Origin of the sequence: Pandoraea sp. ISTKB (genome assembly GCF_001721285.1) — a bacterium.
In the GTDB taxonomy this organism is placed as follows: Bacteria; Pseudomonadota; Gammaproteobacteria; order Burkholderiales; family Burkholderiaceae; genus Pandoraea; species Pandoraea capi.
This window is the reverse complement of sequence record NZ_MAOS01000054.1, coordinates 1-47,864: the sequence shown is the minus strand read 5'-3', so window position 1 is coordinate 47,864 and position 47,864 is coordinate 1. Positions and strand designations below refer to the sequence as shown.

37 protein-coding genes are annotated in these 47,864 nt (G+C 63.5%); 21 read left to right on the top strand and 16 right to left on the bottom strand.

Annotated features, from left to right (window positions below; all coding sequences use genetic code 11):
- The first annotated feature begins 201 nt into the window (after positions 1–201).
- Positions 202–1,797, top strand: a complete 1,596-nt coding sequence (locus A9762_RS20650) for an ABC-F family ATPase (protein WP_069343881.1) — start codon at positions 202–204, stop codon at positions 1,795–1,797.
- A gap of 327 nt (positions 1,798–2,124) precedes the next feature.
- Positions 2,125–3,558 (top strand): aldehyde dehydrogenase family protein, encoded by a 1,434-nt coding sequence (locus A9762_RS20645; protein ID WP_069343880.1) that lies wholly within the window; start codon positions 2,125–2,127, stop codon positions 3,556–3,558.
- Here A9762_RS20645 and A9762_RS20640 read toward each other — a convergent pair.
- The gene (locus A9762_RS20640) at positions 3,539–3,754 is read right to left on the bottom strand and encodes a DUF1289 domain-containing protein (protein ID WP_069343879.1); all 216 of its coding nucleotides are present in this window, start codon (positions 3,752–3,754) and stop codon (positions 3,539–3,541) included. The two genes, A9762_RS20645 and A9762_RS20640, sit on opposite strands and share 20 nt — an antisense overlap.
- A 174-nt stretch (positions 3,755–3,928) precedes the next feature.
- Here A9762_RS20640 and A9762_RS20635 point away from each other — a divergent pair, with 174 nt between their 5' ends.
- Positions 3,929–4,351 carry an EamA family transporter gene (locus A9762_RS20635; RefSeq protein ID WP_170836290.1) on the top strand — a complete coding sequence of 141 codons (423 nt, stop codon included), beginning with the start codon at positions 3,929–3,931 and terminating at the stop codon, positions 4,349–4,351.
- Positions 4,352–4,413: 62 nt separating this feature from the next.
- Here A9762_RS20635 and A9762_RS20630 read toward each other — a convergent pair whose 3' ends face one another.
- The 5 genes from A9762_RS20630 to A9762_RS20610 all read right to left on the bottom strand — a co-directional run bounded on the left by A9762_RS20630 (position 4,414) and on the right by A9762_RS20610 (position 11,366).
- Positions 4,414–5,715 carry a phospholipase A gene (locus tag A9762_RS20630; protein ID WP_083254145.1) on the bottom strand — a complete coding sequence of 434 codons (1,302 nt, stop codon included), beginning with the start codon at positions 5,713–5,715 and terminating at the stop codon, positions 4,414–4,416.
- Between the two features lie 47 nt (positions 5,716–5,762).
- Positions 5,763–7,439, bottom strand: a complete 1,677-nt coding sequence (locus tag A9762_RS20625; protein ID WP_069343878.1) for a sensor domain-containing diguanylate cyclase — start codon at positions 7,437–7,439, stop codon at positions 5,763–5,765.
- A gap of 24 nt (positions 7,440–7,463) precedes the next feature.
- Entirely contained in the window at positions 7,464–8,798 is a 1,335-nt protein-coding gene (locus A9762_RS20620; protein ID WP_139133320.1) for a bifunctional diguanylate cyclase/phosphodiesterase, read from the bottom strand.
- A gap of 367 nt (positions 8,799–9,165) precedes the next feature.
- Positions 9,166–10,416, bottom strand: coding sequence for an FAD/NAD(P)-binding oxidoreductase (locus A9762_RS20615; RefSeq protein WP_069343876.1), 1,251 nt, complete (start codon positions 10,414–10,416; stop codon positions 9,166–9,168).
- A gap of 479 nt (positions 10,417–10,895) precedes the next feature.
- Positions 10,896–11,366 (bottom strand): Cd(II)/Pb(II)-responsive transcriptional regulator, encoded by a 471-nt coding sequence (locus A9762_RS20610; protein ID WP_069343875.1) that lies wholly within the window; start codon positions 11,364–11,366, stop codon positions 10,896–10,898.
- A gap of 68 nt (positions 11,367–11,434) precedes the next feature.
- Here A9762_RS20610 and A9762_RS20600 point away from each other — a divergent pair, with 68 nt between their 5' ends.
- Positions 11,435–13,915, top strand: coding sequence for a cation-translocating P-type ATPase (locus A9762_RS20600; RefSeq protein ID WP_083254144.1), 2,481 nt, complete (start codon positions 11,435–11,437; stop codon positions 13,913–13,915).
- A 41-nt stretch (positions 13,916–13,956) separates the two neighbouring features.
- Here the strand turns inward: A9762_RS20600 and A9762_RS20595 are convergent, their stop codons facing one another.
- Positions 13,957–14,871 (bottom strand): CHAD domain-containing protein, encoded by a 915-nt coding sequence (locus A9762_RS20595; RefSeq protein ID WP_069343873.1) that lies wholly within the window; start codon positions 14,869–14,871, stop codon positions 13,957–13,959.
- Between the two features lie 401 nt (positions 14,872–15,272).
- The gene (locus A9762_RS20590; RefSeq protein WP_044455653.1) at positions 15,273–15,551 is read right to left on the bottom strand and encodes an HU family DNA-binding protein; all 279 of its coding nucleotides are present in this window, start codon (positions 15,549–15,551) and stop codon (positions 15,273–15,275) included.
- Between the two features lie 508 nt (positions 15,552–16,059).
- On the opposite strand from A9762_RS20590, the gene A9762_RS20585 reads away from it, so the two are divergent.
- The 7 genes from A9762_RS20585 to A9762_RS20555 all read left to right on the top strand — a co-directional run bounded on the left by A9762_RS20585 (position 16,060) and on the right by A9762_RS20555 (position 25,237).
- On the top strand, positions 16,060–16,887 hold the full coding sequence (locus tag A9762_RS20585; protein WP_069343872.1) for a phosphodiesterase: 828 nt from the start codon (positions 16,060–16,062) through the stop codon (positions 16,885–16,887).
- 369 nt (positions 16,888–17,256) lie between these two features.
- Positions 17,257–18,702: a PelD GGDEF domain-containing protein gene (locus A9762_RS20580; protein WP_069343871.1), complete on the top strand. Its 1,446-nt coding sequence runs from the start codon at positions 17,257–17,259 to the stop codon at positions 18,700–18,702.
- On the top strand, positions 18,695–19,825 hold the full coding sequence (locus A9762_RS20575; protein WP_083254142.1) for a hypothetical protein: 1,131 nt from the start codon (positions 18,695–18,697) through the stop codon (positions 19,823–19,825). The genes A9762_RS20580 and A9762_RS20575 overlap by 8 nt, the downstream gene beginning before the upstream one ends.
- A 14-nt stretch (positions 19,826–19,839) precedes the next feature.
- Positions 19,840–21,555, top strand: a complete 1,716-nt coding sequence (gene pelF, locus A9762_RS20570) for a GT4 family glycosyltransferase PelF (RefSeq protein ID WP_069343886.1) — start codon at positions 19,840–19,842, stop codon at positions 21,553–21,555.
- Positions 21,555–22,931 carry an exopolysaccharide Pel transporter PelG gene (pelG, locus tag A9762_RS20565; RefSeq protein WP_069343870.1) on the top strand — a complete coding sequence of 459 codons (1,377 nt, stop codon included), beginning with the start codon at positions 21,555–21,557 and terminating at the stop codon, positions 22,929–22,931. Before pelF ends, pelG begins: the two co-directional genes overlap by 1 nt.
- A gap of 196 nt (positions 22,932–23,127) precedes the next feature.
- Positions 23,128–24,150 carry a UDP-glucose 4-epimerase GalE gene (gene galE / locus A9762_RS20560; RefSeq protein WP_069343869.1) on the top strand — a complete coding sequence of 341 codons (1,023 nt, stop codon included), beginning with the start codon at positions 23,128–23,130 and terminating at the stop codon, positions 24,148–24,150.
- A 316-nt stretch (positions 24,151–24,466) separates the two neighbouring features.
- Positions 24,467–25,237, top strand: coding sequence for a ferredoxin--NADP reductase (locus A9762_RS20555; protein ID WP_069343885.1), 771 nt, complete (start codon positions 24,467–24,469; stop codon positions 25,235–25,237).
- Between the two features lie 109 nt (positions 25,238–25,346).
- Here the strand turns inward: A9762_RS20555 and A9762_RS20550 are convergent, their stop codons facing one another.
- From A9762_RS20550 to A9762_RS20520, 7 genes are all read right to left on the bottom strand, one after another.
- Positions 25,347–27,563 carry a TonB-dependent siderophore receptor gene (locus tag A9762_RS20550; protein WP_083254141.1) on the bottom strand — a complete coding sequence of 739 codons (2,217 nt, stop codon included), beginning with the start codon at positions 27,561–27,563 and terminating at the stop codon, positions 25,347–25,349.
- Between the two features lie 135 nt (positions 27,564–27,698).
- Positions 27,699–29,357, bottom strand: a complete 1,659-nt coding sequence (locus tag A9762_RS20545) for a PepSY domain-containing protein (RefSeq protein WP_069343868.1) — start codon at positions 29,355–29,357, stop codon at positions 27,699–27,701.
- 10 nt (positions 29,358–29,367) lie between these two features.
- Entirely contained in the window at positions 29,368–29,622 is a 255-nt protein-coding gene (locus A9762_RS20540) for a hypothetical protein (RefSeq protein ID WP_139133319.1), read from the bottom strand.
- Positions 29,612–29,890 carry a hypothetical protein gene (locus tag A9762_RS20535; protein WP_069343866.1) on the bottom strand — a complete coding sequence of 93 codons (279 nt, stop codon included), beginning with the start codon at positions 29,888–29,890 and terminating at the stop codon, positions 29,612–29,614. Before A9762_RS20535 ends, A9762_RS20540 begins: the two co-directional genes overlap by 11 nt.
- A gap of 371 nt (positions 29,891–30,261) precedes the next feature.
- Positions 30,262–31,398, bottom strand: a complete 1,137-nt coding sequence (locus A9762_RS20530) for a fatty acid desaturase (RefSeq protein WP_083254139.1) — start codon at positions 31,396–31,398, stop codon at positions 30,262–30,264.
- A gap of 193 nt (positions 31,399–31,591) precedes the next feature.
- Positions 31,592–31,885 carry a helix-turn-helix domain-containing protein gene (locus A9762_RS20525; protein WP_069343864.1) on the bottom strand — a complete coding sequence of 98 codons (294 nt, stop codon included), beginning with the start codon at positions 31,883–31,885 and terminating at the stop codon, positions 31,592–31,594.
- Complete coding sequence (locus A9762_RS20520) at positions 31,878–34,190, bottom strand: FdhF/YdeP family oxidoreductase (RefSeq protein ID WP_069343863.1); 2,313 nt, start codon at positions 34,188–34,190, stop codon at positions 31,878–31,880. Before A9762_RS20520 ends, A9762_RS20525 begins: the two co-directional genes overlap by 8 nt.
- Positions 34,191–34,424: 234 nt before the next feature.
- Between A9762_RS20520 and A9762_RS20515 the strand changes: the two genes are divergently transcribed.
- The 10 genes from A9762_RS20515 to A9762_RS20470 all read left to right on the top strand — a co-directional run bounded on the left by A9762_RS20515 (position 34,425) and on the right by A9762_RS20470 (position 45,718).
- On the top strand, positions 34,425–35,498 hold the full coding sequence (locus A9762_RS20515; protein WP_069343862.1) for a substrate-binding domain-containing protein: 1,074 nt from the start codon (positions 34,425–34,427) through the stop codon (positions 35,496–35,498).
- Positions 35,499–35,756: 258 nt separating this feature from the next.
- Positions 35,757–36,245: an NAD(P)H-dependent oxidoreductase subunit E gene (locus A9762_RS20510; protein ID WP_069343861.1), complete on the top strand. Its 489-nt coding sequence runs from the start codon at positions 35,757–35,759 to the stop codon at positions 36,243–36,245.
- The gene (locus A9762_RS20505) at positions 36,238–37,878 is read left to right on the top strand and encodes an NADH-quinone oxidoreductase subunit NuoF (RefSeq protein WP_069343860.1); all 1,641 of its coding nucleotides are present in this window, start codon (positions 36,238–36,240) and stop codon (positions 37,876–37,878) included. Before A9762_RS20510 ends, A9762_RS20505 begins: the two co-directional genes overlap by 8 nt.
- A gap of 44 nt (positions 37,879–37,922) precedes the next feature.
- Complete coding sequence (fdhF, locus tag A9762_RS20500; RefSeq protein ID WP_069343859.1) at positions 37,923–40,808, top strand: formate dehydrogenase subunit alpha; 2,886 nt, start codon at positions 37,923–37,925, stop codon at positions 40,806–40,808.
- Positions 40,809–40,892: 84 nt separating this feature from the next.
- Complete coding sequence (gene fdhD / locus A9762_RS20495) at positions 40,893–41,816, top strand: formate dehydrogenase accessory sulfurtransferase FdhD (protein ID WP_240493651.1); 924 nt, start codon at positions 40,893–40,895, stop codon at positions 41,814–41,816.
- 44 nt (positions 41,817–41,860) lie between these two features.
- Positions 41,861–42,094: a formate dehydrogenase subunit delta gene (locus tag A9762_RS20490; protein ID WP_069343858.1), complete on the top strand. Its 234-nt coding sequence runs from the start codon at positions 41,861–41,863 to the stop codon at positions 42,092–42,094.
- A 118-nt stretch (positions 42,095–42,212) separates the two neighbouring features.
- Positions 42,213–42,464, top strand: coding sequence for a hypothetical protein (locus tag A9762_RS20485; protein WP_069343857.1), 252 nt, complete (start codon positions 42,213–42,215; stop codon positions 42,462–42,464).
- Positions 42,465–42,646: 182 nt separating this feature from the next.
- Positions 42,647–43,015 carry a hypothetical protein gene (locus A9762_RS20480; protein WP_069343856.1) on the top strand — a complete coding sequence of 123 codons (369 nt, stop codon included), beginning with the start codon at positions 42,647–42,649 and terminating at the stop codon, positions 43,013–43,015.
- Positions 43,016–43,146: 131 nt separating this feature from the next.
- A complete protein-coding gene (locus tag A9762_RS20475; RefSeq protein ID WP_069343855.1) occupies positions 43,147–43,908 on the top strand; it encodes a phytanoyl-CoA dioxygenase family protein in 762 nt (253 codons plus the stop codon).
- A gap of 421 nt (positions 43,909–44,329) precedes the next feature.
- On the top strand, positions 44,330–45,718 hold the full coding sequence (locus A9762_RS20470) for a sodium-dependent transporter (RefSeq protein WP_240493650.1): 1,389 nt from the start codon (positions 44,330–44,332) through the stop codon (positions 45,716–45,718).
- Between the two features lie 108 nt (positions 45,719–45,826).
- Here A9762_RS20470 and gor read toward each other — a convergent pair whose 3' ends face one another.
- Positions 45,827–47,188: a glutathione-disulfide reductase gene (gor, locus tag A9762_RS20465; RefSeq protein ID WP_069343854.1), complete on the bottom strand. Its 1,362-nt coding sequence runs from the start codon at positions 47,186–47,188 to the stop codon at positions 45,827–45,829.
- Between the last annotated feature and the right edge of the window lie 676 nt (positions 47,189–47,864).

The window sequence follows — 47,864 nt, the reverse complement described above, 5'->3', positions numbered from 1 at the left end:
GCGGAAATGCGCGGAGGAAGAACCGCCGGTATTGACCGGCGGTTTTTTTATGGACGCCCGGAGGACGAATGTCGCGCTGCTGACAGGACTGTTCCCAAGTGGGAGGGTCGACCGAGGGGCGCGTGACACGCATCGGTGCTAAAATGTCAGGTTTCGTGGCGCAATTTCGTGCCGCCGCACTTCATCTCCCGGATACCGCCTGTGCTGTCTACCGCCAATATCACGATGCAATTCGGCGCCAAGCCGCTCTTCGAGAACATCTCCGTCAAGTTCGGCGGGGGCAACCGCTATGGCCTGATCGGCGCCAACGGCTGCGGCAAGTCCACGTTCATGAAGATTCTCGGCAGCGATCTGGAACCGAGTGGCGGCAACGTCATGCTCGAACCCAACGTGCGTCTGGGTAAGCTCAAGCAGGACCAGTTCGCCTACGAAGACATGCGCGTGCTCGACGTCGTGATGATGGGCCACACCGAAATGTGGGCTGCCATGAGCGAGCGCGACGCAATTTACGCGAATCCGGAAGCGACGGACGACGATTACATGCACGCCGCCGAACTCGAAGCGAAGTTCGCCGAGTACGACGGCTATACGGCCGAAGCGCGTGCGGGCGAGCTGCTGCTGGGTGTGGGCATTCCGACGGAGCAGCATCAGGGGCCGATGAGCAACGTCGCACCGGGCTGGAAGCTGCGTGTGCTGCTCGCGCAGGCGCTGTTCTCGAACCCGGACGTGCTGCTGCTCGACGAACCGACCAACAACCTGGACATCAACACGATCCGCTGGCTGGAAGACGTGCTCAACGAGCGCAACTCCACCATGATCATCATTTCGCACGATCGCCACTTCCTGAATGCCGTGTGCACGCACATGGCCGACATGGACTACGGCACGCTGAAGATCTATCCGGGCAACTACGACGACTACATGCTGGCGTCGGCACAGGCCCGTGAGCGTCAGATGGCGGCCAACGCGAAGGCGAAGGAACGCATCACCGACTTGCAGGACTTCGTGCGCCGCTTCTCGGCCAACAAGTCGAAGGCGCGTCAGGCGACGAGCCGTCTCAAGCAGATCGACAAGATCAAGGTCGAGGACATCAAGCCCTCGTCGCGTCAGAACCCGTTCATTCGTTTCGAATTCGAGAAGAAGCTGCATAACCTCGCATTCGAATTCGATGGCATTTCGAAGGCCTACGATCGTCCGATCTTCAAGAATTACTCGGGCGCAGTGCGCGCGGGCGAACGTGTCGCGATCATCGGTGAGAACGGCGCCGGCAAGACCACGCTGCTGCGTAGCCTGATGACGGACCTGTCGGTCGATGCGGGCAATGTGAAGTGGGCCGAAAACGCGAACATCGGTTACATGCCGCAGGACACGTCCGAGGCATTCCCGCAAGACGTGACGCTGACCGACTGGATGACGCAGTGGGGCAAGGAAGGCGATGACGATCAGGTCATTCGCGGCTCGCTCGGCCGTCTGCTGTTCGGTGGCGACGACGTGGGCAAGTCGGTGCGTGTGCTCTCGGGTGGTGAAAAAGGTCGCATGATCTGGGGCAAGCTGATGCTTGGCCGTCACAACGTCATGATGATGGACGAGCCGACCAACCACATGGACATGGAGTCGATCGAGTCGCTTCAGATCGCGCTGGACAAGTACCCGGGCACACTGATTTTCGTCTCGCATGACCGTGAATTCGTGTCGGGTCTGGCTACGCGCATCATCGAAGTGAAGAACGATGGCACGCTGGTCGATTACGCCGGCACTTACGACGAATACCTGGCCAGCCAGGGCGTGGAAGTCTGACGGCTGACGCGACGCGTCATACCCCGTAGTCCCCGACAGGGCGCTTGCATCGCAGGCGCCCTGTTTGCGTTTACGGTGCGCGTCTCGTCGGTCGTGCGCCGGTGGCTTGTGTTCAAGCTGTGATGGCAGTGCCGCTCTCTGTGGAGACGGCGGTCAGGGACGCTTATCCGACTTATCCGACGGTCGTCTCGGAATGTCGGAAAGCGGGCCTCGGACAAAACCGATTTCATCGGTGCTATGCGATGCCCGGTGGCGAGCGGACTACAATGGCCCTTCGCCGTTCATTCGTCGCTATTGGATTAACCGGACGTCAGCAGGAGACATGACATGAAGACTTACGACAAATTTTTCATCGACGGCCAGTGGGTAGCACCCGTCGGGCGCGGCACGCTGGACGTTTTTCACTCCGCAGACGCGAAGCTCATGGGTCGCATTCCCGAGGGCGCGGCGGAAGATACCGAAGCGGCTGTTGCGGCCGCACACAAGGCGCGTGACGCGTGGGCGGCTACGGCACCGGCCGAGCGTGCGGCCTATCTGCGCAAGATCGCGGCGGGCCTGAAGGCTCGCACTGACGAACTGGCGCAGGTCATGACGGGCGAGACGGGCATGCCGATCAAACTGGTGCGTGCCATTCAGGTTGGTGGTCCCGTCTATCACTGGAACAAGTACGCCGAACTGGTCGAATCGTTCGCGTTCGAGGCACGTGTCGGCAATTCGCTGGTGGTGCGTGAGCCTGTGGGGGTGGTCGGCGCCATCACGCCGTGGAATTACCCGCTCAATCAAATCACATTGAAGGTCGCGCCGGCGTTGGCTGCGGGATGCACCGTTGTGCTCAAACCTTCCGAAGTTGCGCCGTTCAATGCTTTCATCCTCGCCGAAGTGATCGCCGAGGCTGGGTTGCCTGCGGGCGTCTTCAATCTCGTGACGGGATTGGGACCGGTTGTCGGCGAGGTGCTGGCACGTCATCCGGATGTGGACATGGTGTCGTTCACCGGGTCGACCCGTGCGGGCAAGCGGGTATCCGAGGTGGCCTCGCAGACGGTCAAACGCGTGGCACTGGAGCTGGGTGGCAAATCGGCGTCGGTGGTGCTCGACGATGCCGATCTGGCCGCAGCGGTCAAAGGCACGCTCAATGCCTGCTATCTGAATTCGGGGCAAACCTGCTCGGCGCACACGCGTATGCTGGTGCCGGCGTCTCGTTACGACGAGATCAAGGCACTTGCGCAGGACGCCGTGGCGCGTTTCACGTTGGGTGATCCACGTGAAGAGACGACGCGACTCGGACCGCTGGCGTCGGCGGCGCAGCGAGAGCGCGTGCAGACCTATATCCGCAAGGGATTGGCGGAAGGGGCCGAATTGATCGCGGGTGGGGAGAGCGTGCCGGCAGGCTTCGAAGCGGGCTTCTTCGTGCAGCCGACCGTACTCGGGCGCGTGACGCCTGACGCCACGGTGGCACAGGAAGAGATTTTTGGCCCGGTGCTGTCCATCATCACCTATCAGGACGAGGCGGACGCCGTGCGCATTGCCAACGATTCCATATACGGATTGGGCGGTGGCGTGTGGTCAGGCGATGAAGCGCGCGCGGTGCGCGTGGCACGCCAGATTCGTACCGGTCAGGTGGATATCAACGGCGGGGAGTTCAACGTGCAGGCCCCGTTTGGCGGCTTCAAGCAATCGGGGCACGGGCGTGAGAACGGCGTGTATGGCTTCGAGGAATTCCTCGAATACAAGTCGCTTCAGTTCAAGTCGACGAAGTCGTAGAACTGTTGTCGCAGAAGCGCATCGCCGTGCCGTCGCGGGTGATGCGCGCCCACACCGCCGCTTTCTCTTCCTCGGTAAAGAATACCCAGTTGGAGACTTCGTAGGCGGTGCGGCCGCAGCCTTTGCAGACGTCGTCGAAGAGTGTCGAGCAAACGCCAATGCAGGGGCTGTCGGGGCGGTCGTGCAATTCGGACATAGGGGAAGATTCGGCCAGCGCTGGCTGGGGTGTCACAGGATGTCGCCATTATCGCATCGATGCCCGGGGCCGGTTTCGATTCCCCCTACGTCCGAATGTCAAGGGTGGACATTCGGCGCGATTTCCGGTTGGTCGCCGGTGGGTCGCCAATCACCATGATGCGTGAGGATTTTTATGCTGCGTAGCTGGCAACTTTTTGCACTGGGCTCGGCGTTCTTTGCCGCGCTAACGGCGATTTTCGGCAAACTCGGTGTGACGCAGGTCAACTCGAACATGGCCACGCTGATTCGCACCGTCATCATTTTTGGCGTGACGCTGGCGATCGTGGGTATGCGGGGAGAGTGGCAGAAGCCCACGACCCTGAGCACCAACACGTGGATATTCCTGATTCTCTCGGGGGTAGCGACAGGGCTGTCGTGGCTGTGTTACTTCAGAGCACTGCAACTCGGGCCGGTGTCCGGTGTTGCGCCGCTCGACAAACTGAGTGTTGCCATGGCGATGCTGATCGGCTGGGTGGTGCTGGGTGAGCCGTTCTCGCTGAAAGAAGCCTTGGGCGGTGCGCTGATCGTGGCAGGCGCGCTGGTGCTGGTGTTGTGATGTGCCTGCGGGGCGACGGCCATGATGATGGTGTTGCCGCCCCGTGGCCGCTCTGTCCGGCGTTACCAGCGGAAAACGCTGTAGCCGATGCGCACCTGTGATGGCGAATGACGGTTGTAGTCGAGCATGTCTTCGCCGTAGCCGGTGAAGTAGCCGAGCCAGATGTAACCACCGGTGCCGGGGATCAGTTTGCCGAGCGGGTAGGTCACCTGCACATCGACGCTGCCGTAATTGCGTTTCATGCCTTTGCGCAGCGTCGCGCCGATCTGCCAGCCGTTAGGCTTGCCCCACAGCACGAGCAGATCCATATAGCCGCGGTAATTCTGGATGTCGGGGTTGTCCTTCTTTTCCAGATAGGCGTAGAGCTTCGGCGCCACCGTCCAGTGGTATTCGGACGGGTTGCCGAATGTGAAGATCGGTTTGACGAAGACGGTATTGATACTGCGGGAGTCGTCGCCCGCCTTGCCGTTCGATTCGTGTTCGATACCGGCGGCAACGCCGAGCGACGAGAACCAGCCGGCACGTACCCCGGTGTCAGGGACGTAGTAGAAAAAGCTCGGACGATAGTTCGAGTCACGGAAGGGCGCTGACTCCGCTTCCAGATCCCATATCGACAATTGCGTGTAGCCGAAATACAGGTTGTCGAGGAAGGACTTCGATGCGGGGTTGTCCGGCTTCAGAATGTGGAACTTGAAACTGAGTTGGAACCGCGCGTTGGCGTCGCCGTTCTTGCCGAAAGCGATGTACATCGGCTCGTTGGACGAGATGCGGGCAAATTCGGCGTCGGCGGTGGGCGCGATGGCGTCGGCGGAGGTGGCCGCCACGGCACCCGAAGCGGAGGAGGCAGCCGCTGTCGCACCGACACCGGCACCAGCGGCGGTGGCCGCGCTGCCGTCTGAGGGCAGCGGCGCAGCGGCGACCATGGGTTCTGCAGGCGCTGCGCGGTCGAGGACGATGGTCGTGGTCGAGGCGTCCCAGTCGACAGGCTCGATGCGTACGGCACCGCGTAATTCCTTTGGCAGTACGGCCGAATAGGCGACACGGCGGAATTGCCCGTTGGCGAGCGTCACTTGTGCCGGCGCGATCGCTTCGCGCTTCAGATGCAGCAGTGTGGGCTTGAAGTCGTCGTTGGAAATGCGCACGACGATTTCGTCCGGCAACTTGATCGTTTTTCTGCCCGGCGTGTCTTGCGTGGCCAGCAGTGTCAGTTGCAGCGGCGCGCCGCCTGTGAGCGCACGAGGCGGTTGAAGCAGCGACAGGTCGGCGTGAGCGACGCCGCTCAGGGCCAGGCAGAGGGCTGAAGCGCCGATCTGGATGGCGCGTCGCGGCGATGGGGCGAACGTAACGAGATTCGTCTTGAGCATCGATCCGGTCTGAGTTGGCGACCTCAGGCGGAGATGCCCGAAGCCGGTTAAGGCTCGCCCCGAGTGAGCACCCGGAGGTCGGATTCGCGGGCGCAGCGGTCGCGTCCGCGAGATTTGGCAAGGTACAGGGCGGCGTCGGCCCGTTGCAGCCACGCATTGTCGTCGTCCCCCTCATGCCATTGGGCGACGCCGGCACTTATCGTGAACTGCAGAGCGCGGCCATCGACATTGATGCGTGCTGCGCGAACGGCTTCGCGCAGGCGCTCTGCGGCGTCGAAGGCTCGTGCCTCGATGGCGCCACTCAGGATAATAGCGAATTCTTCGCCGCCCAAACGACCGCAGATGTCATCTTCGCGTAACGATTCGTGACAAAGCCGCACGAATGTGGCCAGTACCGTGTCGCCAAGCGCATGGCCCCACGTGTCGTTGATCTGCTTGAAATGGTCGAGATCGACGAGGATGACGCTGGTCGGCACGTCGGCGGCATCGGCCTGAATGACTTCGGCGCGCAGGCGCTTGAGGAAGTGTCCGCGAGACAGGGCACCCGTGAGGGCGTCGTACTTGACCTCATGTTCCAGCGCGGCGTTCTTGGCGAGCGTATTGGTCAGTTGCAGCTTTTCGCGGCGCAGATAGCGAACGAGCAGGTACGAGGCACCGGCGAGACTGAGCAGCAACGCGAATACCAGCGCAGCATAACGGCGACGTTCCACGGAGAGGCTGCCGAGCGTGGGCGCTTCGCTCATGGTGTAGATCACCATTTCGCCGTCCGATGAAGCCTCGGCTTCGAGCAGATACGGCTGATTGTCCGGGCGCACCCGCACCAGCCGTGCGTTGTGTGTGGATTCTTCATCGTCCGGGGTCAGTCGCAAAAAGTCCGGCGTGCCGGGCGCAAGGTCGTAGCTCTCGATGGGAACGACCGTGAAGTCCTCTTGCAGGTAGAGGTGGCGACGTTCCGTGCGCGAGAGTTTGAACACGGTGGCGCCGGGCACCGCAAGGCCGGTGAATGTCGGGTCGTTGGCGAGCACGATCACGCCGTTGGTGTCGGTGATGAACGACGCGCCGCTGTCGACCCAATGCGACAGGCGTCGGATACCGAGCTTCACGACCACCACACCGACGAGCATGCCGTCCTGATAGACGGGGGCGGTGAAGTAGATACCGGGGAGTCCCGTCTTGCGGCCTGTCACGTACTGCTGGCCTGAGCCGCCGAGCACGGCGGCATTGAAGTACGCGCGATCACCGTAACGATCGCCGATCAGTGGATTCGACGAGTTGAAGTCGCTGGACGCGATCGTAATGCCATCGGGGGTGCCCAGCCAGACGAGGTCCGCGCCGAAATACAACTGCGCCGCGCGCAGCAGTTCGTTGACCGGCTTGAGTACCGGGTCGGCCAGCAGCGTTTCGCGAGCCTTTTCCTGTGGAACGTTCGTGAGCGGGTGCGTGGCAATCGTTCTGGCGGCCTGCTGGAGCTGCTCGATCTGGGCCAGCACTTGCGGAATGCCCCGGATCAGGATCAGGTCCTGGTTGACCGTGTGAACGGTGCCGTGCGCGAGCCGGGTGGCAATGCTGCGTTCCTCATACAGCAGACGTGCCGCACGATTCGCGACGAGCTGGTCGGCGGCGAAGCGCGCCAGCGCCCAGGCGATGAGAACGCAGACGAGGACGGCAAGACCGCGCACGAAAGCGGACGCGGCATGGTGACGGTTGAGAAGAGCGTAGACCAACGGCTGGTGCGGTTGCTGACGCGTTTACAGGCGCCCGTGCCAGTCTCGAATGAACGTCTCGATGTGCCCGGGCGGTAAGGGACGCGTGCAATGATACCCCTGCCACGCATGACAGCCCAGCGACGCGAGTGCATCGCGTTGCGCGCTGGTCTCCACACCTTCGGCCACGGTCTCGATTTCGAGCTTGCGGGCGATGGCAATGATCGCGCGAATCAGCTCCGTGTCGTAGCCACCGAGCAGGACCCCGGCCACGAACTGGTAATCGATCTTGACCGTGCCGAACGGCCAGCGCTTCAGACGCACGAAGCTGGAGTAGCCCGTGCCGAAGTCGTCGAGCGACAGACGAACGCCCATCGCCACGAGTTCGTTCATCAGCGTGGCGGCTTCGTCGAGATGCGAGATCAGCGAAGATTCCGTGATCTCGATTTCCAGCTTGTCCGGCGGCACACGGTGGTGCTTGAGAGCGTAGCGAACCGTTTCGAGCGTCTGAACGCGCATTTGTTGCGCCGACAGGTTCACGGCCACGCGCGGGTATTCCTCGCCGTCGGTGTGCCACTTATCGAGCTGACGACAGGCTTCGTGCAATGTCCAGTCGCCGATCGGACCGATGACGTCGCAGCGCTCGGCGGCCGGAATGAATTCGCCCGGCATGATGAGCTCGTCGTCGCGCTGCCAGCGGATCAGGGCTTCCAGCCCGGTCAGCCGGTGGGTTCGCATGTCGATCTGCGGCTGGTAGTGCAGGCGAAACTCCGAGTCCGACAGGGCGCGTCCGATGGCGCTGCGCCAGTAATGCTCGTTGCCTGCGTCGTCGGGCGGCGCAATGCCCTCGGTCGGTGCGGAGGGGGCTTCGGTGACGAGAAAACGCGAGGCGCTCTCCCGAATGGCCTGATCGGCGATATCCGAGGTGTGCTCCAGCAACGTTGCCGGCCATACCGGCACCTGGGGCAGGTGCGTCACGCCGGCCGAAATGATGGGGTAGAGCAGTCCGTTGCCGCACGGAACCGGCGATTCGCCCGCACGGATGAAGCGTCGCGTGATCTGTACGGCGGCCTCGCGGCTGCCGAGGTCGCGCAGCAGAATGGCGATCTGTTGATCCGATACGCGGCCGATGAGGTCGCGACGGCGAATGCGCGAGCCAATGCGAAACGCCACCGTCGCGAGCAGATCGGCGTCGGAGATGGCGGATTGGCTGGTCGCCGTGCGTTGACCCCGGCCCACGTGCAGCACGATGAGCGCGCTGTGACTGTTGGGCGGACTCGGGGTACGCAACTCAAGGCTGAGGGCGCGCAATAGCCGCTGGCGGTCCAGCAGCAGATCGGCGAGGACGACTTGCCGTCGCAGCGCGTTCGTATCGTTCATCTCGGCAGGCAGGCAGACGTCGCCCAAACGGTTGAACGTTTGTCACCGCCTCGTTTAACGGAGGCAGTGACGACGATGCGGCCGGTGAGGCGGCCAGCGAGGCCCCCGAGCAGGAAAAGCCCACGCGTCGAACAGGTCGTGCCGCCAGAAAACCCTTGAATCATGTTCTGCATAAGACGCGTAAATGTGTCGGCCGGGCGGCTCGGAGACCGCGCGCCAACGGCACACGGCGATTCCTGACTTTCCGGCAGACCGCGCGCAAGGCGTGGCCCGACTAGATGCTCGTGCCCGGTTGCGAGACCGGGTCCTTTGACCTTTAACGGCACCCGCCTTTGAAAATTGAGTGCGGGTTTCACCTATGGTCCGATCAGCGTGGACGCGCAAACCACTCGCGCCCTTTCAGCATGAAGTCCCAATAAACCTTTGGCAGCACGTACTTTTTCAGTACCCAGGCAAAACGGTTGGCGTGTGTGCCATCGATCGGGAATGTAGGGAGAAGTTTCCCGCCATAGCCGAATTCCGCCAGCACGATCTTGCCATGCTCCACCGTGAGCGGACACGCGCCATATCCGTCGTAATGCAATGAAAGGGGACGGCCGTCCATCGTCGCGAGCAGATTCTCTGCGACGACGACCGCTTGCTTGCGCGCCGCTGCGGCCGTCTTGGCGTTGGGGGCCGAGATGGCGTCGCCGAGTCCGAACACGTTGGCATAGCGTGCGTGGCGCAGCGTTGCCGGATCGACTTCACACCAGCCCGCAGCATCAGCCAGCGGACTCGCGCGCAACACGTCCGGTGCACTCTGCGGCGGGACGACATGCAGCAGGTCGAAAGGCTTGTCGACGAATTGCGATTGCCCATCGGCATCGAAGATTTCGAAGCGTGCAACGCGACGCTCGCCGTCTACCGCGCGCAGATGTGACAGATGGTTCAGCGAGATGCGATATCGCTGCACGTATTCCATCAGTGCCGGGACGTAGTCTTTCACACCGAACAGAGCCGGGGCCACCAGATGAAACTCGATCTTGGTCTTGTCGAGCACACTGTTCTGGCGCCAGGTATCGGCCGACAGATACATCGCCTTTTGCGGCGCGCCGGCGCATTTGATCGGCATCGGCGGTTGCGTGAACAGCGCATTTCCGCCCTTGAATTCGCGCACCAGCGACCAGGTGTACGGCGCCAGATCGAAACGATAGTTAGACGTCACGCCGTTGCAACCGAGCGTTTCGCTGAGGCCGTCGATGGCCTCCCAATTCAATTGCAGGCCGGGCGCGACGATAAGAAACCGATAGGCGAGGCGACGACCATCCGAGAGCAGCACTTGCTGATGGTCGGGCGCGAACGCGGTGATCGCGGCCTGAATCCAGTTCACGCCCTCGGGAATGACGCTCGACATCGGACGCGCCGTGCGTGCGGCGTCGAATTCGCCCGCGCCGACGAGCGTCCATGCCGGCTGGTAGTAATGCGTGTCAGCCGGATCCACGATCGTGATCGAGAGCGACGGACGACGGCGTCGCAAGCTCGCGGCGACAGAGATGCCTGCGGCACCTGCGCCCATGATGACGATGTCGGCGCTACTTTGCGTCGCGGGTGCTGGCGTAGCGGATACATCGCTGGACATAAGGTCTCCGGCAAAAGAGATAAGCAAGAAATAAAACGGATTACGACATATCGATGCGCATTCGGCGCATGTTCGATGAGCATTCGTTGTCTATCCGATGCGCGTCCCGCTCGAGGTGCAACGTCTCACGTGACGTAGTCACAGCAGCGGATACGAGATGTGCGGGACATTGTATAGAAACTACGTCGTTTTGCCCCTGTTTTCGCGGGGTAAACGGTGAATTCGCGGTGATTTAGCGGTGCTTTCGGCGAGTGTTTCCACAAATCGCTATCACTTCGCTGAGCCGTTCAAAACGCGAAGGCTTGAAGGCTTGCGAAGTGTGAGGGGACAGGGGAGATAAAAATCGCATCGAGTGTGCGATCGTCGGCGAGGTGACGAGGGCTGATGGAAAACGCCGGGCCATGATTGCGCATCGACCGGCGGACCTCGCGCGTCATCTGTTTTGGCCGTGCCGGATCAAGCGGGCGACGACGTCGGCGTCACGCATGCAGACCGTTGTGTTCGCAGTGAACTTCAATCGGGTCGGCATCGCTGTGACAGGCGCAGGCTTCGCCGTGCGCGCCTTGCATGAGAGCGCGAAGAATGCCGCAATCGCTCGTCTCGTGACGGCTTTGGCATTGCGCTTGCAGATGCAGCAATTGCTGCTCGAGCGCCTGCAATTCGTGGATGCGGGTGTGCACACGTGCCAGATGCGCTTCGATGAGTTGATTCGCGTCTTCACACGTCACGTTCGTATCGTGCGCCAGTTCGCCGAGACGTTTGGCGTCGGCCAGCGGCATGTCGAGCGAGCGACAGTGACGGATGAAGCGCAGCGCTTCCAGATGCTCGTCACCGTAGGTGCGATATCCGGCGTCGGTACGGGGCGGGGGCGGCAGCATGCCGGCCCGCTCGTAATAACGGATGGTTTCGACATCGGTGCCTGCCGCGCGGGCGAGTTCTCCGATCTTCATGCTTGACTCCGTAGTCACTACAGGGTTTTGAATGAAGGGTAACACGAATCATGTAACCAGGAGTTCACATGTCCAACCCCTCGGATTCGGTCCGTCTGGCGGGCGCGACGGCGGTACAGCGCAAGATGCCCGGCGAGACGAACGTACCCGATCAGCCGCCGTGCTGCGATCACGGGCACTCGCACGGTCACGAGCCCCAAGCCCGCTCGACATCTCATTCCCATGGCGATGCCCACGATCACGCGCAAGGCCGCGATCATGGTCACGACCACGACCACGACCACGACCACGACCACGCACATGTCGATGGCGCGGCTCCCCATACGCATGGCGGGACGTCGTGTTGCGCAGGTGCGGCAAGTCTCGCGTCTCCTGAGCCGGTGCCGGATAACGGTGCCCCGCAAGCGCGTTTTCGTATCGATCAGATGGATTGTCCGACGGAAGAGCGTCTGATTCGGGATCAGCTCGAACGTCAACCGGGCATCGATGCCCTGTATTTCAATCTGCTCAAGCGAGAATTGACGGTCGTTTTCGAAGCACAGGCCTCCGCCGCCGACATTACCCGTCAGAGCGATGCGGCTGCGCAGACGCTTCGCAAACTGGGTATGACGCCGGTGCCGTTGACCGGTGCCAACGCCGCACCGCCGCCGGCGAGTCGCAAGCGTGACGTCGCGGGCCTCATCGCCGGCGGCGTGCTGGCCGCTGCGAGCGAAATCGCAGTCTGGTCGGGGGTGCCTGAGCATAGTCCTTGGGTCGGCGCGATGGTGGTCGCGGCCATTCTGGCTTGCGGTCTGCCGACGCTCAAGAAGGGCTGGATTGCGCTGCGTCACTTCACCCTCAACATCCACTTCCTGATGTCGTTGGCCGTGACCGGTGCGATGCTCATCGGCCAGTGGCCTGAAGCCGCAATGGTGATCGTGCTCTTCGCGTTGTCCGAAAAGCTCGAAGCGGCGTCGTTGACCCGTGCCCGCCGCGCCGTCGAGGCGCTCATGCGACTGGCGCCGGATCAGGCGTCGGTCGAGCAGGCCGACGGCAGTTGGGCGGACGTGCCTGCGGCATCGCTGGCCATCGGCTCGCGCGTGCGTGCCCGACCGGGTGAACGGATTGCGATTGACGGTGTGATCGAGCAGGGCAGCTCTGCCTTGAATCAGGCGTCGATCACGGGGGAGAGTGTGCCGGTCGACAAGGCCGTGGGCGACGACGTCTTCGCCGGCAGCATCAACGAAAGCGGTCTGATCGTATATCGCACGAGCGTGGCGCCCGGCGATACCACGCTGGCGCGCATCGTGCGAATCGTCGAGACCGCGCAGCAGCAACGTTCGCCGACACAGCGTTTCGTCGACAAGTTCTCGCGCATCTACACCCCGGTCGTCGTGCTTTGCGCCTTGCTGGTGGCGCTGGTGCCGCCGTTGGCGTTCGGTCTGGCATGGGCGCCGTGGGTCTACAAGGCGCTTGTGATGCTCGTGATCGCCTGTCCGTGTGCGTTGGTGATTTCCACGCCGGTCACCGTTGTGAGCGGTCTGACGGCGGCGGCGCGCGCCGGGATTCTGATCAAGGGCGGTGCGTTTCTGGAGAGTGGACGTCTGATTCAAACCGTCGCGCTGGACAAGACGGGGACGCTCACGCGCGGTGAGCCGAAACTGACGGATGTCGTGCCCCTGGGCGAGACGTCGCGCGATGAGGCTCTGCGGCTGGCCGCAGCGCTCGATGCACAGACGACCCACCCGATTGCCCGCGCGGTTGTCGACGGCTATACACAGTCGGCGGAGTCGGCGCAGGCAGCATCAGGCGCGTTGCCGCCGGTCACCGATTTTGAAGCGCTGCCGGGCATGGGCGTGAAGGGGCGCGTCGGTCAGACGCTGTACTACCTCGGCAATCACCGTCTGATCGAATCGCTCGGTGTGTGTAATGCCAATGTCGAAGCGGAGCTGGCGCGTCTCGAAGCACAGGCTCGCACCGCGATCGTGCTGGCCAGTGAAACGCAGGCGCTGGCGGTGCTCGCCGTGGCCGACACCTTGCGTGAGGAGAGCCGGGAGGCGATTGCGCGACTCGCAAAGATGGGTGTCAGAACCGTGATGCTGACCGGCGACAACCGGGCGACCGCGCAAGTGATCGGTGAGCAGGCCGGTGTTACCGACGTGCGTGCCGAGATGCTGCCCGAGGATAAATGGCAGGCGGTGTCGTCGTTGCGCGAAACGTATGGTCACGTGGGGATGGTCGGCGACGGCATCAACGATGCGCCAGCCCTCGCAGCCGCCGACGTCGGGTTTGCAATGGGGGTGACGGGCACCGACAGCGCGCTCGAAACGGCGGATGTGACGTTGATGGACGACGATTTGCGCAAACTGCCGGCGTTCCTGGCGCTGTCGAAACGTTCGGCAACGGTGCTCAAGCAGAACATCGCGGCGGCGCTGGCGATCAAGGCCGTCTTCTTTACGCTGGCGATCGTGGGGCTGGCCTCGCTCTGGATGGCAGTGTTCGCCGACGTCGGCGCCAGTCTGCTGGTGATCGCGAACGGCATGCGCCTGCTGCGCACGAAAGTGGCGTGAAAGCGGCTGCGGCTGGTTTTGGTTTATGACCGAGGGGACGCTTAATCCCGACGCATGCCACGCTCGAGCGCGTGGGCGTCGGGCAACTGGCACAGGACGTGTGCCGCCCGGCTGGTGGCATTGACGATGATCGTGTCCAGACGCCCCGTGAGCTTGTCACGTTGCTCGGCGGCAATCGGTACGTCCTCGAGAACACGCTGGGCGACGACGGCATCGTTGAGATGGCCGAGCAACGTTTGCGCAGCCCGCAACGTGTCCTGATAGGGCGTACGAATCGATTTGCGCATCCAGGGCGTCAACGCTTCGGCACTGTAGCGCGCCTGTTTGATCTTCACGCGCAACGCATGCAATTGCTCGGTATCGAGCATGGCCATCTGCCGACAATCGGGAAATAGCGCAATGTAGCGTTCGCGAAGCACATTGTGCGCGTGCTTCGTGAGCGCCCGGGGCTGTTTGCCGGGCGTGCGAGCGGGGCGTCGCAACGCTTTCGCCGCCCGTGCATCGGCGCGGCCGTCATTCCGAATTCCGAAAGCCTCGATCAGCAGCGCGTGCAGTGCGCATTGTCGCTCGCTGGTCAGCGCCAGCGCAGCCTGCTCGCGCGCGTCGCTGCGGAGCCGCGAGAGATGGGCATCGATCGCGATCCAGTCGACGTCCGGGTATTCGAGGCGAAGCGCCGGAAGTGTCTCGCCAGTCAGAACGTCGGCGTCGCGTGCCGGCCCCATCGAATGGCCGACCCACCGCAACTCCGCTTTCAGTCGACGATGCCAGCGAGGCTTCAGCCATGGGGAAAAGACATCGATCAACGCACGCAGACGACGTGTCGCAATGCGCAACTGATGCACCGCTTCCGGGGGAATACCTTCGACGTCACTGGCGTCTGCCGTCGCTTGCGGCAAGGCGGGCCAATGCGCCAGTGGCGCGGCGGCGAGGGTCACTAACAGGCGGGATGCCGACATTCGGCGCATTCGTGCAGCGCCGGGCATTGCAGCGTCTTCCGTAGCGCCGGTGCCGAGGGCAGAGCGTGCTTCAGAGGAGGCTTGGGAGACGATGGGGGAGGCGGCGGTAGCCGCTATCGGCGCGCGTGTCATGTCACGCAACATAGCATAACTGCGCGGGGTCGCAACGCCGTGAGGTTTGCGTCATGTCAACCTGAGTCAACACCGCGTCGCGGGCGCCCGGTTTCCGAGACTCGGTGCGCAGGCCACCCGCGAGGCACGCAGCGTCACATCAGTCGTGGACCTCGGAAGAGGATGACGTGACGCCTTCTCATTGCTACGCACTACCCGGCGTGAAAACGGGGGCAAATGCGAGCAAAAAAGATAGGCCGACCCGGAGGCCGGCCTGCGCGCAACTGGTTTTACTTCTTGTTCACGGCGTCCTTGAACGCCTTGCCAGCCGTGAACTTCACGGTCTTGGCTGCCGGGATCTTGATCGCTTCGCCGGTCTTCGGGTTGCGGCCGGTACGCGCAGCACGCTTGCCCGAACCGAACGAGCCGAAGCCGATCAACTGGACTGCATCACCCTTCGCGACAGCCTTCTTGATGACTTCGATCAGCGTGTCGATGGTCTCGCCAGTCTGAGCCTTGCTTGCACCCGTTTGGCCGGCGACGGCGTCGATCAGTTCCTGTTTGTTCATGTGTGTTTCCCTTGAGAGGTGGTGAATACCGGCGACAACTCTAACACTTTCGTCATTTGACGAGTGTCGGTGTTGTATCCGCGCCATAAGGCACGCGGCACACGCCAGAATGTCGCCTTCGCGATACGTCACGCAAACATGATCCGAAGAGGGTTTCCGTGACATATCGAGAGGGCTCCGGCACTGGCCGGGCAGCCGCATTATAGAGCCTTCGGCAGGCTGTGGGCCAGTCCTGACAACGGTTTGCGGCGATTTTGTTGTGCGACGCCCCGTACTTTCTTGTTCTTGATGATAAAACCCCGGTAACTGCGGGCATCTCCGGTCATACCTCCTCGCAATCCCTTGCTGGGCGGGCTTTGGGAGTTTCCCTAGCCTTTTGGGGCTTGCGCATGCGGGTGTCTTTTGGTTGCGATTTGCCGCGAGTTTCGGGCGGACGTCTAAAATTCATTCGGGTGTCATCTCCGATGGCTAGCGTTGCGGCGCCGTTAGCCATCAAGGAATTCCCGCCATGCTGCTCTGCCAGATCACCGATCTTCACATCACGCGCCCCGGCGCGCTGGCATGCGGTCGTGTCGACACGGCGCCTGCCCTGCGCCGGGCGATCGCCACGATCAACCGCTGGACACCGCGCCCCGACGCGGTCATCGCCACCGGCGACCTGATCGATACGCCGCATCTATCGGAATACGAAGCACTTCGCGAGTGTCTCTCGGCGCTCGACATTCCGTGGTATCTGGTCGTGGGCAACCACGATCATCGTGAAGGGTTGCGTGACGCGTTTCCGGACCATGCCTACCTGCGCAGCGGTGGTGAATTCGTTCAGTACCGTATCGATCTGGGGCCGGTCACCGTTTTAGCCCTCGATACACAAGACCCGCCAAGCGCAGGCGGGCACTTGTGCGAGACGCGGCTGAACTGGCTCGACGAACAACTTCGCGCCTGCGAAGACCGCCCCACGATCATCGCGATGCATCATCCGCCGTTCGACACAGGCATCGAGTTCATGGACGGCTATGGCCTGTCGGCGCAGGGCCGGGCGGGCTTCGCGCGCGTGGCGTCGCGCTACCGCCACATCGAGCGCGTGATCTGCGGGCATCTGCATCGCAGCATTCAGGCGAGCGTGGAGGGCGCCCCCGGCATCATGGCGAGTACGTGCGTGTCGACCGCGCATCAGATCACGCTGGGCCTCACGCCAGGGGCACCCGGATCGATCATGCTCGAACCGCCCGGGTTCGCCATGCACCTATGGCAACCGGGGGCTGGTGTGCGTACCCATCTGGCCTATGTCGGACCCTTCGACGGGCCGTACACCTTCGAAGGTAAATCGGTATCCTGAAGGATTCATGCGGGTTGGCGGCACGAAAAATAGGGGACGAAAGTAGGACTCGGCGTGTGTAAAGTGCATTCCCATCAAACAGACGAGATCAGTTCGGATCAGCAGTCAAAGGCCGTCCCGGCACGCAGCATTCGCGGGACGGGAACGACGGATCTTTCCAAAAGAACTGTCGATCCGTGGCCCCGACCCAGGCATGAATGAAAAGGCCGGGCAGGGCACCTTCTGATAACGGGGAATCATGCAGACCGCCATCGCGCAATCCTTGCGCGTTCGCCCGCATTGCGCGGGCATATCGATGGCTTGCGATCGCGCGGCGTGCGGTAGTCGGCACGCGGGTACCCGGTTGAACCCCATTTCCGCGAACGCCACGTGACTGCCGCCACGCCCAACGACGCCGATTCGGCGAGCGCATCGCCTTCCTCCGGTTCCACGACATCGCCGCCCAAGGCCGCGCGCGTTCGCCGCTCGCAACCGCTCGGCAATCTCGGTCGCTGGGGGCGGCGGGTTGCGCCGGCGATTGCGCGTCCCTTCGCACTGCTGGAGGTCCTGGGCCTCACGTTGCTTGCCTTATTGATCGCCTGGCGTCTGCGCCCCGACGATCCGTTGCTGCTCACCACCCAGTTCCCGTGGCTGTGGCTCGTCGTGCTCGTGGCGGCATTGCGTTACGGGTCGCTCGCCGGTGCGGCCAGCGGGGCGACGCTCATGGCGGCGTGGCATGTCCTGTACGGTCATGCAGGCGGCGCGTTCCCCATGGCGCATTTCGCCGGTGGCATGACGATGGCGCTCATCGCCGGCCATTTCTGCGACATCTGGTCACATCGGGCGCATCGCTCGCAGGGCATCAACGCCTATTACAGCGATCGTCTCGTGGCGATCACGCACAACCATTACCTGCTGCGCGTCTCGCACGAGCGTCTGGAGCGCGACTTGCTGGCGCGTCCGGTGACGTTGCGCGACGCGCTCACCCGTCTGCGCGACCTCACCGTTCGCCGTTCGGCCGATGTGTACGGCGCGCCCGGTGGATTGCCGAACGCGCAACCGATGCTCGAATTCGCCGCGCTCACCTGTCAGATCGAAGTGGCCTCGCTGTTCTCCGTGCGCGGTGGTCGCCTGAGCGCGACGCCCATCGCCCGCGTCGGTGAGGGCTTCGAGCCTGACGCGCAGGACCCGCTCGTGCGCCACTGTCTGAGCGAAGGCACGCTGGCACACGTCAAAGCCGACGACACCGCCGCCGACAGCAGTCCTTACCTCGCATGTGCACCGTTGATGGACGCTGACGGCGCACTCTCCAGCGTACTGATCGTGCGCCGCATGCCCTTCCTGGTGCTCAACCACGACAACCTCCAGTTGTTACTGGTGCTGCTTGCTTACTACGCGGACGGCGTGGCCCATCAGCCCTTGGTGGCGGGGGTGAGGGCGTCCGTGCCGCAAGCGCCGTACGACTTTGCGCTCGAACTGGGGCGTCTCGCACGGCTCAAGCGCGCGAGCGGCATCGAGTCGTCGCTGGTGGCGCTGGCTTTCCCCCGTGGCGCGAGAGGCGACTCGTTGTTCGAGCAGACGGTGCGTCAGCGCCGCGCGCTGGACGCCCTGTGGACCATCGGCACGCCGCGCAAGCAGATCGCCATCGCGCTGATGCCGATTACGGACGAGCATGGGATCGACGGGTACCTGATGCGCGTCGAGACACTGCTGCGCCAGCAATACGACGTCGACTTCCAGAGCGGGCATATCGCCGTGCATACCGCCCATATCGATGCAGACGCCCCCGGCGACGGGTTGCTCAAACTGATGGAGCGTTGCGTCGACCATGCCTGAGCGTACGCCGGAGCGCAGCGCCGCGAAACCTGCCTGGCGGCTAAGGCAGAACGGGGCTGCACGCGGCATTCGCCTCGTGCGATGGGTGCTGACGCTGGCCCTTGCCGTGCTTGCCGTCACGGCGCAGTGGCAGGCCGTGCGGCTGGTGTTGCAGGGCGACGCCTGGGGCGTGTCCTCCGTCACGTCGGACGCCATGCCGTACGTGCTGGCCTGGCAAGCCGTCGCGGCGCTGTTCGCCGGCGGGTTCATGACCGTCGCGCTGCCGTCCGGCTATCGCGAGCGGCGCGGCGTGTTCTGGCACATCGCGCTGGTGACGTTTTTCCTGCCGGTGGCGGGCATGGTCGTCGTGATGGGCGTGTTGGCGATGGGCTATCTGTTCCCGCCGCCACGCGAGATGCCGAGCGCAGGCCGGGTGTCGGCACCCGGGTTCGTTTCCCATCTCGTGACACGTGTCCGACACGGTGCGGGCATGCGCCTGCGTGCGCGACTGCGCAACGTGCAGGGCGAGCGCGACGACCGGGTGGCCGCGTTGATCTCGGTGCAGGCGTTGCCATCGCGGGTGACGAGCGAGATCGCACGCGACCTGCTGGGCGACCCGGTCGAGGAGGTGCGTTTGCTGGCGTACGGCATTCTCGACGGGCTGGAGAAACGCATCATGCAGCAGATCTTCGCCATGCGTGACCGGTACACGGCCGCCGAGGACGACGATGAGCGCGCCCATGCCTGCGTGCGTCTCGCCCAGCTTTACTGGGAGTTGATCTACCAGAATCTGGTGCGCGGCGAGGTACTGCGTTTCACGCTGGAGCGCGTGGAGCAATTCGCGCGAGAGGCGCTGGAGCAGCACGAAGACGACGCCTCCATGTGGTATCTGCTGGGGCGTTGCGCGCTGCTGCGAGAGAACCCGGACGTGGCCGAGATGCACCTGCGTCAGGCGCAGTTCCACAGCTTCCCGACCGAGCGCCTGCTGCCGTGGCTGGCCGAAGCGGCGTTTCAGAAGCGTCGCTACGACCGCGTGTCGTATCTGCTGGGCGGACTGGGTGCCGGTGTGACGGGGGCCAAAGGTGCGGCCAGTGCCACGGCGTCGCCGGTCGTGCAGCCCGCCGTACGTTTCTGGACGCGATGAGCGCGACGACCCCCATGACCGCATCTCGTCACCACGATATTCCCGAGCGCCCCCCGTCCCGTCGCGCGACGGTGGCGGACGTCGCCCTTCTGCTCGAAGGCACCTTCCCTTACGTGCGTGGCGGCGTATCGTCGTGGGTCGATCAACTCATCCGCGCCTTTCCGGACCTGACGTTCGCCGTGGTCTTCATCGGCAGCCGGCGGTGTGACTACGGTGCGCCCGTGTATCCGATGCCACCGAACGTGACCCATTTCGAGGCGCATTACCTATACGAGACGTCCACGGCATTGCCAGACTCGGCGGCGTCGCCCGAAATGCGCGGCAGTGGGCCAACGTCCACCCACGGAAAGTCGAAGGGATCGAATGCTACCGACGCCGACGCATTTGCCCGGGTCGCCCGCTTGCACGATCTGTTTCGTCAGCGTCACGAAGGGGCGTCGGGGGGAGGCGAGACGGCGGAATACATGCGCGTGGACGGATTGCGCAGCATGCTCGAACATCTTCTGCCGATGCTGCGCGACGGCGAACCGCTCTCGCAGTCGACGTTTGCGCACAGCGAGCGATCATGGGAGTTCATCACGCAGCGGTACGAGCGTTTCTGTCATGACCCGTCGTTCACGGACTACTTCTGGACGATCCGGGCGATGCACAAACCGATCTGGCAACTCGCGCGGATCGCCGCCGACATGCCCGCCGCGAAGATGTACCACACGGTATCCACGGGATATGCCGGGCTATTGGGCGCGATGCTGCGCATGGCGACGGGACGCGCGCTGCTGGTGACCGAGCACGGCAGCTACACGAAGGAGCGCAAGCTCGATCTGCTGCAAAGCGAATGGCTGCGTGACAACCGTGGCCCGTTCGAGCGCGACATCTCGCGCGTGGGTTACTTCCAGAATCTCTGGATGCGGTTCTTCGAGGCCATTGGCCGCATTTGCTACGACACGGCGGATGACATCGTGTCGCTGTACGAGGGCAGCCGTCAGCGGCAGATCGCAGACGGGGCGCCGGCGCACAAGACACACAGTATCGCCAACGGCGTGGACATTGCCCGCTTTGCGGCACTCAGAGCGACGCATCGCGAGCGGGCCGACATTCCGCCGGTCGTCGCCTTGATCGGGCGTGTGGTGCCGGTCAAGGACATCAAGACCTTCCTGCGCGCCGTGTTTCTGGCGTACCGTGCCCGTCCGGACGTGCAGGGCTGGATCGTCGGGCCGGACACCGAAGACCGGGCCTATGCGCAGGAATGCCGCGACCTCGCGGCCAGTCTGGGGATGGAGTATCAGGTGAGGTTCATGGGATATCGCGCCGTCGAATCGGTGCTGCCGCAGATCGGCGTGCTCGCGTTGTCGTCCGTCTCCGAGGCTTTGCCGCTGGTCATGCTCGAAGCGGCGGCTGCCGGGGTGCCGGTGGTGGCAACGGACGTCGGCGCGTGCCGTCAACTGATCGAGGGCAACGATCCGGAGGACCGGGCGCTCGGACGCTCGGGACGCATCGTGCCGATGGCCGATCCGGAGGCGCTCGCCGCCGCCATCGTCGAGGTGCTGGAGCCCGATGCGTGGCATGCGGCCAGCCGCGCGGGCATCGCCCGTGTCGAGCGGTCGTATCGGCTCGATACCTTGCGCGACGCCTACCGCGCGTTGTACCGGCAGTGGACGACCGACGATGCCGCAAACGCCGGAGGCGCTGAGCATGCCGGGCGCGCGTCCGGCGCGGGAGGCGAGCACTGATGGCCGGGATCGGTTTTGAGTTGAGGCGTCTGCTGCGCAGCGATACGCTCTCGGGTACCTTTGCCGCCTACAGCTATGCGGGCATCATCAGTGCCGGGCCGCTGGTGTTGTCGATGGTCGGCGTGGTGCTCGTCGGTCTGATGAGTCTTGCGCACGTGCATCCGCAATCGGTGTTGACGCAGTTTCAGGTGTCGGTGACGTATCTGATCGCATCGAGCGTGATCGTCACCGGACTGATTCAACTGGCCTTCACCCGGTATCTGAGCGATCGTCTGTTCGCGGGCGAACCGCAGGCCGTCATGCCGTCTTTCAACGCCGTGACACTGGTCACGACTGTCGTGCTCGGCGGCATCGGTCTGCTCCTCTCGCAGACCCTCTTTGCCGACCAGCCGCTGGCGTACCGGTGGCTGATGTGGATGGGATTCGTGCTGCTCGGCAATCTGTGGATCGTGGTGCTGTTCCTCACCAGTGTGAAGCAGTACCGCGTGATTCTCGGCATCTTCTGCGCCGGCTACAGCCTGACGGTGATCTGCGCAGTGCTGCTGGGGCGGTATGGCCTCACGGGCCTGCTGGGCGGTTTCGTCATCGGCCACACGGCATTGCTGCTCGGCTTTACCGTCGTCGTCGCCCGGAATTACCGCGCGTCCACATGGCTCTCGTGGGCGGTGTTCGTGCCGCGTAATCTTCGTCTGTCGCTCGTGGCGGTCGGCGTTTGCTTCGGGCTGGGTATCTGGATCGACAAGCTGATGTTCTGGTGGTGGCCGGCGACGGGGATGAACGTCATCGGTCCGTTGCGCGCGGCACCGGTCTATGACTTGCCGGTGTTCCTTTCGTACCTCTGCGTGATTCCCGGCATGGCGGTGTTCCTGCTGCGTATCGAGACGGATTTTGCGGAAGCCTATACGGGCTTTTTCGACGCGGTGCGACGCGGCGGCACACTACGCCAGATCTCGGCGTCGCGTGTGTTGATGGTGCGTGCGGTGCGTACCGGACTGTTCGAGATTCTGAAGGTGCAGGCCGTGGTGACGCTCCTCGTCTTCGCGTTCGGCGACGATTTACTCCGTTGGGTGGGCGTTCCCGTCGGATGGCAAGCGTTGCTGCGCATCGACGTCATCTCGGCCGGGTTGCAAGTCCTGTTGCTCGGTGTGCTCAACGTGCTGTTCTATCTTGACCGGCGGCGCGACGTGCTGCTGCTGACCGCGCTATTGGTCGTGCTCAACACGTTGTTGACATGGGGCAGTCTGCACTACGGGCCGGCGACGTACGGATATGGCTTTGCGCTGGCCCTGTCATGTGTCCTGGGGCTCGGCGCGTACCGGCTGTCGAGGCGTCTCGCAGCGCTCGAATACGACACTTATATGCGCCCGCATACCTGAAATGTCGGGGGATGACGGGCTCGCTCGATGGTGTTCGCCCATTGTTCGTCCATCGTTCTCCCATATCTCCCGCACGAATGGCGTGTCGCGGACGACCGGAGTAAGATGCGGGTCTCGCGATCAAAACGCGCCGCGAATCGTTGTACACATTGCGTGCATTCGGGCCACGTCCAGCGGGCGTCGCCAAGGCATTTTCATGAAGAATCAGGGCACCATTCTCGTTACCGGCGGGGCCGGCTATATCGGCTCGCACACGTGCGTTGAACTGCTGGTGAGCGGCTATGACGTCGTCATCCTGGACAATCTCTGCAACAGTCACCGCGACGCAGTCGAGCGCATCGGCCGTATTGCCGGTCGCGTGCCGGTGTTCGTCGAAGGCGATGCGTGTTCGGCGAGTGTCATGGAAGACGTTTTCACGCGTTACCGTATCGACGGCGTGATCCATTTTGCCGCGCTGAAGTCCATTGGCGAATCGCTCGAGAAGCCATCTCTCTATTACCGCAACAATCTGGGCAGCCTGCTCACGCTGATCGAGACAATGGATCGTCACGATATGCGGCATCTGGTGTTCAGTTCGTCGGCGGCCGTCTACGGCAATCAGGCGACCGTGCCTGTCGACGAGACGGCGGCGCTTGCGACGGCCAACCCGTACGGCCATACCAAGCTCATGGCCGAGCAGATTCTCACCGACACGGCCAAATCGGATTCCCGCTGGCGCATCGGCGTGCTGCGGTACTTCAATCCGGTCGGTGCGCACGAGAGCGGGCTGATCGGGGAGGATCCGGGCGTCACCCCGAACAACCTGATGCCGTTCGTCGCACAGGTCGCCGTAGGCAAGCAGCCGTTGCTCAAGGTGTATGGGGGCGATTGGCCGACGCCCGACGGCACCGGGGTTCGCGATTACATCCACGTGGTAGATCTGGCGCGGGGGCATCTGTCGGCGCTGGCGGGCCTGCATGCGCTCGACGCGGGTTTCACCGTGAATCTGGGCACCGGGGCAGGGAGCAGCGTGCTGGAAGTCGTGCGGGCGTTCGAGGCGGCCAGTGGCCGTCCGGTGCCGTACGAGATCGTCGAGCGTCGCTCGGGCGACATCGGTGTCTCCTACGCCAATCCGGCCCGCGCACAGGCGTTGTTGGGCTGGCAGGCGCAGTACGATCTGGCGCGGATGTGCGCGGATCATTGGCGCTGGCAGCATCGTAACCCGGACGGCTATCGCTGATCCGGCGTCGTCTGTGCCTACGGGGGCGCCATTGTGCGCCGCCCGGGCAGCCCCACCCGATATACCCCTCGAGCATATCGATATGCCTTAAATGACTCAGGGGACAAATGAAAGCTATTCCCAATTGGGGTAAAATGGTGGGGTTTTCCCGTCCATAACCGATAGTGCGTATACCTGATGCGCCTGGAGTTCTGGCATCAGGGCCGTCAGGGATGGCCCGCGAGCGCGTCTTTCTGGCGATTCCGGCCGACATCGTTGTGTTTGTCGGTTTCGTCGAAGCGCAATGTCGCCGGCCTCCGTCACACGTCAAGTCAATATGAGCATTCAGAATCAACAAACCGTGTTGGAAGTCCACCACTGGACCGACACGCTGTTCAGCTTCAAGACCACTCGCGACGCTTCGTTCCGTTACGTCAATGGCCAGTTCACCATGATCGGGCTGGAAGTGGATGGCAAGCCGCTGCTGCGCGCCTATAGCATGGCGAGCGCGAATTACGAGGAAGAGCTGGAGTTCCTGAGCATCAAGGTGCAGGATGGTCCGCTGACCTCGCGTCTGCAAAACATCAAGCCGGGCGACAAGGTGATCGTGGGCCGCAAGCCGACGGGCACGCTCATCGACGACAACCTCCTGCCGGGCAAGAACCTGTATCTGCTCTCGACGGGCACGGGTCTCGCGCCGTTCATGAGCATCATCCGCGACCCGGAAGTCTACGATCGCTACGAGCACATCATTCTGGTGCACGGCTGCCGCTTCACGAGCGAACTGGCCTACCGTGACCTGATCACGCAGCATCTGCCGGAGCATGAGTATCTGGGCGAGTACATTCGCGACAAGCTGATCTACTACCCGACGGTCACGCGTGAAGAGTTCGAGAATCAGGGCCGTATCACGGAGCTGGTCGAGTCGGGCAAGATCTTCACGGACATCGGTCTGCCGGAGTTCTCGCCGGAAAATGACCGCGTGATGCTGTGCGGCAGCCCGGCCATGCTCAAGGACACCCGCGAGCTGCTGGAAAAGCGCGGCTTCGTCGAAGGTCACAACCACGCACCGGGTCATTATCTGGTCGAGCGCGCATTTGTCGGCTAATCCCGTCGGTTAGACCGTTAGAATGTTGTCGTAAAGAGAAGCAAGAAAAGGCCGCTCATTTGAGCGGCCTTTTTCGTTATGCCGATCCTGCCGGTCTTTCATGCGCCGATCAGAAATCCATCGTGGCGCTGGCGAGGAACGTACGGGTGGAGCCCGGCAGTACGAAGCCGTTGTACGTAGTCGTCCAGTAGTGCTTGTCCGTCACATTGTTGATCGCGGCACGGAACACCACGGACTTGCCTGCGACACGCGTCGCGTACTTTGCCGACAAATCGATGGTGGTGTACGACGGGATCGAGAGCGTGTTGGCGGCGTCGACCGCCTGATCGCCGGTCACCTTGACGCCCGCTGCCACGGTCAGCCCGCGCACGAACGGGGTGTCGTACTCGACACGGCCCGTCACGACGTAACGCGGTGCTGCGAAGATGCGCTTGCCTGCGACTGCCGGATCGTCGACGTTTACGGCCTTCGTGTTGAGCAGCAGCACGCCACCCATCACGCGCCAGTCGTGCGCGATGCGTACCCAACCGCTGGCGTCCAGCCCCTGAAAGCGTTGCGTACCGTCCTGCACGAAGAAGTTGGCCTGATTCGTGTAGCCATAGCCGCGCTCGACACGGAACAGGGCCAGATTCGCGCCCCACGATTGCTTGTCCGCCTTCCAGCCCACTTCGTATTGCTTGCTCTTGAGCGGACCGTACGTCTGCGGATAGTTGCTGTCGGTGATGCTCGCCGAGCCCCCCGGTTCCAGCGATTCGACATAGCTGGCGTACGCGGTCGAATCATTGTCCGTCTTGTACATCAACGCGAGCGTCGGCGTGACGGGCTTGGCCTGATAGGCGGTCGTCGTCTGGGCGTTGACGTCGTACAGGGCGTCGTTGAACTGCGTGTAGCGCAGGCCGACGAGCGCGGAGATGCGCGACGTGATGCCCACGGTATCGCTGGCGTACACCGCACGTTGCGAAATCTTCTCGCTGCGATACGGTTGGTAATCCAGCCCGATGTCCTGATTCGGCAACAGCGACGGGTTGTAGATGTTGCTCGTGCCAAGCGAGATACCGTTGCCGCCGAGCCCGTTGTCGTTGAGCTTCACCTGGCTCTGATAGGCAACGCCGAACACCACATCGTGGCTGAACGGGCCGGTGTTGAATTTGCCCTGCATCATGGCGTCCCACGCCTGATAGTAGTAGGCCGTTTTCCACTTGTACTGCGTGTCGGCGTAGTCGCCGGCCGGGTTCATCACGTAAAGGAAGCTGTCGCCGTTCAGGCGGTTCTGGCGTGCGAAGCGATACTTGAAGTTCGCTTTCCACTGATCGTTGATGCGGTAGTCGAGGCCGGTACCGGCGGTGAGCGCGTCGGTTTCGTAGTACGTGAAGGGCTGGGCCAGATTGCGGGCGACCTTGTTGGCGTCGGGCACCGCACCGGCGCCGCCGAAGCTCATGCCGAACAGCGTGCCGGTCGTCTGTCGCTTCCAGTACGCCACGTCCGCCGACCAGGTCAGATCGGGCGTGATGCGGAAATCGGTCGCGAACGAGATCGTCTTGCGACGCACGTGGTTGTTCGGCTCGGCCGTATTGCCTTCTTCGTTGACGAGATTCAGGCGGTAACCGAAGCGATTGTCGGGGCCGAAACGACCGCCGAGATCGAGCTTCTGGCTCCACACGTTGCTGGCTTCATAGCCGACCGAGAACTGACGCAGCGGCTCGTCCGTCGGGCGCTTCAACACGTAGTTCACGATGCCGCCGGGCGCGCCGAAGCCGTACATGAAGCCGGACAAGCCTTTGAGCAGTTCAACCTGTTCGAACGGTTCGAGCGGAATGTCCGCTTGCCAGGACACGAAGTTCTGGCCGTCGATCTTCGTGCCGTCGAGCATGTCTACGCGCATGCCGCGCACCGCGAAGTACGAGTTCTCGTTGCGTTTGTTCTCGGAGAGCGTGGTGACGGCGGGGTCCCACTTGAAGGCGTCCGTCGCCGTTTGCGCCATCTGGTTCTTGATCTGCTCGCTGTTCACGCCGACGACCGAGAACGGCGTGTCGACCGCGCGTCGTGTGCCCAGCGCGCCGCTCGACACGCGTTCCACCTTCACATCGTCGTCGCGATTGCCCGACACGGTCGTCGCGGGCAGTGCGGCCGTATTTTTTGCGGCAGCGGCGGCCGGTTGCGTGTCGGACGTCTGCTGCGCATGGGCCGCGCCGGAGACGAACGTCAACGACGCCGCGCAGATCGCGAACACGCCGGCAACGGCGCGCGTGATGGACGAAGGCGTGAGGTCATGCGCAGCGTACGGACGAACGGATCCGCGCCCTGCGAGCGGGCGGTATTGCAACATCGGTAAATCTCCCTGTGTTTACGCGCCGCGTGCCGGCGCATCCTGTCGTGAAGCGATTTCGTGTAAAGCGATCTTTTATTTATGTGGGGAAGCTTGCGGTGGAGGCGATGCGCTCCACCGCGAACGCACGCATCATCAACTGCGTGCGGGATTCGGCTGCTCGGGCAGCGCTGTTGTGAGGGTGTTGTGGCGCTCGGCTTGCGTCGGCGCGTCGGTGCTGGTGGGCGTGGAGGACTGCGTCGTCCGCGCGGCGCTCTCGGTGGCCATCGGATAGGCCCAGACGCTGTTCGGATCGCCGCGACGCGCGCGACGCCACGTCGCACGGGCGAACAACGCAAAGATCACGGCGCTCACGAGTGCGATCAGGTCGACGCCCGCGAGCACCCAGTCTCCATCGGCGAGCGTGCGCACGAGGTTGTCGGCGGTGAACAGGGCATCGGCGGCAGGAATAGCGAGACAGGCGACGGCCGTCGCGATCAGCAATGCAGTGGCAGCCACGGCTGGCGCCGTGAGCGCGGCGAACACCATCGACAGCGCCAGGGTGACGACAAAGATCGACAGCGCGGTCGCGCCGGGCGCGATCACCGCGCCGACGAACGCCACGGCCATCCCGAGACACGTGCCCAGGAACACGCCTGCCGTAGCTTTCGCCATCCATCGCAGATTCGCGGGCTGAAGGGCGGTATTGCGTTTGCGGCGCGATTCGAGCCAGAGCAGATTGCCGCTGTAGACCAGCACCGCGCCCATCAGGCCGAGGATGAAGTACACCCAGCGCATGACGTCGCCGGCGAAGTTGCCGAAGTGCGCGCCATAGATCATGCTGAGTACGGCGTGGTTCGTGTCGCGTACGCCCGGGCTGTGCTGGCCGACGATCTCACCGTCGTTCAGACGCACTGCCACCGCAGCGAACACGCCAAGCGAATCGCTGGCTTCGCCGTAGACCTCGGCGACCGCGTCGGGCTTGCCATAGCGCGACCAGGCAACCGCCGTCGTTTCCATGTCGGGCGCAGCATGCTCTGCACGGGCGAGGATCGCCTGAAGGTCGAGCGGTTTGCCGTCGACCGGCGCGATCTTCGCGGGCACCGAGCCCGTCATCTGCAAGAACTGCGGCGCCAGCTTGTTCTCGAACGTCACCACGTTAAAGGCCATCATCAGCGGCAGGCTCAGGCACAGCAATGCGCCCGTGAGTGCGAAGACGATGTGAAACGGCAGGCTCAGTACGCCGATGGCGTTGTGGGCGTCTTGCCAGAAGCGCTTGAGGTTGCGTCCCGGGCGCAGCGCAAAGATGTCGCGCGTGACGCGCGGCAGATGCACGATCACGCCGGAGATGAGCGCCATGCCGTAAAACAGCGACACCACGCCCATCAGATACAGGCCATAGGTCGGTACGGACAGCGAGTAGTGCAGGGCGTTGACGGTGTTCGACAGGCCGGGGCGAGCGTCGCCGATGATGAGCGATGTCGCCGTGCCATCTGCATTCAGGCGCAGTCTCGCCTGCATCCATTCGCCGTCCGGCTGCAGCCAGTAAGCGAAAGGCACGGGCGAGTGGCTGGGCAGTACCACACCCATCTGTTCGCGCGCTGCCGGGTACTGGGCACGCACCATCTCGGCGAGCTGTTCGGTCTGGGCGAGCGAGAGCGGGGCATGACGCGTTGCCGGTTGCTCCCAGCGCTCGATCTCGTGGTGAAAGACGGTCAGGGCGCCGCCGAGCATGGCGACGAACAGGGCGAAGCCGGCCACGATGCCGGCCCACGTGTGGACGCTGAGGTATTGACGAAGTGTTTGAGCGCGCATCGGGCGATCCTTACCAGACGGCGCGCGCCAACAGCAGCGCGGCCCAGGCGACGACGGTAGTGGCGCCCATGCCGATCCACGCGCGTGTCGCGGTGCGGCTCGCGAAGACCACGGCAAACAGGCCGAGCCATACGAGCGGGAAGAGGGCGATGACGGGAATGACGGCGGTTTGCCAGCCGGCAGGCGTCATATAGGCGATGGCGCCGCACAGTGCCATGGCGGCAAAAAAGCCGGGGACGAGGCCTGCGAACGTTCTACTCCACATGGGCGTCTCCCCGCAGCCAATGCCAGCCGCCGGCAGCATACGGCCAGAACAGCAAGCCGAAGCACAGCGACATGAAGGCCGACGCGATGCCCGCCGACGCGCCAGCGGCGACCCACCAGCACACGAGGCTGACGAGGGCCGCGATCAGCGCGATCGCGCGCGTGGGCTGCGCGGCCAGACGTTGCGTGCGCAATCGCTGGTGTTCGGACGTGAGGTAGCAGGCACCGCCTGCGAGCCATGCCAGTGCAATGGCCAATGCAATCAACATGCTTGGGTGGTGCGGAAAAATCGTTGAAAAATGAAGCTTTGCCAACGTCGGATGCCATCTTCGACAAACGAAAACGCCGCCTCTGGGGCGACGTGGCTGGCGAAGCAAATCCACAAACGGTTCCGGTCAGACCCGGCCGATGACGTCAGCCGGACATCCTTCGGTATTCTCAGGGTGCTTGATGACGTAAACCAACGCAAACGTTAACGAAAACGATTCGCATTTATATCACGATTCTGACAAATCCCGAAAGAATCCGTCCGAAATCCCGTATATGCGAGTGACGCGTGGCGTGCAGACAACGACAGGTGAAGTGTCGTTGTCTGTCAGGCTTGCTGAGATGATGCGTCGTATGTTTGGCGGGCGTGTGCTTAGGACGCGCGAGCGGCGTCGGCGACGAGACTGCTGGTCGGCAAGGGGCCATGAAACTGGCGGACGATCGCGCGCCAGTAGGGAATCACCGGCCCGGACGTGGGCTGTGCCGCATCGATTTCCGGCAGCAGGTGCCAGGGGGCGGTCGGGTACTGATGGTGCACGCGGTGCAGGTGATGATTGAGCACCAGCAAGCGGCCCAGCGCCGGCGCACGGAAGTTGCGCGAGCGGGCCGGCTCGTCCATCGTCACGCCGAAGTGCGGCAGGTTGTCGGCAATCGACAGCCAGATGCCTCGCGCGACGAACGTCGCCACGAACACCGGCCACCAGGGGCCGTAAGCCCACAGCGCCAGACCGAGTGCGACGAGCAGGATCAGGAAGTCCCGCTGGATCCGGCGCCGACGCACCGGATCGGCGGCGAACATCACCACGCGGCGACGCACGTCGTCGTCCTGCGGATCGGCGCCGAGCGCGTGCAATGCCAGCGCGGGCAGGCGCTTGGCCGGGATCCACGCGATCAGCGGTGCGAACAGTTCCGTGAGCCACATGCCGCCGAGCAGGCGCGACTGATAGCTGAACCAGCGACGCACGCGTTGTGCGCGCGGTGCGTCGGCGGGTAGCGTCGAGATGTCGGGCTGGTCATAGGGCTGACGGGTGAACCGATGGTGCATCAGATGCCCGAATCGCATGATCTCGAAGGGCAGCCCGAGGAAGAAGGAGAGCGTGCGGCCGGTGCGTTCGTTGGCACGCGGCTTGAGGCGCAACTGACCGTGAATGGACTCGTGAATCAGCCCCCAGTGCATGGGCGTGAGGAGCAACACGGGAAGCATCGACAGTGCTGCGAAGCCGCCCCATTGGCGTAATGCGTAGCCGAGTCCGAGCCATTGCCAGAGGCCGGCGAGCGCCGTCAGACCGATCAGCCAGGGATTCCAGTGCGATGGTTTGGCGTGGCGCCACAGCGCGGGCGATGGCATGGCGTCGCTCGTCAGTGTGGCACCGACTGACGGTGTCGCCCCAGTGTTGACGGGAGATGGGGCGCAGGGAGGAGCCGGGGGAATGGCGGACGGCGCGACGGCAGGTGCGGCTGAGGGCGTGACAGCGTCGATCCCGGCCGGGCGCGCAACGACGTTCTCCATGAGGTCTCCGTGACGAAACTGAAAGTAGCGTGCAACGTAACAACGCGAGGGGCGTGCCGGGCGTCATGCAATGCGGCACGCTCCGGCACGTGGCGACGAGAGTGTATGTCGCCCTCCGGGAAGGGAATATGTCAGTCGTGTTGCAGCGCCTTACTTTCGTAGCATTTCCGTCATGTGCCACGGCGGCGAAGGGCTATTGCGGGTCGTCGGCCGTGCCCAGGCTGTCCAGTTGGGCGAGGCCGGCCGAGGTGAGCCGAACCAGTTGCAGGCCGCGCTCACCGTCTTCGAGCGAGACCCATCCCGCTTCCGTCAGCACGCCGAGATAGCGCAACAACGCGCTCATCGGCAACGTGCTGCGCTTGGCCAGACGCGCGAGCGACAGCGACTCGCGGCCTTCTTGCCGACCATCGGCCAACGTTTGCAGCAGGCGAGCGAGGTCCTGCTCGGCCTGCGCCAGATCGTTGTCGTGCGCCGGGGTGTCAGCCAAGGCGGCGCTCCAGCAGCACGGGGACCGACTTCGACGTCGGCGTGCCGGCGCCGTCCGCGATGGCGTCGAGCGGCACGAGCCCGTTGGTCTCGGGGTAGTACGCGGCGATGCTGCCACGCGGAATGTCATAGGCGACGAGCAGGAAGTCGTCGGCGCGACGGGCAATGCCGTCGTTCCACACCCCGACGAGGTCGACCCGCTCACCAGCCCGCAGACCGAGTGCGTCCATGTCCTCGACATTGACGAAGACGACGCGCCGCTGTCCGAATACGCCGCGATACCGGTCGTTGAGACCATAAATCGTGGTGTTGTACTGGTCGTGCGAGCGGATGGTGGCAAGTTGCAGCACTTCGGCGCCCCGTGCGCCCGCCTGTCGGCGTGCCACGTCGATGGGGAGCTCGTCCGGGAGCGGATGTGTGGTGAAGTTCGCGCGGGCGTTGGCCGTCGTCCATTGACGCTCCGACGGCGGCACCGGCAGACGAAAGCCGCCCGGATGCCGCACACGGCGATTGAATCCGGCGAAGTCGTCGAACGTGGCGGCGATGGCGTCGCGAATACGGTCGTAGTCTTGCGTGTACCAGTGCCAGTCGTCATGCCCGCCGAGCGCGCGGCCCATGGTGGCTTGCGCGATGCCGGCGACGATGGCGGGCTCCGAGCGCAGATGCTCCGAGGCCGGTGCGTTGATCCCGTAAGAGAGATGCACCATGCTCATCGAGTCTTCGACCGTCACACCTTGAACCGTCCCGTCCTGCATGTCGATTTCCGTGCGACCGAGGCATGGCAGAATCAGCGCGTCTCGTCCGTGCACGAGGTGGCTGCGATTGAGCTTCGTCGCCACGTGCACGGTCAGGTCGCATTGACGCAGACCTTCCCACGTGCGCGGCGTGTCGGGCGTGGCCATCGCGAAATTGCCGCCCATGCCGATGAAGACCTTGATGCGTCCGGCAAGCATGGCCGAGATCGTGTCGACGACCCCCAGCCCTTCGTGACGCGGGGGCGCGAAGTCGAACACCTCGGCGATCCGGTCGAGGAAGGCTGCCGACGGCTTTTCGTTGATGCCGACAGTACGGTCGCCCTGCACGTTGCTGTGTCCGCGCACGGGGCACAGGCCGGCGCCCGGGCGGCCGATGTTGCCGCGCAGGAGCATCAGGTTGACGATCATCTGGATCGTGGCCACGGCCTGCTTGTGTTGCGTGATGCCCATGCCCCACGTGGCGATCACACGCTCGCCGCGCAGGTAGACGTCTGCAATCTGGGACATCTGGGCTTGCGACACGCCGGAGGCGCGTTCGAGATCGTCCCAGCGTTCGGCGCGCACGTCGGCGGCGAAGTCGTCGAAACCATGCGTGTGTTCGGCGATGAAGGCGTCGTCGAGCAGGGCCGGGTCACCGTTGGCTCGCGCCTCGGCGTCGCGCTCCAGCACGTGCTTGATGACGCCCTTCACGAACGCGAAGTCGCCGCCGCTGGCCGGAGTGACGTAATGTCCGCTGATGGCCGTGCCGCCCATGCTCAGCATTTCGCCGGGACTCTGCGGGTCGGCGAAGCGCTCGAGGCCGCGCTCGTGCAGCAGATTGATCGAGACGATCGTTGCGCCCCGTTTGGCCGCTTCGCGAAGCTCACCGAGCATGCGCGGATGGTTGGTGCCCGGGTTCTGGCCGAACAGCAGGAGCGTGTCCGCCTGCTCGAAGTCTTCGAGTGTGACGGTGCCTTTGCCGATGCCGACGACCGGCGGCAAGCCTACACTCGTCGGCTCGTGACACATGTTCGAGCAGTCGGGGAAGTTGTTCGTACCGTACTGACGCACGAACAACTGGTACAGGAATGCCGCTTCGTTGCTGGTACGGCCTGAGGTGTAGAACGCGGCCTGATCCGGATCGGGCAGGGCGCGCAGATGCTCGCCGATCATGTCGAATGCGGCGTCCCAGGCGATCGGCAGATAGCGGTCGGTGGCGGCGTCGTAGCGCATCGGGTGCGTGAGGCGGCCGAAGCCTTCGAGCGTGTAGTCATCGAGTTCGAGAAGCTCGGTCACGCTGTGCGTGGCGAAAAACGCAGGCGTGACGCGGCGCTTCGTCGCTTCGGCGGCGACTGCCTTGGCCCCGTTCTCGCAGAACTCGAACGTCGACGCATGCTCCCGGTCCGGCCAGGCACAGCCCGGACAGTCGAAACCGCTCGGCTGGTTCGCGCTAAGTAGCGTGCGCGCGCCTTTGAGGGGAATGCCTTGGGTGACGAGTTGGATGGCGACGTTCTTGAGCGCGCCCCAACCGCCGGCGGGGCGATCGTACGGGGCAATTTTCGGGGCAGACATGACGCGGGTTCCGACAGAGGTTGGTCGGCATGCCGTGCGGCCTTGTGGGTACACGGTAGCCAAGGGAAACATTTCACGTCAAATAGGCAAATTGATGCATAATTGCAGCACGTTGCACCGAGAAATTTCTATCGGTGCTGATGCGAAGATGCCTGTTAAATCGACGTTTGTAGGCATCTTATCAGGAATTTGCATAGATTGATTTATGCAATGAATAGCATATAAGGTGACTCTATGAAGCGCATCTCCATCGCGCCGCAATTGCGGTTTCGGCATGACGGCGCCGACGTGCCCCTCGACAAGGTGTTGTCCCTGCTCACGGAAGTCCAGACGCATGGCAACCTGCAGGCGGCCAGTCAGGTACTCGGGCAGTCGTATCGGGGGGCCTGGGGGCATGTCAAAGAGGTCGAGTCGCTCATGGGCGCCCCGTTGCTGACGATGGCCCGTGGACGCGGCGCCGTGCTCACGCCGCTGGCGCAACGGCTGTTGTGGGGGCAGAAGCGCTTGCAGGCACGGCTCGGGCCGTTGCTGGAGACGATGGCGTCTGAATTGCAGACGGAACTCGACGACTTGCTGCTTCAGGAAACCGGTCAGTTGCGACTGTTTGCGAGCCACGGTCTGGCGGTGGCGGCGCTGGTGGATTTCGCCGGGCGCGCCGGTTTGCCGATCGATGTCAGCTATCGCGGCAGCATCGAAGCCATTGCCGCGCTGGCCAAGCACGAGTGCGAGGTCGCGAGTTTTCACGTCCCCATCGGAGCGCTTGCCGAGCCGGTGCTCGATCACTATGTGCCGTTGCTCAAGGGCAAGGCGTATCGCGTGGCGGATGTCGCTTCACGTCGCCTCGGTTTGCTCGTCGCACGCGGCAATCCGCTTGGCATTCATGCGCTTGCCGATCTGCCGCGCACCGGCGCGCGATTCGCGAACCGAGAGCGCGGCTCGGGGACCCGCATCATCTTCGACTTGTTGTTGGCGCGTGACGGCATCGACCCGTCCACCGTGGCCGGTGCAGAGAATATCGAGTTTACGCACGCGGCCGTGGCGGCCTACATTGCCAGCGGTCGGGCGGATGCCGGTCTGGCCATCGAAGCGGCCGCAAGTCAGTTCGGACTCGACTTCATCCCCATTCTTACCGAGCGCTATTGCCTGATGTTCCCCGAGAGCGGTAGCGACTCACCGCACCTTCAAGGGTTGCTGGAAATCCTTCAGAGCGGCGAGTACCGGCAGGCCGTTCATGCGATTCCCGGATACAGCGAAGGTGCGACCGGGCGGGTGACATCGTTGTCGGAGGCATTTCCCTCACTAGGCTGAAACTTCATATGTATTCGATTGCATATGAATTGCGCGAGCTTTTGCACGAGGAAACGCCCGTGCCGCATGGCTTGGGCGTTCGCGGCATGTTGCTGTGCGTCGAGTTTGATCGGCGATAGCTATCAGTATTTCCACGAGGCTTGTTGGGACGGGGTGTTTGGACTAATGTCCTAAGTACTGAGCCCCCAAAAGACAGTCTGTCATCATATGCAAACAAGAACATATGAGACGTTGTCTTGCCCCAGGAGACAATTCGAGATGGTGCCCACACCTCATGCGACGCTCGCGCCGCTGCTGGCTCGCCACGCCGGCCGCGCACACGAGCTGCTGCCGTTGCTGCACGCGTTGCAGGACAGCGAGGGCTATGTCGACCCGGCGCATGTGCCGGCGATCGCTACGGCCCTGAATCTTTCTCGCGCCGAAGTCCACGGCGTCATCACGTTCTATCACCATTTCCGCAGTACCCCGCCTGCCGCCACCGTGGTGCAGATTTGCCGCGCGGAAGCGTGTCGCAGCCGCGACGGCGAAGCGCTCGTCGCGCATGTCGAGGCATGTACCGGCGCGCGTATCGACGGGGAGCCATGCAACGGCGTGAGCGTGGAGTCGGTGTACTGCCTCGGCCAGTGTGCGTTGTCGCCGGCCATGACCGTCAACGGCGAGCTGTATGCACGTGTCACGCCTGCCCGTTTCGATGCTGTGCTGGCGGCGATGCCGGTGTCGGTTGGCAAGGAGGGACGTCATGACTGATCTGGCGACGAAGACGCCTTATCGGCTCTACATCCCCCGCGATTCGGCGGCATTGGCGTTGGGGGCCGACAAGCTGGCCGCAGCGGTGAGCGCTGAAGCGGCCCGACGCGGTATCGCCGTCGATATCGTCCGTAACGGTTCGCGCGGCCTGTTCTGGCTGGAGCCGCTGGTGGAAGTGGCGACGCCGTCCGGGCGCATCGGCTACAGCAACGTGCAGGCGGCACAGGTGGCCGCGCTGTTCGACAGCGGCTGGCCCGCCTGCGCGGCGCAGGATGGCGAACGCGAGACCGCCGTCGAGAATCCCGAGGGAAGCTGGGATGCCGCGATGCCCGCATGCGTGGGGCGCGTCGAGGACATCCCGTATCTGGCGAAGCAGCAACGGCTGACGTTCGCTCGCGTTGGCATCACCGATCCGCTGGATCCGGCCGATTACGTGGCGCACGGCGGACTTGCGGGTCTTCGCGCCTGTCTCGCGCTCGACGCGGAAGCCGCCTGTCAGACGGTGCTCGATTCGGGGTTGCGCGGACGCGGCGGTGCCGCCTTCCCGGCCGGTATCAAATGGCGCACGGTCAGTCGTGCCGAAGCGAAGCAAAAGTACGTCGTCTGCAATGCGGACGAAGGCGACTCGGGCACGTTCGCTGACCGTCTCATCATGGAAAGCGATCCGTTCGTCCTCATCGAAGGGATGACCATCGCGGCGCTGAGTGTCGGGGCCACCGAAGGCATCGTGTACGTGCGCAGCGAATATCCCCATGCCATTGCGGCGCTCGAAGCGGCCATCGCGGTGGCGCGTCGTGAAGGTTGGCTCGGGGCGGACGTGCTCGGCTCGGGTCGTGCCTGCGAGCTGCGCGTGGCGAAAGCGGCGGGTGCATACATCTGCGGCGAGGAAACGGCGCTGCTCGAAAGCCTCGAAGGCAAGCGCGGCGTGGTGCGCGCCAAACCGCCGATTCCTGCGCTCTCCGGTCTCTTCGGGCAACCGACGCTCATCAACAACGTGATTACGCTCGCCAGCGTGCCGTACATCTTCGCGCACGGCGCGCAGACCTATCGCGAGTTCGGGATGGGGCGCTCGCAAGGCACGCTGCCGGTGCAGCTGGCGGGCAACATCCGTCGTGGCGGATTGGTGGAACTGGCGTTCGGTGTGACGCTGCGCACGCTGCTCGATGAATTCGGCGGCGGTACCGCGAGCGGGCGTCCCGCCAAGGCGATTCAGGTCGGCGGCCCGCTGGGGGCGTATTTGCCCGATGCGCAATGGGATTTGCCGATGGATTACGAAGCGTATGCGGCTGTCGGCGCTGTCGTGGGGCACGGTGGCGTAGTCGTTCACGACGACACAGCCGATATGGCGGGGCTGGCGAGTTACGCGATGGCGTTCTGCGCGCACGAGTCCTGTGGCAAATGCACGCCGTGCCGTATCGGTTCGACGCGAGGTGTCGAGGTCATCGAGCGCATCCGGCGCGGCGATACGTCGTCGCGTCAGGTGACATTGCTGCACGACCTCTGCGACACGATGGTGTCGGGTTCGCTGTGCGCGATGGGCGGCATGACGCCGTTCCCCGTGCGCTCGGCACTTGAACATTTCCCGGCGGATTTCGGTCTGCCCGATGGCGCGGGATGCGCCGAAGCAGCCTGATGTCGGACTGACGCCCGTCAGCCGACCCAAGAGGAGGACACCACATGATCCATCCGAATGCACAAGTTTCCCCGGGCCACGGCCCTGACATGGGCACGCCGCTGCGCACGAGCGAAGTCGGCGTCACGCTGGAGATCGACGGCCAGACCGTGACGGTGCCGGCCGGCACGTCGATCATGCGCGCCGCCGCCGGCAGCGACGTCAATATTCCCAAGCTGTGCGCCACCGATTCGCTGGAGCCGTTTGGCTCGTGCCGCCTGTGCCTCGTCGAGATCGAAGGGCGGCGCGGTTTTCCGGCGTCTTGCACGACACCGGTCGAACCGGGGATGAAAGTCCGCACGCAATCGCCGAAGTTGCAGGATCTGCGTCGCAATGTGATGGAGCTTTACATCTCCGATCACCCGCTCGACTGCCTGACGTGCGCTGCGAACGGCGATTGCGAGTTGCAGGACATGGCGGGTGTCACGGGCCTGCGCGAAGTGCGTTACGGGTTCGATGGCGACAACCACATCCACAGCAGTCAGGACGAGTCGAATCCTTACTTCACGTATGACCCGTCGAAATGCATCGTCTGCAACCGCTGTGTGCGGGCATGTGAGGAGACGCAGGGCACCTTTGCTCTGACGATCTCCGGGCGCGGCTTCGAGGCGCGTGTCTCCGCCGGGCAGGATCAGCCGTTCATGGACTCGGAGTGCGTGTCGTGCGGTGCCTGCGTTGCCGCCTGTCCGACCGCGACGTTGCAGGAGAAGAGCGTTATCCAGATGGGGCAGCCCGAGCATGCGGTCGTGACGACCTGTGCGTACTGCGGCGTCGGTTGCGCGTTCAAGGCCGAAATGAAGGGCGGCGAGGTCGTGCGCATGACGCCATACAAGGACGGTCTGGCAAACGAAGGGCATGCCTGCGTCAAGGGGCGTTTCGCCTGGGGCTATGCCACGCACAAGGAACGCATTACCAAGCCGATGATCCGCAGCAAGATCACGGACCCGTGGCGCGAAGTGTCTTGGGACGAGGCGCTGGACTATGCCGCATCGGAATTCCGTCGGCTTCAGGCCAAATATGGCGTCGACGCGATCGGCGGCATTACGTCGTCGCGCTGCACTAACGAAGAGACGTATCTCGTGCAGAAGCTCGTGCGCGCCGCGTTCGGCAACAACAACGTCGACACTTGCGCACGCGTCTGCCATTCGCCGACCGGTTACGGACTCAAGCAGACGCTCGGCGAATCCGCCGGCACACAGACGTTCAAGTCCATCGAGCACGCCGACGTCATTCTGGTGATGGGCGCGAACCCGACCGACGGGCACCCCGTGTTCGCCTCGCGGCTCAAGCGCCGCGTGCGCGAAGGGGCGAAGCTCATCGTGATCGATCCGCGCCGCATCGATATCGTCGACGGACCGCACGTGAAGGCGGCGTTCCACCTGCCGTTGCGTCCGGGCACGAACGTGGCCATGGTCAATGCGCTGGCGCACGTGATCGTGACCGAAGGGCTGCTGGCCGAGGCGTTCATCGCCGAGCGCTGCGAAGACCGTGCGTTTGCCCAGTGGCGCGATTTCGTGGCGCTGCCGGAAAACTCCCCGGAAGCCGTGTCCGTCGTGACGGGCGTGCCGGCCGATCAGATTCGTGGCGCGGCGCGGCTCTATGCGACGGGCGGCAATGCGGCGATCTACTACGGGCTGGGCGTGACGGAACATGCGCAGGGCTCGACGACGGTGATGGGTATCGCCAATCTGGCGATGGCCACGGGTAACGTGGGGCGCGAAGGCGTTGGCGTGAACCCGCTGCGTGGCCAGAACAACGTGCAGGGCTCTTGCGACATGGGGTCGTTCCCGCATGAGTTGCCCGGCTATCGTCATGTGGCCGACACGTTGGTGCGTGAGGAGTTCGAAGCCGCCTGGGGCGTGACGTTGCAGTCCGAGCCGGGATTGCGCATCCCGAACATGTTCGATGCGGCGATTCACGGCAGCTTCAAGGGGCTTTACTGTCAGGGCGAGGACATCGTTCAGTCCGATCCGAACACGCAGCATGTGGCGGCGGCAATGGAGGCGATGGAGTGCATCGTCGTGCAGGACATCTTCCTGAACGAGACCGCGAAGTATGCCCATGTGCTGCTGCCGGGCACCACGTTCCTTGAGAAGGACGGTACGTTCACGAACGCCGAGCGACGCATTTCGCGCGTGCGCCGGGTAATGGCGCCGCTGCCCGGCATGGCCGACTGGGAAGTCACGATCGCGCTGGCCAAACGGCTTGGCTATGACATGCCTTACGCGCATCCGTCGGAGATCATGGACGAGATCGCGCGCCTGACGCCGACGTTCCGTGGTGTGAGTTATCAGCGGCTGGACGAGGCGGGCAGCCTGCAATGGCCGTGCAATGACGACGCCCCGGACGGCACGCCGATCATGCACATCGATGCGTTCGTGCGCGGCAAGGGGCGCTTCATGATTACGAAATACGTGCCGACGGACGAGAAGGTCACGCCGCGCTACCCGTTGCTGCTCACCACGGGGCGTATCCTCTCGCAATACAATGTCGGTGCGCAGACACGCCGTACGCACAACGTCCATTGGCACGACGAAGACCGGCTCGAAATCCATCCGCACGATGCGCAGGAGCGAGGCATCAAGGATGACGACTGGGTTGGCATTCGCAGCCGGGCGGGCGAGACGGTGTTGCGCGCCGTGCTTAGCGAGCGCATGCAGCCGGGGGTCGTCTACACGACGTTCCACTTCCCGGAATCGGGGGCGAACGTCATTACGACGGACAACTCGGACTGGGCGACCAACTGTCCGGAGTACAAGGTGACGGCGGTGCAGGTGTTGCCGGTCGTGCAGCCCTCCGCGTGGCAAGCGAAGTATTCGACGTTCAACCGCACGCAGCTCGAACTGCTCGATGCGGCCCGCAATCCTGCCGAACCTGTCCCGGCGAAGTAGGGGGCGAATTCTGGAATGAAGTGGAGTCAGCGTTAGACGATGTCCAATCCCAACGCTTTACGTAATTCAAGTGATTCAGGTGATTTGCGAGAACTGGCGGACCTGAGTGACGCCGGCGGGACCCGCGCTGTCGAGGGTATCGATGGCGCCGACGCCATCGTCGGGCCGGTGTGCGACGTGGCGCCGACCGCCATCGATCCGGAGAGCCTTTCGCCGCATGCGTCGTTCGCGGTGCGGCGATTCCGTCATGGTGCCTGGCAGCAGGCGAGCGACGAACTGGCAGAGGAGGTGCCCGTCGCGCTGGAATTCAACGGCATCTCCCATGTGGTGATGCTCGCGACACCTGCCGATATCGAGGACTTTGCGCTGGGTTTTGCGTTGTCCGAAGGCATTCTGAACGACCGTCGAGAGTGCTACGGCATCGATGTCTCGGCGACGTCGCTGGGGATTACGGCGCATCTTGAGATTTCGTCGAGGGCGTTCGCCGGACTCAAGGAGCGGCGGCGCAATCTGACCGGACGCACGGGCTGTGGCCTTTGCGGCACGGAAAGCCTCGATCAGGTGCTGCGGCCGTTGCCGTCGGCAGGCGAGCCGCTGCGAGTGACACATGCCGCGCTGGCGGCGGCGCACGCCGGGTTGGCGGCGCACCAGCCGCTCAACGGCGTGACGGGCGCGGTGCACGGCGCGGCGTGGTGTTCGCCGCAAGGCGAGATCCTGTGTCTTCGCGAGGACGTCGGGCGTCATAACGCACTGGACAAGCTCATCGGCGCACTGGCGCGTGACGGGCAGGCGTTCGACCGTGGCTTTGTGCTCATGACGAGCCGAGCGAGCGTCGAAATCGTACAAAAGGCCGCCCAAGTGGGTATCCCGATGGTGGCGGCAGTCTCTGCGGCCACGGCGCTGGCGGTGTGCACGGCCGAGGCGGCAGGCGTCGCGCTCGTGGGCTTCGTTCGTGGGGAGCAGTGCGTCATCTATACCGGCGGGGCGGCGCTCGACGCGCCGGCCTGAACCATTCATCCACGCTAACTTAATGAAGCGGCAGGAGATTTTCGATGGACGGTAACAATCTCGTGCGAATGGCGAATCGCATCGCGGACTTCTTCGAATCGCTGCCCGATCGCGAGGAAGCGATGGGCGAAGTCGCCACGCATCTCCACAAGTTCTGGGATCCGCGCATGCGCGCCCAGATTCTGGCGCTTGTCGACACACCCGCCGCCGACGAAATGCACGCGCTCGTGCGAGACGCCCTCGCGCGGCATCGCGAAAGACTGACGCCTGCCGCCTGACGCTCCGCACGCGTGTTTAATTTGTGATGGATGAGTGTTTGACGCTGGGCTACGCAGCTCGCGGTATAGTAGGGGTGACGGTCGTCGAGCGGCGGCCACACCACTAGCGGAGGACTTGATGAGCGATACCCCCACGCGCAAGCCAGGCCCACAGCAACCTCACAAAGAGGACGAAGTGGAGCGTGACCTCGACGAAGCCCTTGAGGAGACGTTTCCGGCGAGTGATCCCGTGTCCATCGAAATCGACAAGCCGCGGCGAGTGCCGGCGTCGAAGTCTTCCGTAGCGAAGCGTCTCGACGAAGGGCTTGAGGAAACGTTCCCGGCGAGCGATCCGGTGTCGATCGATACTGGGAAGCCGCCAAAGCGGTAACGTTTGTGGTCCGATGCCGGAAGATGGCGTCCCAATGCATCCAGATTCCGCTCGCAGCCCCGCCCGGCGGGGCCGCTGGCGAAAATAAATCTCGGGTCTCGTGCGGGTTTGCCGCCCGGGTTGCCCGATTTCATGGCAAAATGCCGCGCCTGACTCTCTCAGGCTGGGACTGTAGGAAATAAATGGCGGCAGGTACGGTAAAAAAAGTTCGACGCTACGCGCTGGAAACCATCGACGTGATGGGGCAGAGCGGGCTTGGCGTCGTCGAGCGCCCCGATGGGCGTTTCGTCATGTATCCGGAATATTGGACACAGACGCAGGCGCTCAGCCAGAAAATGCGCACGCTTTACCGCCGGAACTGTCAGCTTGAGTACCAGTTGGCGAAGCTCACGCGTGAACTCGATCGACTGCGCAGCGTGGTCGACACGCCGCGTCCCGCCGGCAATCCGCAGGCCTCGTTACCAGGTACGGACGTGCCGCAGCCCGAGCCCAAGCTGGAACGAAAACCCGCCTCCGAACTACCGCCCCGACGACGCAAACGCGCCGCCTGAATGACATTGCCGCGACGGCATCACGCTGTCATCCGTCCCGGCGATGACCCCGTGACATCAGCAACTCCCTGAATTCCCCAGCTTTCCACTTTCCATTAACAGCCAGTCTTTTGCCCGCTTCGCCGACGATCATGGCGCTTACCGCATCGCAACTCGAAACCTTCCGTAACGACGGTTATCTGATCCTCCCGCGCTACGTCGCGCAGGCCGACTGTGAGGCGATTCTGGCAGATGCGCGAGCGCAGTTGGCGGCGGGAACGCTGCCACTCGAGTTCGAGGCCGACGTCGGTTACGAAGGGGCGCCGCAGTCGCGAGACGCCGAAGGCGGTCAGACGGTACGCCGCCTGCTCAAGGCGTACGATCGCGGCGACGCGTTGCGTCATTGGGCAAGTCGCCCGGATCTCGTCGAATCGCTGGCGCAGATCTTCGGTGAAGACGTCGTGCTCACGCTGGCCCATCACAACTGCGTGATGACCAAGCACCCGCATTTCGGCACGGCGACCGGTTGGCACCGCGACATTCGTTATTGGTCGTTCCCGGAGAACTCACTCATCTCCGTGTGGCTGGCATTAGGCCCGGAGACGCGCGACAACGGCGCGCTTCGCTTCATTCCGGGCTCGCACCGCGAGCAGCTCAAGCCGCATCAACTCGATTCGCTCGACTTCCTGCGCCCCGACGAACCGGACAATCAGCCGCTCGTCGTGCGTGGCAAGCAGGTCGAACTCGCTCAGGGCGATGTCGTGCTGTTCCACAGCGGCCTGTTCCATGCGGCAGGACGCAATGAAGGCGAGACCACGAAATTCTCGGTCGTCTTCGCGTACCGTGGCGCAAGCAATCCGCCGACACCGGGGTCGCGCTCCGCATCGGCTGGCGAAGTCGAACTCGGTCACTGAACTTAACGGCGCGACACCGTCGCGCCAGCATCCATTCGATTTCCCCGCGGCAACCGGGCATCCATATGCCCGGCACGCCTGCTGCACCGGGCGTCATGCGCCATTGGCGTCATTTGCACAATCGCCCGCCATCTCGCATCTTTAAGCACCGCTGCCTGCGGTCATCTGCTTTCAATTTTCGCCATCTATCGACGTTTTGGGTGCTTTCCTAAAGCGACAAGTCTCTTTTCCCGCGTAGACTCTCCGGCCGCCCTTGTGGTGTCGTACGCTGGTGCCAGTGGGCCACATCGACCTGCCGTCGATGTCGTGCCGCGCCAGTAATCTGCCTGACGCCATTCCATGAACAAGCGACGTGTCACGCCTATGCGGATGTCATACCGACATACCGCCGGGCGTGCAGGTCCGTTTCCGGAGGAGACACGTGTCCCATTTGCCCATTACGCCCGCAGCGCCAACTGCGCCCCTCGTTGCTTCCGACGCGCCCGGCGAAGCGAGTCGCGCCACCTGGGGGTCGCGACTGGGGTTCGTGCTCGCCGCCGCCGGCTCCGCCGTCGGCCTGGGTGCCGTATGGAAATTTCCGTATGTCGTCGGTCAGCATGGCGGTGGCGCGTTTCTCACCGTCTATCTCGGCTGTGTGCTGACGCTCGGTGTCGCGTTGTTACTCGCGGAGATGACCATCGGCCGGCTCACGGGACAGTCGATCACGACAGCGTTGCGCACGTTGAGCGGACGCGGTTGGGCATGGGTCGGACGCATCGCCACGTTCAACGCGTTTGCCATTCTGTCGTTCTACGTTGTCGTCGGCGGCTGGACGGTCGCCTATTTGCTGCGCGCACTCAGCGGTTCCGTATTGGCGAACGACGCCGCGCGTCTGGTCAGCGAGTTTTCGACGTTTACGGCCAACCCGGTGGCGTCGCTCGCCAGCATGAGTGCATTTCTCGGCCTCACGGCGCTCATCGTGGCGGCTGGGGTGCAGAAGGGCATCGAGCGTGCAGGCAAGTGGCTCATGCCCGCACTGTTCTTCCTGATGCTGCTGGTCATCGCCCGGGCGCTCACGCTACCGGGGGCTATGGCCGGTGTCGCCTGGTTTCTGACGCCTGACTTCTCCGCGATTTCCGGCGCCACGTTGCTTCAGGCGTTGGGGCTGGCATTCTTCTCGCTGTCGCTGGGGGCGGGCATGATCGTGGTCTATGGCTCCTATCTGCCCCGGGACGCACGGCTCGCCGGTTCGGCCGTCTGGGTCGCGACGCTCGCCACGCTGGCCTGTTTCCTCGCCGGCCTGATGATTCTGCCGGCCGTTTTTGCCTTCGGTGTCGCGCCCGACGCCGGTCCCGGCCTGACGTTCATCACCATGCCCGCGATCTTCGCGCAGATGCCGTTCGGTCACGCCATCGCCATTGCTTTCTTCATGCTGCTGCTCTTCGCAGCGCTCACCTCAGCCGTCTCATTGTTCGAGCCCGTGGCAGCCTTCCTCATCGATGAGTACCAATGGCGTCGCGGTCCGGCGGTCGTGGCCGTGTTCATCGCGACGTTCCTTTTCGGCGCGCCGGCGGCACTTTCCTTCGGCATCTGGTCGGATGTGCGAATTTTCGATCGGACGATTTTCGATCTGATGGACTACGTGACCGTCAATTTGCTGATGCCCGCCGGCGGCTTGTGCGTGGCGTTCTTCGTGGGCGCGTGCATCTGGCCCAAGGCGCGCACCGTGCTCGAAGGCTCCCGGGCTCAGTGGTTCATTCCCCTGTGGCGATTGCTGCTGCTCGTACTCACCCCGATCGCCATCTTCGGCGTCTGGTATCAGAGCCTCTGACGCCTCCGATGCCTCTGGCGCATTCGGCATATTGCGGCGAAGCGTCAGAGGTCATCGCAGGCTTGGTGCGGGGCGAGTGCCTCGTGCACCAACCCAGGGGCCCAATCCTCAGGCGACCGGCGTGCGCATCGTCACCCACTCCTCGGCAGCGGTCGGATGCACGGCCAGCGTGCGGTCGAAGTCTGCCTTCGTGGCGCCCATCGAGAGCGCCACACCGAGCAACTGCACTTGCTCGCCCGCGTGATCTCCCACCATGTGCGCACCGACGATCTTGTCGGTTGCGCCATCCACCAGCAGCTTCATCAGGATCTTCTCCTGACGGCCCGACAGCGTTGCCTTGAGCGGACGGAACGATGCCTTGAAGACTTTGAGCTGTGAATACTGCGCTCGGGCTTCGCTTTCCGTCAGCCCCACGACACCGATTTCCGGGGTGCTGAACACCGCCGTCGGGATCAGCTTGTGATCGACGCGCGTGGGGCGCTCGCCAAACACCGTGTCGGCAAACGCCTGACCCTCACGGATCGCCATCGGCGTGAGATTGACGCGATCGGTGACATCTCCCACCGCAAAAATCGACGGCACGTTCGTGCGCGAGAACTCATCGACGATTACAGCGCCCTTGTCATTGAGCGCCACGCCACTGGCGGCCAGTCCGAGGCCTTGGGTGTAAGGCACGCGTCCTGCTGCGCTCAGTAGCACGTCGGCGTCATGTGCGCTGCCGTCGGAGAGGGTGATGCGCAGACGATCCTGAATCTTCTCGGTGCGCTCGATGGTGCGCTCGAGCAGGATCTCGATGCCACGCTCACGATAAGCCGCCTCGAGCGACGTACGAACTTCCTCGTCGAAACCGCGCAGCAGATGCGGCCCGCGATGCACGACGGTGACCTTCGACCCCAACCCGGCGAACACACCGGCGAATTCCAGCGCGATGTAACCGCCGCCGATGATCGTGATGCGCTCTGGCAGCGATTCGAGATGAAAGACTTCGTTGGAGGAGATGGCATGCTCGCGGCCTACGAAGTGCGGTTGATCGGCCGGGCGTCCACCGGTGGCGATCAGAATATGTCGCGCGGTGATGCGCTCGCCCGTCGCGGGCAGCACGACCGTATGCGGGCCTTCGACCACGGCACGTGCGGCGACGAGTTCGGCGCCCGCGCGCTCCAGATTGGTCCGGTAGATGCCTTCGAGCCGCGCGATCTCTGTGTCTTTGCGAGCAATCAGCGTCTTCCAGTCGAACTTGGGCGAGGGGACCTGCCAGCCGAATCCGGCGGCATCTTCGAATTCGTCGGCGAAGCGGCTTGCGTAGACGAGCAGCTTCTTCGGCACGCAACCGCGAATTACACACGTGCCGCCAACGCGAAATTCCTCGGCCACTTTCACCCGGGCACCGTACTGCGCGGCCACGCGCGCGGCGCGCACGCCGCCCGAACCGGCGCCGATGACGAACAGATCCACATCGAACTGGGACATTGCTGACTCCTTTATGTCATTAGGCATATCGCACGGGCAGACACCGATTCGGCCTGCATGCCGAGCCCTGTGCTTATCGCGTGGAGCGATTGTGCCAGAGACAAGCTCCCTACATCGGACGGCCCCGGGATTTTGAGATGCGTCCGATGCCGTCATCGGACGTCTCCGGTATTCAGGCCACGTCATGCGCGAATTTACGCGCGTCATATGGCAGCGTGCCCGTCAATCCGGGTTTTCGCACGGTCGTGCACTTTTGTTGACCCATATCAATGCGTCAGACGAAACACCGGCCGACAATCGAAGGCGTCGAAAGTCGATCAACGTTTCACCGGTGCGCTCGGGCAAGGGCCCACAAGGCCTGGCTCGGGTGACGTCGATGATCAATCGCGGCTGCCGGATGTTTCTGAAATGAAACATTTCTCGGAAATTTTTCGGACTTCACGCGAATGGTGGAATTAGAAGTGCATAAGAATCAACATGTTGTCTATCGTGGTCCGAAATTTGCTGTGTTCTGTACAGGACAGGCGGGACTCACCGCCGGCACACGAGGATGTCATGACGAAGTCGCTTACCCGCCTCATGGGCGCCACGTCGGCGCTGGCGTTGTTGTGTTGCTTCTGGATGGCGGCATCGGCACATGCCGCCAATCCGCCGGGCACTGCGAAACATTCCGGTG

Coding starts and splice junctions, on each gene's coding strand:
- A9762_RS20555 (WP_069343885.1), top strand. CDS start 24,467: ATGAGCATTCAGAATCAACAAACCGTGTTGGAAGTCCACCACTGGACC.
- gor (WP_069343854.1), bottom strand. CDS start 47,188: ATGTCCCAGTTCGATGTGGATCTGTTCGTCATCGGCGCCGGTTCGGGC.
- A9762_RS20530 (WP_083254139.1), bottom strand. CDS start 31,398: ATGGAGAACGTCGTTGCGCGCCCGGCCGGGATCGACGCTGTCACGCCC.
- fdhF (WP_069343859.1), top strand. CDS start 37,923: ATGATCCATCCGAATGCACAAGTTTCCCCGGGCCACGGCCCTGACATG.
- galE (WP_069343869.1), top strand. CDS start 23,128: ATGAAGAATCAGGGCACCATTCTCGTTACCGGCGGGGCCGGCTATATC.
- A9762_RS20635 (WP_170836290.1), top strand. CDS start 3,929: ATGCTGCGTAGCTGGCAACTTTTTGCACTGGGCTCGGCGTTCTTTGCC.
- A9762_RS20480 (WP_069343856.1), top strand. CDS start 42,647: ATGGCGGCAGGTACGGTAAAAAAAGTTCGACGCTACGCGCTGGAAACC.
- A9762_RS20490 (WP_069343858.1), top strand. CDS start 41,861: ATGGACGGTAACAATCTCGTGCGAATGGCGAATCGCATCGCGGACTTC.
- A9762_RS20590 (WP_044455653.1), bottom strand. CDS start 15,551: ATGAACAAACAGGAACTGATCGACGCCGTCGCCGGCCAAACGGGTGCA.
- A9762_RS20620 (WP_139133320.1), bottom strand. CDS start 8,798: ATGAACGATACGAACGCGCTGCGACGGCAAGTCGTCCTCGCCGATCTG.
- A9762_RS20515 (WP_069343862.1), top strand. CDS start 34,425: ATGAAGCGCATCTCCATCGCGCCGCAATTGCGGTTTCGGCATGACGGC.
- A9762_RS20585 (WP_069343872.1), top strand. CDS start 16,060: ATGCTGCTCTGCCAGATCACCGATCTTCACATCACGCGCCCCGGCGCG.
- A9762_RS20575 (WP_083254142.1), top strand. CDS start 18,695: ATGCCTGAGCGTACGCCGGAGCGCAGCGCCGCGAAACCTGCCTGGCGG.
- A9762_RS20645 (WP_069343880.1), top strand. CDS start 2,125: ATGAAGACTTACGACAAATTTTTCATCGACGGCCAGTGGGTAGCACCC.
- A9762_RS20640 (WP_069343879.1), bottom strand. CDS start 3,754: ATGTCCGAATTGCACGACCGCCCCGACAGCCCCTGCATTGGCGTTTGC.
- A9762_RS20535 (WP_069343866.1), bottom strand. CDS start 29,890: ATGTTGATTGCATTGGCCATTGCACTGGCATGGCTCGCAGGCGGTGCC.
- A9762_RS20485 (WP_069343857.1), top strand. CDS start 42,213: ATGAGCGATACCCCCACGCGCAAGCCAGGCCCACAGCAACCTCACAAA.
- A9762_RS20475 (WP_069343855.1), top strand. CDS start 43,147: ATGGCGCTTACCGCATCGCAACTCGAAACCTTCCGTAACGACGGTTAT.
- A9762_RS20595 (WP_069343873.1), bottom strand. CDS start 14,871: ATGTCGGCATCCCGCCTGTTAGTGACCCTCGCCGCCGCGCCACTGGCG.
- A9762_RS20520 (WP_069343863.1), bottom strand. CDS start 34,190: ATGTCTGCCCCGAAAATTGCCCCGTACGATCGCCCCGCCGGCGGTTGG.
- A9762_RS20505 (WP_069343860.1), top strand. CDS start 36,238: ATGACTGATCTGGCGACGAAGACGCCTTATCGGCTCTACATCCCCCGC.
- A9762_RS20540 (WP_139133319.1), bottom strand. CDS start 29,622: ATGTGGAGTAGAACGTTCGCAGGCCTCGTCCCCGGCTTTTTTGCCGCC.
- A9762_RS20630 (WP_083254145.1), bottom strand. CDS start 5,715: ATGCTCAAGACGAATCTCGTTACGTTCGCCCCATCGCCGCGACGCGCC.
- A9762_RS20600 (WP_083254144.1), top strand. CDS start 11,435: ATGTCCAACCCCTCGGATTCGGTCCGTCTGGCGGGCGCGACGGCGGTA.
- pelG (WP_069343870.1), top strand. CDS start 21,555: ATGGCCGGGATCGGTTTTGAGTTGAGGCGTCTGCTGCGCAGCGATACG.
- pelF (WP_069343886.1), top strand. CDS start 19,840: ATGACCGCATCTCGTCACCACGATATTCCCGAGCGCCCCCCGTCCCGT.
- A9762_RS20545 (WP_069343868.1), bottom strand. CDS start 29,357: ATGCGCGCTCAAACACTTCGTCAATACCTCAGCGTCCACACGTGGGCC.
- A9762_RS20550 (WP_083254141.1), bottom strand. CDS start 27,563: ATGTTGCAATACCGCCCGCTCGCAGGGCGCGGATCCGTTCGTCCGTAC.
- A9762_RS20615 (WP_069343876.1), bottom strand. CDS start 10,416: ATGTCCAGCGATGTATCCGCTACGCCAGCACCCGCGACGCAAAGTAGC.
- A9762_RS20610 (WP_069343875.1), bottom strand. CDS start 11,366: ATGAAGATCGGAGAACTCGCCCGCGCGGCAGGCACCGATGTCGAAACC.
- A9762_RS20510 (WP_069343861.1), top strand. CDS start 35,757: ATGGTGCCCACACCTCATGCGACGCTCGCGCCGCTGCTGGCTCGCCAC.